Consider the following 55960-nt stretch of genomic DNA (forward strand, 5'->3'; position numbering starts at 1 on the left):
CGGAACACTTTGCCCTGAGTCATAAAGTTCTACTAGAGTTTCTTTGAAACCTTGTTCATATCGTTTAACCATAAATTGAGTGTACCAAATTACCTAAACGGCTGTCCATTTTTCTAGGATAACATCATTTTACTTAAAGGAGCATAAGGGAAACTGATATACAGCAAGCTGTATATCCTTGCAGTACAAGGGTTCCCTCTGATTTCAGCTTTTCAAGCTAAAATCAATAAACTTTCTCGCTACGCTATATAAAAAATTGCAATAAAAATATGAATTGGAGAACAAAATGAAAACAGAAGATTGGTTAATTAGAAAAATTCCGACAGAAACCAAAAAAGGAATTCAAGAGTTGGCGAAAAAAGAAGGAGTTTTTGCCAATGAAAAAGTCGCAGAGATTTTGAATGATTATCTTTACGACATTGAACTTGGTCGAAACAAAAATTACTTTGATAGGCGCTGGCAACAAGTCATTGACAGCTATGAAGTCAGCGCAAATGCTCAAAAAATATTGGCTGATGCGCAAAATGAAAATACAGAAGCCTTTGGAAAATCATTTTCAACGTTGACGAAGCGAGTGATTGAATTGCAAAATTTGCTTTTTGCAGTTCACGAAGAAGTCGAAATTTTGCGAGGAGTCCAGCAAATGTTGATTGGCTATTCCCCAGAAGAGTCGAAAAAATTTGCGGAGGTTTACAAGAAATATGTTGGCGAAGCCTTGAAAAATGAAAGTGATTTTACAGACCTGTTTGAAAAAAATGAAGATGATTGGTTCGAGGGAGAGGAGTATTAAATTTATCAAAATGGTTGCGACATAACAAAGAGATAAAATCTGGCAGTATTAACTCAAATGAACTAAATTTTGCGCTATACTGGAATACAGGACAAAATCAAATCGGGAGGTCTTTATGTACGAAGCAAATGAGGAATTTTCAGCTCTCACAAATCGGCTGGCTGCTTATACTGAGTTAGTTGATGATGAAGCCTATCAAAGCCAGATAGAGCGTGAATTAGTTAGGTTAGCGGTGAAGATATTGGCAGAAAGAATTCATGAGTTACTTCAAGAAGTGAATGATGAGGAGTTGTTGAACCATGCACTCTCTATCATTAACGAAGCAACGATTGAAACAGTCGCATTTTTGGGTACAGAAGACATCTGGGAGGAAATAGAAACACGTTTGAGAGAACGGGGCTTTGGGTACAGAATGTTTGGAGAACCATTTAATTTACCTAAAATAGGTAGATAAAAGGTGCTATGGTCAGGAAATCTGTCAGGATTTTCTTCAAAAATAAGAAAGAACCTTGATTTTTCAAGGTTCTTTTGGCATATAGGCGTATTCAATCTTGATACAGCGGTTCATCACGATGTCATTGCGACCGGCTTCCCGCAGGATTTGCTCGGCCTCTTCTGACTGGAGCTCGAGCTGGGCCCAGAAGACATCTGCATCCGTCTCGATAAAGTCCCGGGCCACGTCAGCCAAGAACTCAGAGCGACGAAAGACATCGACGATATCAATATGCTCGGGTACTTCTTTAAGGCTGGCATAGACCTTTTCGCCCAGGACCTCTTCGCCGGCAATCACTGGATTGACCGGGATAATCTTGTAGCCGTTTTTCTGCAGGCCCTCGGCAATCAGATAAGACGTCCGATCTGTCTTCTTGCTGATGCCGACCACAGCGATGGTCTTGGCCTTTTTAAGATAGTCAAAAATCACTTCTTGACTGGGATTTTGAAATTCATAAGTCATAGCATGCCTCCTTTCTTATCATTATAACAGCTTTTGAAATCAGACGAAAGGCTGAGGGCTCGAGGATTTTCTGATGATAAAATAGAGCTATCAAATTTAAGGAGGAAGCCATGAGCCTCATCTTTTTAGTCTTAGTTGCCTTGTTTGCTTTCTGGTTTCTGAAGGGCTTTTTTAAGTATGTGTTGCCTGCAATCTTGCTGTTAATCATTGCAAAATTTATCTTTGGTTTAGCCTTTATCAGTCTTCATCTGGTCTTATTTGTCATTGGCCTTTTGATTATCGTCTGGCTTATTCGAGCTATTAGTGGCTCAAGAAACCGCTAACCCCCTTTTTCTTTACTCAGACTTATTTTTATGCTACTATTAAAATAGTTTTATTTAAGATATATATTTAATAGTAATAGGATAATTTTATATCAATATGAAAAAAGTTCTGATTTATAGTGCAGTGACTGCTAGTCTTTTAGCTGTCGCAAGCCCCGTGCTTGCTGCTGAAACAGTTGCTCCTGCCCCCACATCTAGCCAACTGCCCGCCAGCCCTACTGCCAAGGCAGTGAAGACAAACAGCTCGATTCCCGTCTATCGGCTCTACAATTCAAGAAACCAGGAACACCTCTATACTACAAGTACAGACGAGGTTTCTTCCCTCCTGAGTATTTACATGAGTGACTGGAAATACGAGGGGGCTTCTTGGATGGCTCCTAAGAGCTCAGCGACAGCTGTTTTCCGCGTTTACAATCCAAAATCAGGCGAGCACCTTTATACAAAAGATGCCCATGAAGTCAGTGTCTTGACCTCTCAGTACCACTGGTCAAGTGAAGGAACCGCCTACTACTCCGAATCGGCAACTGCTGGACGTAGCAATTTCCGCCTCTATAACCCTAAAGCGGGAATCGGGGCTCACTTTACCACATCAAGCAGTTACGAACGCGACCAGCTCATGAAGACTGGCTGGAAATATGAAGGCATCGCCTGGTACGGGACAAAAGATCCTGTCTATACGACTTACCAGCCCGTTCCTACACCAATGTTCCACAAGGATAGCCTCGGATATACTGTCTTTACACAACAAGATTCTCGCTGGGGCAACCTGCTTTACGGCGGCGACCCTATCTGGGACGGAGGTTGTGGCCTTGTTTCTACAACAATGGCGATCAATGCACTGAGAAAGACCAACTTTACGCCGGCAGATACCCTCCCTTGGGCAAATGCAAATGGAGCGATTGCCTGGAATGATGTCGGTGCCAGCGTCTTGAGAATTGCACAGCACTTTGGCCTCAACGCCTGGTATGTCTCTGCAGACATCGCAACCATCAACCGGGTCCTCAGCCAGGGTGGGATGGTCTCTGTCTCTGGAGCAACTTCACCAAACTACTTGAACGGTTCACCATTTACATCGGTCGGCCACTATGTTGTCATCAAGAAACTTCTCCCTAATGGCCAATGGATGATCTTTGATTCCAATAATTCAAACGGCCGTGAGATGAATCCTAACAATAACAAGGCCTTTGATCCAAATCTTATCATGCGTTATCAACACTACTCTGCTGTTGCCATGTATAACAAATAAAAAAGCAAGACTCTAGGTCCTGCTTTTTTATTTCGCCTCATACCAGGTCAATCCTGTATTTTCATCAACTTTCAGTGGCAGGTCAAGCTTCATCGCCTCTTCCATCGTTGATTTCACAAGGCTCTTGACTTCATCGAGCTCTTCTTTTGGCACATCGAGGATGATTTCATCGTGGACCTGGAGGAGCATTTTGGCTTTCAAGTCAGAATTTGACAGGGCCTTGTCCAGATTGATCATAGCGATTTTCAAGATGTCGGCCGCCGAGCCCTGGATGGGCGAGTTTATCGCCGTCCTCTCGGCAAAAGAGCGGACGCTAAAGTTTCTCGCATTAATATCCGGCAATTTCCTACGGCGGTGGCTCATGGTTTCGACATAGCCCTTGTCGTGGGCCTCACGGACGATATTTTCCATGTAAGCCTTGATGCCGGGATAGCGTTCAAAGTAGGTCTCGATATATTCTTTGGCTGCCTTGCGACTGATGCCAAGGTTATTGGCCAGGCCAAAGTCAGAAATGCCGTAGACGACCCCAAAGTTGACAGCCTTGGCGTTCCGCCGGTCATTGGCTGTGACATCTTCAGCATTGGCAATGTCAAAGACCCGCATGGCTGTGCTGGTGTGGATGTCAGCTCCGTGACGGAAGGCCTCAATCAGGTGTTCATCCTGGGAGATGTGGGCCAGGACCCGGAGCTCAATCTGAGAGTAGTCTGAGCTCAAGAGGACTGAGCCAGGGCTTGGCACAAAGGCCTGGCGAATCTTCCGGCCTTCTTCCAGGCGGACGGGGATATTCTGCAGGTTCGGATCCACCGATGAGAGACGGCCGGTCTGGGTCAAGTCCTGGACATAGCGGGTGTGAATCTTGCCGTCTGCCATGATTTGTGGCATCAGGCCCTGGACATAGGTTGATTGGATCTTGGCAATCTGTCGATATTCGAGGATTTTTGCGACGATTTCATATTGACCAGCCAGGCCTTCTAAGACGTCAACCGCCGTTGAATAACCGGTCTTGGTCTTCTTTCCTGCTGGAAGCTCGAGCTTCTCAAAGAGGATAACGCCTAATTGTTTTGGCGAATTAAGATTAAACTCTTCTCCAGCCAGGTCATAGATTTCCCGGGTCAGCTTGCTGAGTCGGGCTTCGTTTTCTTCGCCGATGGCCTTGAGCGTGTCTGCCTTGACGGCAATGCCGGCAATTTCCATCTTGGCCAGGACATCCGCCAGAGGCAGTTCGATGTCGGTCAAGAGGTGGTACTGATCGTTTTCTTCCAGGCTCTTGATGAGGGCAGGCTTGCTGGCGGCGAGCACATGAAGCTTGCGGGCAATGTGCTGGAAGAGGATTTCATCGCTAGGTACTGCCTGCTTGGCCCCCTTGCCGTAGACTTCTTCGTCTTTGGCGAGTTTTCCGACATTGTAGAGCTCAGCGATGGTTGAAATCTTGTTGTCTTCGGTCGTTGAGAGCAGGTATTTTGCCAGCATGCTGTCAAATTGGGCAGGGGCAAGCTCAATGCCTTCACGACTCAGGAGGACCTTGTTCTTCTTAAAGTCATAGGTGTTTTCCGGAAATGGAAAGGCCTTGAGGACTTCGAGATTCTTAGAAACAAAGACTTCTTTATCATTCCCCCAGGCAAAGGCCAGGATGTCGGCCTTGTGGTAGTTGTCTTCCAGCGTCTCGATATAGAAAAAGTCGTCGGGCTTGACTTGGGGCTCGCTGTCGATGACCTGGTAGTCGACTTCCAGCTCCTTGATGGCCTCGCCATTGTTTGACAAAAACTGCTCTTTGAGCTGTCTGAAGCCCATCTCATCGTAGAATTTAACGAGGGCTTCATTGCTGTCAGGGCCGTCGTAGCTGATATCATCGAGGCCAATCTCGATAGGCGACGCTGTATTGATGGTCGCAAGCGTCCTTGCCAGATAGGCCTGCTCCTTGTCAGCGATGATATTTTCTTTCATCTTAGAAGCTTTAAGTTTATCAACATTTTCATAAAGGCCATCAATCGAGCCCCATTCGTGAAGGAGCTTGAGGGCGGTCTTTTCACCGACCTTGGTGATGCCTGGATAATTATCGGAATTATCGCCCATCAAGGCCTTGAGATCGATAAATTGCTCAGGTGTCAACTGCATCTGCTCCATAAGATAGGCCGGTGTCCAGGCTTCAAACTCTGCCACGCCTTTCTTGGAAATCTCGACCGTGGTATTGCTATCGGTCAGCTGAATCATGTCCTTGTCGCCAGTGACAATCGTCACGTCAAAATTGGTGCCAGGGGCTTCAGCCATCTTATCCAGTGTCCCGATAATGTCGTCGGCCTCATAGTTGACCAGCTCATAGTGCTGAATACCGAGTTTTTCGAGCATTTCCTTGATAAAAGGCATCTGCTCGCGGAATTCGTCAGGTGTCTTCGCCCGGCCACCCTTGTAGTCTGCATACATCTCGGTCCGGAAGGTGGTCTTGCCAGCGTCAAAAGCAACTAAGACATGGCTCGGCTGAATCCGCTCCATCAGGTTGTTGAGCATAAGGTGAAAACCATAGATGGCATTGGTGTGAAGGCCATTTGGCGCCTTAAATCGGTCCAATTGGTTATAGAGGGCAAAGAAGGCCCGAAAGGCAACGGATGAGCCGTCGATTAAGAGGAGTTTGTTTTTTTCGTTTGTCATATTCTTTTATTATAACATAGCTTGGATGGTCGGCTCTCTTGGCTTGGTCTGTGGAGTCGCTTCGTTACAGAAACTAGGGAAACTGATGTGCTGGCACGCAAGCAGACCGCTTTGCGGTCTCATTGCTAAGTTTTGAGCCTCCTAAGGAGTCTCCAAACTTGCCTTTTAGCACAGCAGATTCCCTAATTTCTTTCACTCCGCTTGGATTTTACCAGCTTTTAGAAAAACAGTGCAGTGGAAGAATTCAGGCTAGAGCTCTGGCCTGAATTCTGGAACGGAAGCCCTCAAGCCCAAGAAAAAAAGCCGGCAAAGCCGACCATCTAAGGATTCAATTTATTCATCACATCTCGCCAGAGGCCTGGCGTAAAGACTCGGCCTGGATTTCCACCGCCAAGAATGCCGTAGCCTAGCATCAAACCACCAGCCGCGGCAAGGATGAGGAGGATGACGACCAGCAGGAGGAGGGAGATTCTCATTCCTAGGATTTTTACTGTTTTCTTAAACATTAAGCTTCCTCTTCAGTTAAGGCTCATCTAAGCTTTATCTAAGCTTCGTCAGGCACCCGCTCGATGTCTGCACCCAGCGAGGCGAGTTTTTCATGGAATTTATAATAGCCTCGGTCCAGATGGTTGAGTTTGCGGACCGTGGTCTTGCCTTCTGCAACGAGAGCTAAAAGGATGAGGGCGGCAGAGGCCCGGAGGTCTGTCGACTTGACAGAGGCCCCTTGGAGCTTGTCTGAGCCCTGGATTATCGCTGTTTTTTGCGTGATTTCCACATTCAGTCCCATCCGTCGCATTTCTTCCAGATGCTGGAAGCGATTTTCAAAGACAGTCTCCGTCATGCTCGACTCACCCTTAGCAACAGCCTGGGCTGCGGTCATCTGGGACTGCATATCGGTCGGGAAACCAGGATGGGGCAGGGTCTTGACATTGGTCGCCTTCAGGCGGTCAGGGCCAATGACCCGCAGACCTTCTTCTTCTTGGATAAAGGTCACGCCCATTTCCTTTAATTTAGAAATCAAGGGCCGGTTGTGCTCAGAAATCGCCTCAAGAATGAGGACGTCACCCCGAGTCATGGCAGCCGCGACCATAAATGTCCCGGCTTCAATCCGGTCTTGGACGACGGCATGGTTGGCCCCATGCATCTCCTTGACCCCCTTGATAATGATGGTATCTGTCCCAGCACCTTTGACATTGGCCCCCATCTTGTTCAAAAGATTGGCCAGGTCAACGATTTCAGGCTCACGGGCAGCATTTTCTAGCGTGGTCGTACCTTCAGCAAGAGTCGCTGCCATCATCAGGTTCTGAGTCGCCCCGACAGAAGGGAAGTCCAGGTAGATATAAGCCCCTTTGAGCTGACCCTTGGCTTCAATGTAGCCGGCGGTCTGTGTGATTTCAGCTCCCATAAGCTCAAAGCCCCGCAGATGAAGGTCAATCGGACGAGAACCAATCGAACAGCCACCAGGCATTGAGACCCGGGCCATGCCGTTGCGGGCCAGGATTGGCCCCATGACAACGATGCTCGCCCGCATCTCGCTGACGTATTCATAAGGGGCGTCGGTCTTGACTTCCGTCGCTGACGTCGCATGCACTTCTTTCGCTGCTTCATCAAAGCTCAGCTGAACACCGAGATGGTGGACCAGCTTGTTCATCATATAGACATCACTCAAAATCGGCACGTTGCGAAGGACTGTCTCACCCGTCGCTGGCAAAAGACTCGCTGCGAGTAGTGGCAGGACAGCGTTTTTTGCCCCTTCAATTTCAACGCTTCCCTTGAGTTGCGTTTGGCCACCCTTGACGATGATTTTATCCATTATATTTTCTCTATTTCTAAGCAAATTTTCTTATCCATTATATCACAATTCTGATTGACTCAAAATTGAGAGCACCTCGTCCTTCAGATGGACAGGACCTGAAAAGACCTTCTCACGGCCCATCAGGCTTGGAGAATCACCCTCGATAGTCCAGCTGTCAAAGCCGATTTTTGAGAGGAGAATGCTGCCTGGAGCATAATCCCAGGGATAGAGATTGCTGACATAGCCTAAGATCCGACCTTCCAGGATTTTCACATAGCTGATGCCAGCCGAGCCAAAATTGCGGACACCAAGTGACTTGGACGCCAGCTCTTGCAGGTGGTTAGCATTGCTCTTGAACATGTAGCTGTTCAGGGCAAGAAGGCTGGTCTCAAGCTCAGGCCAGCGAACTGGGAGGGCCTCATCTTCACAGTAACTCTGCTCGGCATCATTCCAAAAGAGCCGGTCAGCCATGACGTCGAGAATCATTCCAAACTGGGGCTTGCCTGCCTGATAATAAGCCAGCATGACGGCAAATTCAGCCTTCTGAACGATGAAGTTGGTCGTCCCATCAATCGGGTCAATGACCCAAAAATTCGAGCTCGCTAGGTCAAAATCAGGCTCTGACTTGCCGTTTTCTTCCGCCAAAATCTTGTCGTCAGGAAAATGAGCCAGAATCTTTGATACCAACTCTTCTTGGACTTGACCGTCAAAATTGGTGACCAGGTCGTCATAACGGCTCTTGGTCGCAACCTGTGGGGCTTCATCGAGGTGGCTCCTCAAAAAAATGCCGGCCTCACGAACCCAGCCTTTGGCTAAATTTAATTGCTCATTTGGAAAATTGGACGCTTGCTCGCTCACTCTTAGTCACCTCTTGGACGGCCCGATAAAGCGAATAGCCGCTCGCCGATTCAAATTCACGGCCGAGTTGCTTCTCCTGCATTTTTGAGGGGACGACCGTCTTGAAAGCCCGATAGCTGTCAAGAAAATCCGCCTTTTGGACCCTGTCTTCATAAAATTTTTCCACCTGATTAAAAAAAGAGACCACTGTCGACATCTCATCAGTAGTCCAGCTTAAATCCAGTGGATAGCTATAATGTTCTTTCATTTACGCTTCTACCAAAGTATCTTTAGAATGTTGCATCTCTGATTGCCGGTAGGTCCTTGGCAAAAAGCTGCGGATTTCATCTTCATTGAAACCAATCTGCAGGCGTTTATCATCAGTGATAATCGGCCGTCGCAGGAGGTTGGGATAGGCGGTCACCAGCTCCAGGAGTTGATTGATCGTCAGGCTGTCCAGGTCAACATTGAGCTTTTGGAAGACCTTAGAACGGGTAGAAATCAAGTCTTCTGTCCCATTTTCAGTCTTTGCCAAAATGTCCCTCAAGGCTTCGATGGTCAGGGGCTGGGTCAGGATGTTGTGTTCGGTATAGTCTACATGATACTGATTGAGCCAAGCCCTTGCCTTCCGGCAACTCGTGCATGATGGTGATAGGTATAAATTGATCAACAGCTGCCTCCGCTATTTTTACTATGCTCCTATTATATAATAAGAGGACCCGGCTTTCAATAGGGCTGTCAAAAAAATTTAACAGCTGGGGTTTCTGCTTTTAAGGTCCGCTTCGTTCCAGAAATCTGGGGAAATGCAGTGGGGCCCGCAAGCGAAGGGCTTTGCCCTTCCATTGCTAAATCTGGAGCCCTCTGTGAGGTCTCCAGATTTGCCTTATTCCACTGCATTTCCCCAGATTTCTTCCACTCCGCTTGTGCTATTTTTGACTGGAAAATTGGCAAGTCAACCTCAGTAGCACTAGTGGAGCTTCAGGGCAATTGGGATCAAGCGTGGAATTTATCAGCTTTGGAGACCCGGAGGGGCTCAAAATCTAGGTGTGGAAGTCGAAGGATTCACTTTCTGCCTCGGGCTTGCATCCCAGCTAGCCCTAAGCGGAACAACCCTCCTCACTCATAATACTCCTCCGCAATCTCCTGCAGTCCCTCAAAAGTCAGAAAGTCTACCGCAAAGCCCTCTTTAGCCTTCATCATATCGACCAACCAGTGCAGTCGGGTCTCATGCTCTTCATCATAAAAGACAAAGGCCCCGTTAACCTTGTCAATCAGGTATTGATTGTAGGCCTTGAGCTGGCTGGGATTGGCATAGCTGTCAAAGCAATATTTGACATAGTCGAGCTGTTTGAAGCTGGCGATTTTCAGCTGGCTAGCCTCTGAGAGTCTTTGCCCGTGGTCTTCAAAATCAAAGATGGTTGCCAGCTGGAAATCATATTCTTCCTTCATTTCTTGGGCAACCTCGAGGGCCCAGTATTCAAAGCCTGTGTTTCCTGTAAATATCAACCAGATTAAGCCCTCTTCAGCATAGGCTTCCAACCTTCTTCGGATGGCCTTTTTGATGACTTCGATTTTGGGATCCTTATCTGTGAAAATTCCTAGCTCAGAAGCCGAGTAACCTGCGATGAGAAGGCTGTTCATAACTGTTTTTTTCTCCTAAAAATGTGGTATAATAACATTATACAACTATTCTGCACTCTTATAAAGGTAAGTCATGCCCATCAAATATCCAAATGGCCAGAGCTTCAAACAGCTTGCAGTGCCTAAAAAAGCTGCTCCGGTCCAGTTTGGGAAGCGGGGCATGAATTTTGAATCTGAGATCAATGCGACCAATGAATATTACCTGGCCCACGGCATCGCAGTCATTCACAAAAAACCGACACCTGTGCAGATTGTAAGGGTCGACTACCCTCAAAGAAGTCGGGCAAAAATCACGGAAGCTTACTTCAAGCAGGCCTCAACCACTGACTACTCCGGTGTCTACCAGGGCTACTATCTTGATTTTGAGGCCAAGGAAACCCAGCAGAAGACGAGTTTCCCCCTCAAAAACTTCCACAAGCACCAGATAGAGCACATGCAGGCTGTCTTAGACCAGGGCGGGATTGCCTTTGTCCTCCTGCATTTTGCCAGTCTCACTGAGACCTACTATCTGCCGGCCGAGCCACTGATTCAGTTTTATCTGGAACACGAAGGCCTCAAGTCTATGCCCATAACCCTCATTAGAGAAAATGGATATGCCATTGCCACGCAACAAATTCCCAGAGTCCCCTATCTGGAAATCATCAATAGCTTATACGAGGTGACCGATCATCGCTAGAAAACAAGCAAAAGCTGCCAAGAAAAAAAACCGCTCTTTGGCCACACGCATCACACTGACCAGTCTCAAGGTCGGTCTTATCCTGGTTTTATCCGTCATCTTGCTTGCGATTGCTGCAGGTGGTGCGGTCTTTTACTATTACGCCAAGGATGCCCCAAAGCTCAATATCAATAAACTCGAGTCACAGCCGTCCACCGTCGTCTACGACAAGGACAACAACATCGTAGCCACCCTCGGTGCTGAGCAACGTGACACGGTCAAGACTAACAACATCCCTGTCCAGCTGGTCAATGCGGTCACTTCTATCGAAGATCACCGCTTCTTCAACACCCGAGGGATCGACCCAATTCGTATTGCTGGAGCCTTTCTGCATAACTCAAAAGGTGGCTCTGTCAACGGGGGTTCAACCCTTGACATGCAGCTCATCAAGCTGAGCTTCTTCTCAACTTCTACCAAAGACCAGAACCTCAGAGTCAAGGTCCAAGAAGCCTGGATGGCCCTCCAGCTTGACCAAAAGTGGACCAAAGAAGAAATTTTCACAGCCTATGTCAATAAAGTCAATATGGCCAACGGTTATTACGGGATGGGCACTGCCGCTAAGGCCTACTACGGTAAGTCTTTGAGCCAGCTTTCCATCGCTCAAACTGCCCTTTTGGCCGGCATGCCACAGGCCCCAACGACCTACAACCCTTATACCAATCCCGAGGCTGCCAAATACCGTCGCGACCTGGTCATCAACGCCATGTTCAAATACGGCAAAATCACAGCTGCCCAGCAAAAAGAAGCCATCAATACACCGATTACCGACGGTCTCCAACAGCTCAAAAACTCCGTCAACATCCCGCCTCAAGACGACAACTTCCTCAAGGAAGCCATCGCTGAAGCCAACCAGCTGACCGGCGAAGATGCGGCTAATGCTGGCCTCAAGATTTATACCACGCTTGACAGTGCCGCCCAGCAGAACCTTTACAACATCGTCAACACCACCGACTATGTGCCATTTACGGATAACATCCAGGTGGCTTCAACCCTCATCAATGTCCAGACCGGTGCGGTCACAGCCATGATTGGTGGCCGAGGCCAAGACCCTAATGTTGTCTTCGGTAACAACCAAGCCGTCCAGACCGACCGGGACTGGGGTTCTGCCATGAAACCCCTCGTCGACTATGGACCTGCCTTCCAAAACGGCATCTACAAGTCCACCGGCACCTATATCGCTGATACTGGCCCTTATTACTATCCTAATAGTAGCGATCAGCTGAACGACTGGGATAACAAGTACATGGGGAACTTGACTGTCCGTCAAGCCCTGACCCTCTCTCGTAACATCCCAGCCATCAAGACGCTGGCTGCTGTAGGTCTCGATAAGTCGAATCAATTCTTGACCAACCTCGGCTTTAACTTCAACGATCCAGACGGTGGGGGGCTCCAATATGCCAACGGAATCTCATCCAATACTGCAGGACAAGGGAACAACAACCCAACATACGGTGCCAGCTCACTCAAGATGGCAGCAGCCTATGCGGCCTTCTCAAACGGTGGTGTCTACACCAAGCCTTACTATATCAACAAGATTGTCTACCCTGATGGTAAGGAAAAAGTGGTCAAGCCTGAACGCAATCAGGCCATGACCCCACAAACGGCCTACACGATAACCGATATTCTCAAAGGGGTCGTCAAAGGGAACGACGATGCCATCCCAGCCCTGTCAACTGGTCTAACCGCTCAGGTCCCAGGCCTTCCTGAAGCTGGTAAGACCGGTACTTCTAACTATACAGGCGATGAACTCAATCAGGCCCTAGATAATGCCGGTATCTCTGTTGCTTCACTCCAAGGTGGCTCTATTGCCCCCGATGAAAACTTCGCTGGCGTGACACCGCAGTACTCGATGGCTGTCTGGACTGGTTTCAGCAACCGCCTGCAACCCATCTACGGTGACAACCTCTACATCGCCACCAAGGTCTTCAAGGCCATGATGACTAGCCTCTACCCAGACCCAAGCTCTGTTGCTGACTGGACCATGCCAGACGGCATGTATCGCTCAGGCAACGAGTTGACCATTACCAACCAATAAGGATATTATGACCTTAGACATCAAGAAATACACCAATAGCATTGCTCAGGAAAACAGTTATCTCCTGAGCAATGCTTCTTTTAACTTCGTAATTGACCCGGGCAGTGAGCCGGAACAACTGATTGCTGACCTCAAGGCCAGCGGAAAGCCTCTCGCCAGTATCTTTTTGAGCCATGCCCACTTTGACCATATCATGGGGCTGGATGAGCTCCTACTAGCCTTTCCTGATGCGATGCTCTTTCTCCATGCAGAGGAACACAGCTGGCTCCAAGACCCCAAGCTCAATGCCTCCCAGCTCTTTTTAGGACAGCCAGTCACTTCGACCGCCCAGCCCAATGCCTATATCATCCGGGCTCCCTATCTTTTTGGCGAAACTGAGCTCAGCGTCCGCTATACGCCCGGCCACTCCATCGGCGGTGTCAGCCTGATTTTTGAAAAAGAAAAGATCGTCTTCAGCGGAGACGCCCTCTTCTACCACACCATTGGCCGAACTGACCTGCCAACAGGCAATCAAGAGCAACTCCTGACCTCTATCCACAACGAACTCCTAAGCCTCCCCGATGACTATGTCATCTACCCCGGCCACGGCCCAAGAACCAGCGTCGGAGAGGAAAAGCAGAATAATCCCTATCTATAGTAAAAAGCCGTGAGCCACGGCTTTTTCTCTATTCTCATCTCTGCCCCCTGCCCACGCGAAGCGATTCGCCAGAGGCGAGAGCGAAGCTCAAAACAATGGGATAGGGCTAGTAGTGGGATTATCGAAAGATCCGCTTTCGTATAATCCGCAGAGCGGAAATCCGCAAGTAGCAAATCTTAGCCACTCGACGGCTCGTGTAAGCGAGACTGCCCGAGGGTCTTAGTGCTTTAGCACTTAGACTTCCAGGACAGCCTCCTCATATCGATGATGTAGGGTTGCTGGCTAAGCAGGGATTAGCAACACTCAATGCAAGGAAGAAAGCTTCACTTTCCTTATTTGCAACCTTGCATGGCAAGTTTTGGACCTCAATGCTCCCTTTGGTCGCATTGCTGTCTCAAAACTTTAGCCAAGCAAGCCACGAGCACTCCACTACTAGCCCTATCCCAGCCCAAAAGGGACAAAAAAAGTCCGGCTGAAAGCCGAACTCAAATTTTAGTTTTCGTCATTCGCTACGAATGGCAAGAGAGCCATTACGCGTGCACGCTTGATTGCTGTAACCACTTTACGTTGGTTCTTAGCAGAAGTTCCAGTCACGCGACGTGGCAAGATTTTACCACGTTCTGAGATGAAACGTTTCAAGAGTTCAGTGTCTTTGTAGTCAACGACTTCGATTTTATTTGCAGCGATGAAGTCAACTTTTTTACGGCGTTTGAAGCCGCCACGACGTTGTTGTGCCATAGTTTTTTCTCCTTATTTTATTTTATCCAAATATTACGCTGTCTCGATTTCAAGCCGATAATGCTTGAAATCGAGACAAGTAAGACGACTAGGCAATTCCCATAGGAATTGTCGTGCTATAATGAGCGACTTCAGTCGCCCTTATAGCGTCGTGTTAAAAGGGAAGGTCATCATCCGAGATTTCCATCGTTGTGCCACCAGAAAATGGGTCAGCATCACGACCGAAGTTCGGCGTTGGATTATTATTGCTAGCAGCTGGAGCAGCTTGTGCTGGGCTAGAGCTTGCTGGAGCAGAATAAGATCCGCCAGCCACTCCGCCTTCACGAACCGCACGACTCTCCAGGGTCTGGAAATTATCGACAACCACTTCAGTCACGTAAACACGTTGCCCTTGTTGGTTTTCATAATTCCGAGTCTGGATAGAACCCGTCACACCAATCAAAGCACCTTTTTTAGCCCAGTTGGCCAAGTTTTCAGCCTGCTGACGCCAAATCACGCAGTTGATAAAGTCTGCCTCACGCTCGCCTGCCGCATTTTTGAAACGGCGGTTGACCGCAAGAGAGAAGGTCGCAACTGCGACGTTGCTTGGTGTGTAACGAAGTTCAGGGTCACGCGTCAAACGCCCAACCAAAGTAACATTATTAATCATGAGCCCTCCTGCTTAATCCTAAAATTAAGCTTCTACCTTAGTAATCATGTGACGAAGAATGTCAGCGTTGATCTTAGCAAGACGGTCAAATTCGCTTGTTGCTTCTGAAGTTGTTTCAGCTTCAAAAGTAGCAATGTGGTACAAACCTTCACGGAAATCTTGGATTTCGTAAGCAAGTTTGCGTTTTTCCCAGTCTTTAGACTCAAGATTCACTGCACCGTTGTCAGTCAAGATACCATCAAAACGTTCAACGAGTGTGTTTTTTGCTTCTTCATCAATGTTTGGACGAATAATGTAGAGAATTTCGTATTTAGTCATTGATTTTTCCTCCTTTTGGACTAATGACGAGGGTTGAGTCCCCCGTAAGTTATGAGCTTTACTCACAAAGAATAATTATAGCAGAAAGCTAGCCATTTTGCAAACTCGCCCGCTTCATATATTGGGGAATTTTTTCGATGATCTGACTCGGCAGGACCACATAGGCCTCTTCAGCTAGGTCGCTTGCAATTTTACTGTGGAGATAGGTCGCAGCAAGCACCGCTTCTTTTTGTGGAAATTGAGCCAAAAAGCCCGCAATCATCCCAGCTAGCGTATCGCCCATGCCTCCAGTCGCCTGGGCCGGTGTCCCAAGTGTCAAGAGGCTTGCTTCCATATCTGGAAAAAAGATTTTCGTCGCCTCAGACTTGGCGACCAGACCTGCCCCCAGCTCATCTGCAAAGGCTTGAAGGCCTTCTGGCGTCTGCTCAGCGATCGTCAGCCCACTCAAACGCTCCATCTCCTTTTGATGGGGCGTAAAGACTGTCTTATCCGGATGTTTCAGGCCAGCCTGAAAGAGGCTGATGGCTGAGCCGTCGATGACCAGCCATTGCTCTTCCTTCTGCTCATCTAGGACGCGCCCAAGCAGGTCCGGTCGCTCTAAGCCTAGCCCCGGCCCAATCAAAATCACATCCGCCGACTGAATCAAGTCACTGGTCAAGGCCGAAAAATCCAGGACCATAGCCTCAGGCAGGCGGGCATGCAGACTCGTATGATTCTTCTCAGCCGTGACCAAGGTCACGAGACCCGCCCCGCTATAAACTCCGGCTGAAGCCGCTAAAATCCCAGCCCCGCCGTATTCTTCATTGCCTGCAATGATTAAAAGCCGGCCATAATCGCCCTTATGAGATTGCCTCGGCCGTTCTTTAATCAGCTTCCTCAATATTTCATCCGTCAATGTTTTCATAAGTCTATTGTAGCAAATCCCAGCCGCCATGTTATAATCAAATCATGAAAACTTTTGACGTGATTGTCGTAGGCGCAGGCCCATCTGGCATGATGGCCGCCATCGCTGCGGCGGAAAACGGGGCTAAGGTGGCCCTGATTGACAAAAACAAGAAGGTCGGCAAGAAGCTCTTGATGACAGGCGGCGGCCGCTGCAATGTGACCAACGCCGCCCCCGTCGACGAGATCATCGCCCATATCCCTGGCAACGGTCGCTTCCTCTACTCTGCCTTTGCCCAGTTTGACAATCAAGACATCCGGGCCTTTTTTGAGGCCAATGATGTCAAGCTCAAAGAAGAGGACCACGGCCGGCTTTTTCCTGTGACGGATAAATCCGCCACTATCGTTGCCGCCCTCTATAATAAACTCCTAAGCCTACACGTCTCCCACTTTGCTGGCCAGACCGTAAAAAAACTCCTGATAGCAGAAGGCCAAATCAAGGGCCTTGAGACGGAGACCGAGCGCTTTGAAGCCCCAGCCGTCATCCTCTCGACCGGTGGCATGACCTATGCTTCTACCGGCTCATCAGGCGATGGCTACCGCTTCGCTCGCTCAGCAGGCCACAGGATTACCGAGCTCTACGCGACCGAATCTGCCCTAAAATCTTCAGAAGACTTTATCATGAAGAAGACCCTCCAGGGCATCAGCCTCAAGGAGGTCCGCCTCTCTGTGCTCAACAGCAAAGGCAAAGCCGTGACCAGCCATGTCCACGACCTCCTCTTTACCCATTTTGGCCTCTCTGGCCCTTCAGCACTTCGTTGCTCTAGCTTTGTAAATCAGTTACTGGCAAAGGGTGAGAAGCCTGTCAAGCTTAGCCTTGACTTGTTTCCAGAGCAATCGCTCGACCAGCTCAAAGAGCACATCATCCAGCTGACCCGAGACTCTAAAAAGAGCTTGAAGAACGCTTTGGCCAGCCTGACCCAGGAACGCCTCCTCGACTTTTACCTAGAACGGGCCGACTTAAGCCCTGATATGATGGCCAAAACCCTGACCGAAAAGCAGTCAGACAGCCTGGCCCAACTCTTCAAAATGCTGCCCATCCTGATCGACAGCACTTTCCCCATCGAAAAGTCCTTCGTGACCGGTGGCGGAGTCAGCCTCAAGGAAATCAATCCCAAGACCCTCGAAAGCAAGCTCATGCCCGGCCTCTATATGACCGGTGAGTTGCTTGATATCAATGGCTATACGGGCGGTTACAACATTACCGCAGCCTTTGTGACCGGCCAGGTAGCTGGGACCCACGCAGCCCAGGGCTACTGATGAGAAAAGACCTCTATTTTTAGTTAAATGAGAGGCTTATTTCATGTTATAATCAGCTTGACTTGTGGATAGTCCGCTACTTTGAAGCAGGTCATAGGTCGTTGTATGAGTACTAAGCGAGCCCTTTTGCATTTTCCTAGTAGACGAAAGGAGATCGTGATGTATAATACTACGACAAAGGAGTGCGGTAATGACCATCGTTTTTGCCCTGGCAATTTCGATTGTTCTTTCTGCCTTAGGCAGGCTTGCTGTTCAGCTGACCAGCGCTTATAGCATAAAGAAAAACGCCGACAGAAATCAGCGTTAGTCGTTATTCAGTAGTCTAGTAGACCTATGGCGGTGGGGAAGAACCAGTTCCCCACCGCTTTTATAATTTCATTGTATCAAATTCTCTAGTGCTGTCAAGCCTTTCAGCCCAGCTTTTTCATGAGATTATCAACAAATTTAATCAGGTCTAAACTAAGCTTCCAGGAGCACTCATTAGTCTTCCAGAAACTCCTTCAATGTCAACTTCGACCGGTCCATCTTCACAAAAGCACCATCCGCCTGTCGTCTAATCACCGTCGGCACGGTCGGAGCATCATACTTCCGACGGGCCTCCTGGAGGGCTGGACTCAAGTCTGTATTCTCCGTGTCGACATAGTAAATCTTGCTGGAAATCTCGGCGAGCTGCTGAGAGAAATAGCGGGTCCAAGGGCAGGTCACCCGTCCAAAGAGAATCACGGCCTCTTCGTCAAGTTCCTCAATATCCTCAGCCTGAAGCAGGCTGACCTGCTTAATATTCTCAAAAAAGGCCGTTCGCTTATCATGGCTATAGGGCTCGGTCACCCAATCGCCAACGATAATGACTCTGTTGTCCTCCGGCGTCTTGAAGCTGAAGAGATGCTTGCCGTCTGTTGCAGGCGAGATTTCTGAGAGCTCCAGGCCGAGCTCTTCGACCTTTTCATAGATGTCATCGATATATTCGACGTCAATGGCCAGGGTCTGAGGCTTAAAATCATAGCTCTCGCTCAGGGCCACCTTTTCCTCTAAGCCCAGTTCCTTCCAGAAAATCTCTGCGTTTTCTAGGCTTTCAACATTGATTGTAATCATTTTATTGTTCTCCATAAAATCAGTAGGACGGCAAGCAAGACCATGCTTAATAGCAGGAGGCTGTCCTGTTTTCGCCATTTCAGCTGGCGATATTTCGTTCGCCCTTCACCACCTTGATAGCCCCGGCTTTCCATGGCAATGGCCAAATCATCTGCCCGCCTAAAAGAGCTGACAAAGAGGGGAATCAAGATAGGAATCACAGAGCGGATTTTCTGAATCAGATTACCCTCGCCAAAGTCCATTCCTCTAGCCTTTTGGGCATTCATAATCATGGTCGTGTCATCCATCAGGGTCGGGATAAACCGCAGGGCAATTGAAAGCATGAGGCCAAGCTCATGGACCGGTACTTTCAGCTTTTTCAGGGGCGAAAGGCCGGTCTCAATACCATCAGCCAGGCTCAGCGGTGGTGTCGTCAGGGTCAAAATCGTCGAGACAAAGATAATCAGAACAAAACGGAAAAAGATAAAGACCGAGTTGACCATGCTCTCCGTCGAAATATTGATAATCCCAAAATGGAAAATCACGTGAGAGCCCGTCGTAAAGAGCATCTGAAAGATGACTGTAAAGAGGATAATCCCAATCATCGGCCGGAGACCCTTGAGAAAGTAGCCAAGCGAAATCCCTGTCAGAGCAACCCCAAGAAAGGTATAGATAATCAAGAGCCCATAACCCAGCCAGTCGCTGGCCAGGAAAATCACAGCCACAAAGGCCAGCATGACCAGGAGCTTGCTCCTCGGGTCCATCCGGTGGATGATCGAATCCCCCGGAATATAGCGGCCCATAATCATATTTTGCATACCTAAGCCCCCCTTTCTTTGAGGGCGGTGACTAGGCCAGCCCTCGTGATAGGAAGCTGTTCAAAGGCAATACCAGCCTGCCTTAGCTTATGGGCAAAGGCCGTCGCCTTGGGCACGCCCAGCTCGTGGCTGTTTAAGAACTCCACATCCTGAAAGACCTCGATGGGCTTGCCACTAGCGATAATCCGGCCTTTTTCTAAGAGGTAGACAAAGTCTGCAAAATCAGCAACATCGTCCATGTTGTGAGTCACGAGCACAACGGTCTGTCCAGCTTTAGAGTGAATGTCCTTAAAAAGCTGCATCATCTCAATCCTGGCCTTGGGGTCAAGTCCCGCCGTCGGCTCATCAAGCACCAGAACTTCAGGCTCCATGGCAAGAATCCCAGCAATGGCCACCCGCCGCATTTGCCCCCCTGAAAGCTCAAAGGGCGAGCGGGTCCAGAGCTCTTCTGGCAGGCCGACCAGACTAAGTTTTTCCTTAGCCAGCTCGGTCGCCCGCTCCAGGCTCACGCCAAAGTTTTGCGGACCAAAGGCCACGTCCTTCAGGACCGTCTCTTCAAAGAGCTGGCTTTCTGGAAACTGAAAGACCACGCCCACCTTTTTGCGGACTGGCTTGATGTCCTTTTGCTTGCTGTCATGCTCGATGGCAATGTCGTCAACGAGGACCCGACCGCTGGTCGGTTGCAAGAGGCCGTTGAGCTGTTGGAGAATGGTCGACTTGCCTGAGCCCGTATGGCCAATGATGGCCGTATAAGAGCCTGATGCCACCTTCAAGTCAATGTCAAAAAGAGCCCGACTTTCAAAGGGGGTCTTGAGCTGATAGGAATAATTGACCGCTTGGAATTCAATCATTGCTTCTTTTTCCATTCTTCCCGGCAGAGCCTGAGGATTTCCTTCTTGTTTTGACTGGCGTTTGAGATATCAAGCAGAATCACGGTCTGCTCGCTCCCCATGGCATGCTTGGCCTGGAGGGAATTGACCGCCATCAGCATGTCAGCTGCCGATTCCTCTTTGAGATATTGCTCTCTGTCTTTGACATCTACGCAGAGATAGCTCTTCATATCCAGTGGATTTTCTACTCTCTTAACCAGCTGAATATCAGTCACATCAGACCAGGCAATCGGTCCAAAGGACTTGCGGTCATCTGGCCAGACAACAAGGCCTTCCGGCTGAATCGCAAGCAGGACCTTCCTTGAATGAACCAGGCTGACAATAAAGTAGACGATGGCAAGGAGCAACAAAATCAGCCCCACAATCGTCGGTACATTAAAGGCAATGATAATCAGTAATACGGTATAAATGAAGGCCCGCAAGAGGCCGTAGCGAATCTTTATAATTTCTGTCATTTTAATTTCCCTAGTAGCTTTTCAATCAGAGCCTCTTCTGTCAGATAGCCTTCTTCTGTCATGTCCAAATCCTGCATGAGGTTTGAGCTAAAAGGCACGTCCAGCCCCATCTCAATCATGTCGTCGCCTGAAGCAAAGAGGGCTTCAGGCCTTGCATCCCGCATGATTTTACCCTGACTCATGACCAGGACCCGGTCAGAGCTCGCCGCCTCTTCCAGGTCATGCGTGATTGAGAGGACGGTCAGCTTGTACTTGTCCTTGATCTCGTGGATGACCGCCATGATTTCAGAACGGCCCGTCGGATCAAGCATGGAGGTCGCCTCATCGAGGATAATGATTTCAGGCCTGAGGGCGATGATACCGGCGATGGCCACCCGCTGTTTTTGGCCGCCTGAGAGTCTGGCCGGCTCCTTCTTCTTAAAGTCCAGCATGTTGACCTGCTTGAGGGCATCGTCAACCCGCTCCATCATCTCTTCTCTTGGGACGCCTTGATTTTCCATACCAAAAGCCACGTCGTCTTCGACGGTCGCCCCGACAAATTGATTGTCTGGATTTTGGAAGACCATGCCGATTTTCTTGCGAAGCTCCCAGACATTGTCGACAGTGAGCTCTTGGCCATCAATCAGGATGCTACCCGAGCTGGCTTCAAGGAGGCCGTCAATCATCCGGGCCGTCGTTGACTTTCCAGAGCCGTTCTTGCCGATGATAGAGACCCATTCGCCTTTTTCCAGCGCAAAATAGACCCCGTCCAGCTGTTTGACGTCGCCTTCCTTATCATATTGAAAATGGATGTCTTTCACTTCCAAGATTTTATTCATAAAAGCATTATAGCATATTTTTGCTGGCCAATGCCTCCAATCCTTCTTAAATATTGGAGAGAAATTGTTTCTGTCAAAGGCTTTTCTATGATAAAATAATGATACAAAGATTAATAAAATGTAAAATAAAAAAAGGGAGAAGCCATGAGAGAACAACTACTTATCGGAGGATACACGAGACGTGTGTCAGAAGGCATCTACAGCGTGATTTTAGATACGGTCAAAGGGGAGCTCTCTGAGCACAAGCTCTTTGTCGGCGTGCAAAATCCGACTTATCTGGCCAGAGATGAAAAAGACCGGATTTATTGCCCTGCCATTGATGGCGAAGGTGGCGGAATTGCCGCCTTTCAGATCGGCGAGGCTGAAGTCAAGCCACTGGGACACGTGACCAGCCCCGGCAATCCCCTGGCTTATGTGGCGGTCGACCCTAAACGCTCGCTGGTCTACGGTTCCAACTACCACCTGGGCGAAATCCGGGTCTATCAAAAGCGGGTCGACGGCAGTCTCAAGCTGACTGACCTGGTCCGCCACGAAGGTTTTGGTCCCAAGCCAGAGCAGAAATCTGCCCATGTCCACTATTCTGATGTCACGCCAGACGGCCGGCTCGTCACCTGTGACTTGGGGACGGACGAGGTCACAGTCTATGACGTCCTTGACGAAGGCAAGCTCAATCTGGTTTCAATTTACAGTGCAGAAAAAGGGGCTGGAGCTCGGCATTTGGCCTTCCACCCCAATAAGAAGGTCGCTTATCTCGCCTGCGAGCTGAATTCGACAGTCGAAGTCCTTTCCTACAATGAAGAAAAGGGGGCCTTCAGCCTCCTCCAACGGATTTCAACCCTGCCAAAGAGCCATACTGGCTTTAACGGCGTGGCGGCCATCCGTCTCTCTGCTGACGGAAAAGACCTCTACGTCTCAAACCGGGGCCACGACTCACTGGTGCATTACAGTGTCAGCCCGCTCGGCACCAAGCTCCAGCTCGAAGACTGGTATGCGACTGAGGGCAAGACACCTCGTGATTTTAACTTTAATGAGGACGACAAGTACATTATCGTTGCCAATCAGGATTCTGACAATCTTACTCTATTTAAGCGGGACCGGGCGACCGGCCAGCTGGAGCTGAAACAAAAGGATTTCTATAGTCCTGAAGGGACAGCTGTGATGTCACTGAGGGCTAAATTATAAGTGGAAGAATTTTTGCGAAAACACTGTGAAATAAGGCAAAAGGCGAGACCGTTAGGCTCGCCTTTTAGCAGCTTAACGAGCATGGAGAGGGCAGTGGCAGAGTCAAGGAGATGGCCTCACAGTGCTTTTTGAAAAATTTCTGGAAGGCAGCGGATTTCGTCTGCATCTCGAGGAAAGTCTGACTTTCCCTATTTTTTTCAGAATTAAGTGAAGAAATTCACATTTATGCTTGACAGCTCTTTCACATTTTGCTAAAATTGTCTTGTGATAAAGTTCACAAGGAGAAAATATGGCAACTAAAAAAGCACTTACTGCTGCTGAAAAAGCAGCTAACTACGAAAAAGCAGTCGAATACACAGGCAGCCTCGTTAAAAAAGCGAAAAAAGCTGTCCTCGAATTTGAAGGCTACACACAAGAACAGGTCGACAAGATTGTCGCAGCAATGGCGCTCGCAGCCAGCGAAAACTCTTTGAAGCTCGCCCATGAAGCCCACGATGAAACAGGACGTGGCGTGGTCGAAGACAAGGACACAAAGAACCGCTTCGCTTCTGAGTCAGTCTACAATTCTATCAAGAACGATAAGACCGTCGGTGTCATCCGCGAAGATGAAGTCGCAGGGTCAGTAGAAATCGCAGCACCGCTCGGTGTATTGGCTGGGATTGTCCCAACCACCAACCCGACTTCTACAGCCATCTTCAAGTCACTCTTGACTGCAAAAACACGTAACGCGATTGTCTTTGCCTTCCACCCACAAGCGCAAAAATCTTCATCTCACGCCGCTCAAATCGTCTATGAAGCAGCCCTCAAAGCCGGTGCCCCTGAAAACTTCATTCAATGGGTTGAAAAACCAAGCCTTGACAATACCACAGCCTTGATCAAGAATCACGACATCGCAACCATCCTTGCGACAGGTGGGCCTGGCATGGTCAACGCCGCCCTTTCATCAGGGAATCCATCACTTGGTGTTGGTGCTGGTAATGGTGCCGTCTTCGTTGATGCTACAGCTGACGTGGAACGGGCCGTTGAAGACCTCCTCTTGTCTAAGCGTTTCGACAACGGCATGATCTGTGCAACGGAAAATTCAGCAGTTGTCGCTGCTGAAGTCTACGACGAATTCATGGCGAAACTTCAAGAGCAGGGTGCCTACCTGGTTCCTAAAAAGGACTACAAGAAGATTGAAGACTTCGTCTTTGTTGAACGTGCTGGTGAAGGCTTCGGAGTCACAGGTCCTGTCGCTGGTCGCTCTGGTCAATGGATCGCTGAGCAAGCTGGCGTTAAAGTGCCTAAAGACAAAGATGTCCTCCTCTTTGAACTCGACAAGAAAAATATTGGCGAAGCTCTATCATCTGAAAAGCTCTCTCCACTACTCTCTATTTATAAGGCAGAATCCCGTGAAGATGGGATTGAAATCGTCCGCGGTCTCTTGAACTATCAAGGTGCTGGACACAATGCCGCCATCCAAATCGGTGCCATGGATGATCCATTTGTTAAAGAATACGGTATCGCTGTCGAAGCTGCTCGTGTCCTTGTCAACCAGCCTGACTCAATCGGTGGTGTCGGTGACATCTACACTGATGCAATGCGTCCATCATTGACACTCGGAACAGGTTCTTGGGGGAAAAATAGCTTATCACATAACTTAAGCACATACGATCTTTTGAATATTAAAACAGTGGCTAAGCGTCGTAATCGCCCACAATGGGTTCGCTTGCCAAAAGAAATCTACTACGAAGAAAACTCAATCACTTATCTTCAAGAATTGCCACACGTTCACCGTGCTTTCATCGTCACTGACCCTGGTATGGTTCAATTCGGTTTCGTTGACAAAGTCCTCGAACAACTCGCAATTCGTCCTAAACAAGTTCAGACGACCATCTACTCAGATGTACAACCTGACCCATTGCTTTCACAAGCCATTGAAATCGCCCGTCAAATGGATCACTTCAAACCTGATACAGTCATCTTGCTCGGTGGTGGTTCTCCACTTGATGCCGGTAAGATCGGTCGTTTGATTTACGAATATGCTTCACGTGGAGAGGCTGACCTTTCTGACGACGCAGCCCTCAAGGAACTCTTTGAAGAATTTGCACAGAAGTTTACAGATATCCGTAAGCGTATCGTGAAATTCTACCATCCACATCAAACGCAGATGGTTGCTATCCCTACTACTTCTGGTACGGGTTCTGAAGTGACACCATTTGCCGTAATCACTGACGATGAAACACACGTGAAATACCCATTGGCTGACTATCAGTTGACACCTCAAGTGGCGATTGTTGACCCTAGCTTTGTTATGACTGTGCCAAAACGCACTGTGGCCTGGTCTGGTATCGACGCCCTCAGTCACGCGCTTGAATCTTATGTTTCTGTCATGGCTTCTGATTACACAAAACCTATTTCAATGCAAGCCATCAAGCTGATCTTTGAAAATCTGACGAATTCATATAACTACGATCCTAGCAATCCAACTAAGGAAGGCAAGAAGGCCCGTGCCAATATGCACAATGCCGCAACACTTGCCGGTATGGCCTTTGCCAACGCCTTCCTCGGTATCAACCACTCCATTGCCCACAAGACCGGTGGTGCCTTCGGCCTCCCTCACGGTTTGGCTATCGCCATTGCAATGCCACATGTCATCAAGTTCAATGCCGTGACAGGAAACGTGAAACGTACGCCTTACCCACGTTATGAAACTTACCGTGCTGAAGCTGACTACGCTGAAATCGCACGTTACCTCGGCTTCGGCGGTAAGGATGACGCTAGTTCTGTCAAGAACCTGATCAAGGAAATCAAGAAATTGACCGACTCTATCGACATCGACACCACATTGACAGGAAACGGTGTCAAGAAGGCAGCCCTCGAAAAGCAAATCGACGAGCTGGCTGACCTGGTTTACGACGACCAATGTACACCTGCAAATCCACGTCAACCTCGGATTGATGAGATTAAGGATTTGTTGAGGGATCAGCTTTAAGGGATTAAAAAAACTTCGCTACAGATTGCGAAGTTTTTTTAATAATTTTATTTTACATTTCTAAAAGCTAACTCCGCCCCCAAAAATCAATCTCCGCCCGGGCAATCCCCAAGTCTTCCTCAGACCGCAAGAGCTCATTCCAATGAAAGCCTTCCTTGAGGCCAATCTTATAAGGAAAGGCCGTGACGACTAGGCGATAGCGATGGGCCTTGTCAGGAGGCGTCGGACCGACATAGCGTTGGCTAATCGCCTTATCCTTTTCACCGACAAAAAATGAAGCGTTGGAATTCTGGCCCTGGACGATATCCTCGGCCAGGCGACTGTAATCTTCTGGGAGGTCGACCCGGCCGTTGACGACTGGAATATTGGCGACCAGCCAGTGAATCCACGGAAAGCCCGCGACCGGAACGGCATCGTAGTCGACCAGTGAGAGGGCGACAAAGCTGGCATCCTTAGGAAGGCCGGTCAGACGGATGGGAAAGGAGACGACCGGTTGTCCCTTATATTTGGCACTTTCCGGAGCATGTTTCCCGTACTGGTCAGGCAGGTAGCCGGAAGCCAGGTCCAGATGGATGTCAAAGCTGGCCCGCCGGTTTTCAAGCAAATAGAAATGCAGGGCCAGCATGAAGAGCAGGCCGAGCAATAAAATCGCCAGATAAGACCAGCCAAAGTAGTGCCAGCCCCCAGTGGCCAAACTAAAGCCCCGACCGTCCCAGGAGAGATTCAGAAGTTGGCGGATGACAAAGGCGTAGACATAGTAGACCAGTCCAGCAAAAGACCAGTAAGTAACGGTCTTTTTTCTCATGAGATAGAGAATGAGGGCGAACGCAATCAAGACCAGTAAGACCAGGCCCTCAATGAAGGCCTCATGCATGAGAAAGTAAAAATAATTTGCCTTGGCCTGCTGGATGTCAACGGTCTGCTGGAGCTTCTGCTGTTTGACGGTCGCTGGCAGAAACATGCTGGCCAGCCAGAGGACAAAAAGCGTTATAATCTGCCAGGCCCTGAGGCTGATTTTTCTTGTAGAGGTCATGGTCTAGTCCTTTTCTAGGCTCTCAATCGCCCCCTGAATGGTCTTGACAGCGACGATTTTCATCTTGCTGTGAATTTTTTCGGCCGATGCTTTAGCGGCGAGATAGTTGTTATTATCAGGGTTTTTATCACCTGAGTCGGGCACGAGGAAGAGCTCTGCCCCCTCATTACTAGCGGTCACGACCTTTTTGTCGACCCCACCGATTTGGCCGATGCTCCCGTCTTCATTGATGGTGCCGGTGCCGGCAATCTCGCGTCCTGCCCTCAGGTCTTTGCCGGTAATCTGGCTGTAGACCTCCAGCGTAAACATCATCCCGGCTGATGGGCCACCGATAGCTCCAGCGTTGATCGTGACCTTGGGGTCAGTGACAACCTCGGTGTGGTCGACCAGGCTGATGCCAATGCCGGTCTTACCATTAGATAATTTGACAAATTTACCTGTGAAATCATGCTTGGAGCCATCAATCCGGGTCACTTCGATTTTGACCGGGTCTCCGACCTTTTCGCCAGCGACTGAGTCAATCATGGCTTTAGAATTTTCAAAGCTCTTACCATTGACCGCTGTGATGGTGTCGGCAATCTGGAGTTTCCCCTTAAAGCTAGAATTGTCGGCAATGTCGAGGACATAGACCCCGCCGTACTTCATGTCATAGGGCTTGCCGGCCTGCTTAAAGGCCTGGTAGACAGCCGTATTTTGAGCCGTCTGCATGTAAAACTGGTTGACCAGATTGTACTGCTGATTGTTGAGGCCACCAGTCAGGTCCTGGGCCGAATAAACACTGGCAAAAGGGTTAAACTGGGCGTAAATCCAGGAGAGGGCGTTGGCCTGGGAGACGCTCACGGTCGTCAGGAAGAAATTTCCTTTATGGTCGTCTTTTTTGCCCTCAATCTGGACCATCCGGCCGACCGATTCAGTCGTGCCAGGGACTTCCAGATAATAAGGCAGGGGATAAACCAGCCCAATCACAAGCAGGATGGGCAGGACAATCCAAAGGGTCCGTTTTAATATTTTATGCTTTTTCATTTTAGTCTCCATCGCTCGTTCGCTTAGCTTCCAAGGCCCGCTTGACCGGCTCAGGTAGCCAGTCACTCAGGTCTTGGTCAAAGTGATAGAGCTCCCGCATCCGGGTCGAATTCAGCGCTTTGAGCTCAGGCCGGGCCATCAAAAGCAGGGTATCAAGGCCTGACATTTCCAGATTAAAATAGAACATATTTTCTTCATAAGCCAGGTCACTAGCATCTCGGACAGAGCGGACAAGGGCCGTCACGCCCAGTTTTTCAGCTACCTTGACTGTGAGCTCAGCCTCATGGACGATGACCTTGACATTGTCAAAATCAGCCAAGGTCTCTTCCAACATGGCCCGGCGTTCTTCCGTCTTAAATAAGGGCGATTTTTGGTCATTGTTAAAAATGCCGACATAGAGGAGATCAAAGAGCTTGCTCGCCCGCTCGATAATATCTAAATGCCCCAGAGTCATGGGGTCGAAAGTCCCTGTGAATAGGCCTATTTTTTGGCTCATGCTTATTGCCTTTCGTAAATCGTAATTTTTGAGATGCCGTAGGTCTTTTGCTTGATTTGCTGGAGCTGGCCGATGCTCTCAGGAAGCTCGACAGACTTATCCGTCTCACAGACGGCGAGTGCTTGGTCTGCCAGCAAATCCCTGGCCTGAAGAGTTTCCAGATTGGCGACAATCTGCTCTTTGGCATAGGGCGGGTCCAGAAAGAGGAGGTCAAACTGGCCTGACAGCCTTGGAATGGCCTGTTCTGCCGTGGTCTTCATCAGCTCAAACTTGCCGGATTCTTTGGTCATGGTAATATTTTCCTGGATGACCGCCTGGGCTGAGCGGTCTTTTTCAATCAAGACCGCCTGGTCACAGCCTCTGGAGACAGCCTCAATCGAGAGGCCACCCGAGCCTGCAAAAAGGTCGAGGACACGACCGCCCTCAAAGTACTGACCCAGCATATTAAAAATCGAGCCCTTGACCTTGTCGGTCGTGGGTCTAGTGGTCTTTCCGGCTAAGCTTTTGAGGGGCCGGCCCCCGTATTCTCCTGCGACAACTCTCATGCTTCTATTATAGCAGATAAAAAAGAAAGCCTGTTGCTTAACAAGCTTTCGCTTCCTTTCATTCTAGAAATTCTGCAACTTTTATTTAACAGGCCTTTCATGTCGCCTCACAGCCGTCAGTATCGGAAAGAGTCCAAGCAGAACGACGACAAAGAGCAGGCCAGCCATCCCTGTATTGCCCAGGAAAACTGAGGCAGAGACCGAAAGCGAGCCTAGGATAGAAGCCATGGGGTTGACCACAGAAAAGGCTCCAGAATAAGTCCCGACGGCATCTCCGTCCATGAGGTCGGCTCTTAAAGCCTGTGAAAAAGGCACAAAAATCATCTCGCCCAGGGTCGCAATGACTGAAGCGACGACGAGGCCGGTAAAATCACGAAAAAGTATCGCCAGAATAAAGCCCAGGCCCTGAATGCTAATCCCAAGTCCCACGCCCCAGCTCCTCGACCAGTGCTTGGTCAGGCGGTTGACCGTCCCCATAAAGGCAACAATCAAGGCCGTATTAATAATTAGGAAAATCGTCAGCATTCGCTGGCCGTAAATTTCAAAGCCAAAAAGATGACTAGTAATAAAGTGGTCAGAGAGATGGACTGGCAGATAATAGTCAACCTGGCCAAAAATCATCATGGTAAAAATCGAGCCAAAGCAGTAATAAAGGAAGGTGTGGTCACGGGCCACAAAGCGGTAGGCCTTGATGATATTGCTTTCTGACTTGTGTTCAGCCGTCTTGGGGTTAAAAGACTCGTCAATAAAGAAGAAAACCAGGACAAAGCTAAGGACTTCCTCCAGCGTAATGGCAATCAAAAGCTCAAAAAGATAGTGCTTGAAGAACCAGCCAGAGATAGCTGAACCCAGCAATATCGCCACATTGATGACCCAATATTGCAATGAATAAACAATCTTACGATTGTCAGAATCCGTCAAATCGACCATCATGGCCATGCTGGCCGTATTGTAAAAGCCCCAACCAAAGCCGAGAATCAAAAAACCGAGGTAGGTCAGCCAGGGATTAAAATACCAAGGCGAGTTAGCATAGACGGCAATCAGGCCACCCAAGCTCGTCAAAAGAGTCGCATACAGCATGATTGGCCGACGGCCCAGCCGGTCGGAGAGATGGCCAGCCCAGAGGCCGACAAAAAAGGTCACGAGGCTTGAGACCATCAGCAAAAAGCCGGTAATCCCGGCACCCAGATGCTGATTGTAATAGATGGTCATGGATGAGCCGACCGTCGAGAAGGTCAGCGTCCCGACGAAGACCATGAAAATCCGGAGCTGGATGGCCGGATGGAGTTTTCTAAAATCGTTCATCTTTTATAAACCTTTCTCATGTCGGCGGACGGCAAGGCTGGCAAGCAGAATGCTTAGGATGGTCAGGAGGCTCATGATGGCTGAGACACCAACAGAGCCGACCCAGGCCGACAGGGAAACCAGGCCAGCAGCAATGATCGATCCGACCGGCTGGCGGATGAAGCTGGCTCCATTATAGGCCCCGATTTTCTCCGGGTCCATCAGGTCAGCCCCGATAACCTGGACGTTGGGCGTATAAATCATCTCGCCGATGGTATAGACGACAGCGGCAATGACCATGGGCAGCCAGGTCACGGTCAAAAAGCTCAAAGCCATCCCGACCGTCATGACAACAACACCAATCTTAAAGCCGGTCAAATTCTTCCAGCCTTCTGTCAAGCGATTGACCAGGCCCATAAAGGCAACGACAATGACGCAGGCAATGATCAGGTAAATCGTAAACATCCGCTGGCCGTAGATTTCCAGGCCAAAGAGATAGAAGCTCTGAAACTGGTCGGCCAGATGAATCGGCAGATAGTTGTCAAACTGAAAAATCACGCTGATCGAGAGGATATTGGCCACAAGGAAAATCATGTAGGTCTTGTCTTTGGCGACCGTCATGTAGGCATGAAAGATGTTTTCCCGGCTGGCCTCAAAGTCCTTGGGCAGGGTCTCAGTCATCGGAAAGACGACAATCCAGAGCTCGATGAGGATGGTCGCAAGGAGGATCCAGAGGAGCTCAAAGAAATAATGCTTGAAGAGCCAGGCTCCGATGGCTGCACCAAAGATAACTGAGAGATTCTGAGCCCAGTAGTCCAGGGCAAAGACAGTCTTTCGATTGCTAGCGTCTGATAGGTCGATGATCATGGCATTGCCAGCTGTAGAAATCGAAGAAAAGCCGATGCTAATCAACATGAAGGCAAAATAGGTCGTCCAGGGATTTACGCCCAAAGGCGAATTGGAAGCCAAGGCCATGATGGCACCAAGAACCTGGAGGATCACACCACCAACGACGGCAGGCTTTCGCCCCAGGCGGTCGGCCAGGTGGCCTGCGACAAGGCCGGCAATAAAACTTGCCAGAGACATCAGGGCTAGCAGGAGGCCTGTCAAGGCCAGGCCCATATACATATTATAGTAGATGGTCATGGACGAAAAAACCGTCCCATAAGAAAAAGAGCCTAGGAAAACGATCACTAGGCGGAGTTGCAGATTTTTATCCAAGTCTAAAAATGACTTCATAACTCAACAAACTCCATATCCTTAAAATAGCTTTAATCCATTATAGCATAGGCCTTTAGACTATGCTATAATAACAAAATGGACATCGCACACTACAGGGATCTGGCCCTCCAAAAGCAGAAGGAACATCGCAAGTTTTTGGCCAGCCTCAAGAAAAAAGCACCGAAGAACATTGATAAAATCACAAAAGAAATCCACGAGGAAGTCTTTGCCGAGGTCGACTGCACCCAGTGTGCCAACTGCTGCCTGAGCCTGGGGCCACTCTTTACCGAAGCTGATATTGAGCGGATTGCCAAGTTTTTGAGGATGAAGTTGGCGGATTTTGAGGAAGAATACCTGGTCGTCGATGAAGACGGAGACAAGATTTTCAAGGGCATGCCTTGCCCATTTTTAGGCCCTGACAAGCTTTGCGACATCTACGAGGTCCGCCCCAAGGCCTGCCGAGAGTTTCCGCATACCGACCGGAAGAAGATTTATCAGATTAACCACTTGACGATCAAAAACACCGTCACCTGCCCTGCGGCTTATCTTTTTGTGGAGAAATTACAGGAGAGGTTGAAGTAGGTTAGTTTTTGCGGGAAACGTTGCATTCCAGAATTGCTGGCCATCTGCAGTGAGGCCGGAAGCGAAGCCTTCGGCTTCCATTCCTAAGTCTGGAGCCCCTTTGCGTCTCCAGACTTGCCTTTTTTCACTGCGGATGGCCAGCAATTCTTCCATTCCACTTGTACTTATTTCCTCTCCCCAGAGGTCATTTTGGCCAGGGCGGAGCTATAGAAAACTTGGCATTCACTGTGTAAAAAGGCAAATTGGGAGACCTTAGGCTCCCAATTTAGCAATGAGACCGCAAAGCGGTCTGCTTGCGGCCACACAGGAAATGGCGAGTTTTCTGTTGCGGAGCCCAGCCCCTCCTAAAAATTAACAAAAAGCCTTTTTCATTTCCTCTGGCTTTGTGATAAAATAAGAGTCAGATGAAAATTTTACTCTATTTAGAAGCGGAAGAATTTCTCAGTCGCTCAGGGATTGGCCGGGCCATGAAACACCAGCAACGGGCCCTGGACCTGATGAACATCGATTGGACCCGTGATCCAGCCGACGACTACGACATTCTCCACTTAAACACATACGGCTTCAAGGCCTGGAAACTCTTGAAGCAGGCCAAGAAGGCAGGAAAAAAGGTCATCTTCCACGGCCACTCGACCAAGGAGGACTTTCAAAACTCCTTCATCGGCTCCAATCTCATTGCCCCCCTCTTTAAGAGCTATCTGATGCACTTCTACAAGCAGGCCGACCTTATCATCACGCCGACAGATTATTCTAAGCGCCTGATTGAGGGCTACGGGATTACCTGCCCCATCCTTCCTATTTCAAATGGGATTGACCTGGCGAAATACCAACGGGACGAAGCTAAAGAAGCCGCATTTCGTGAGCATTTTAAGATTCAAGCCGGCGAAAAGGTCGTCATCTCGGCCGGCCTCTACTTTATGAGAAAGGGCATTGATGACTTTGTCAAGGTCGCTGAAAGCATGCCTGACACCCGCTTTATCTGGTTTGGCTATCAAAACCTCTGGACGGTGCCAGCCAAGGTCAGACACCTGGTCCAAAAGGACCATCCCCAAAATGTCGAATTCCCCGGCTATATCAAGGGCGACGTCTTTGAGGGGGCAATGACGGCGGCTGACGTCTTCTTCTTCCCGTCCAGAGAAGAAACCGAGGGCATCGTCGTCCTCGAGGCCCTGGCCAGCCAACAAAATGTGGTCGTCCGTGACATCCCGGTCTACCAGGGCTGGCTTGACCAGCAGGCGGCCAGCCTTGCGAGCGATGTGCCGGGCTTTGTCAAGGCCATCCAAGGCATTATCCATAGTGATGTCAACAAGACCCAAGCCGGCTATGCCATTGCCCAGTCCCGTTCTATTGAAACTATCGCAGAGCAGCTCAAGGCTGCCTATGAAGAGACCATGCGTCTATAAAGGAAAAGTCATGAGAATCGGTTTATTTACAGACAGTTATTTTCCACAAATCTCTGGTGTTGCGACCAGCATCCAGACCCTCAGCATGGAGCTTGAAAAGCTCGGCCACGAGGTCCATATCTTTACGACGACTGACCCTGCCGCCGATGTCGACCATGAGCCGGACAACATCGTCCGCCTCCAGTCGATTCCTTTTGTCTCCCTAGCTGAGCGTAAGGTCGTCATCAAAGGCGTCTTTGCCGCCTATCAGATTGCCCAGGAGTATCATCTGGACATCATCCACACCCAGACCGAGTTTGGGATGGGGATTCTGGGCAAGCTCGTCGCCCGTCAGCTCCGGGTGCCGGTCATCCACACCATGCATACCAAGTATGAAGACTATCTGCATTATATTGCCAAGGGCCGCCTGATTCGCCCCAGCATGGTCAAATACATCATCCGGAATTTCCTGCATGGGACTCAAGGCGTGATTTGCCCGAGTGAGATGGTGCTGGATACAGTCAATAGCTACGAGGTCAGCCAGGCCAAGCGGGTCATTCCGACAGGAATTGAGATTTCAAGATTCAAGCGGGACGATATTACTAACGCCGAAGTCGCTGAACTCCGTGAAAAGCTGGGGATTGCTGACGATGAGACCATGCTCTTGAGCCTGAGCCGGATTGCTGCTGAAAAAAACATCCAGGCTGTGACTGCCGCCCTTCCTGAGGTTCTGGCTTCAGCCAAGGTCAAGCTGGTCATCGTCGGCGACGGACCTTTTGCAGATAATCTCAAAGAGCAGGTGGCTGAACTCGGCTTAGAGCAGCAAGTCCTCTTTACCGGCAAGGTTGAAAACAAGAAGACCGCCTACTACTACAAGGCAGCGGACTACTTCATCTCAGCTTCAACCTCTGAGACCCAGGGTCTGACCTTTCTCGAGGCCCTAGCTGCCGGCACCCGAGTGCTCGCCATCTGGAATCCTTACCTGGCTGAGCTCATTGATGACAGTGAGTTTGGCGAGCTTTGTGATGATGAGTCCGGCCTCGCCCAGATGATGATTGATGTTTGTCAGGAGAAAAAAGCGATTGACAAGCAGAAGTTTGAAGACAAGCTCTATGAGATTTCCGCTGAAAACTTTGCTAAGCAGGTCTATCTCTTTTATCTGGATACCATTATTGATTACAATCAAAAGAAGCAACTCGAGGCCCAGCAATTTCCTGGAAATGTCGAGGACAGCATCCGTCAAATGCCTGTCGCCATCCGAAAATCCATGCGACGCGAGCAGAGTCGTGCCCGGCTTTTTGCCCGGAAAGCCACTAAACTCGCCAAAAATTGGCAGACTTATGTTAAAATAGATAAGAAGGACGCTGAATAAGCCCCCTAACTGTGAAAGGAAATCTTATGAAATCACACTTAACAACGATTATTGACCGCTTGAATCGCCTGATCGATGCGGCAGATCCAAAAGAAACCTACAATTTTGAACGTGAAGGCGAAGTCCTCTTGACCGTCAGCTACATTCCTGAAGAAGAGGCATTTTCACTGCGTTATCCAAAACAAAAAGACCCTGCACTCTTTGATGACATCGACCTTGTAGCGATTGAAATTTACGATATGCTTTATTGAAAAAACTTGGGATACCCCAAGTTTTTCTGTTCTCACAGAATGTTGTTAGATATCTGCTTTTTCAGGTCGCACTATCCGAGCTTCCAGAAGCGGCGATGAGCTTAGAGACTATGGTGAAACGGCTTGAAACAGGTTCACAACTTTACATGTCCGGGGGACATTTTTTCTTTTCTCGCAGAATGTTGTTAGTTGTCAGATTTTATAGTAGGCTCGCGCTAGGCCGCTAAGTAATTACTCAAGCATAGCCTAAAAAGCCTTGATTGCCGACTAAATATCAGCAAATCCACTTGGGATACCCCAAGTTTTTCTAATCTCGCAGAATGATGTTAGATATCTGCTTTGTCATGTCGCACTATCCGTGCTTTCAGCATGCCCTGCAAAATCTTTTCAAGAGCTATATGAGTGATTCGAGTGATGAATCCATAATGACTTATCAATGTTTCACGTGAAATTAAAAAAGGCGAGAAGGCCGTCCCTCTCGTTTTTTTAGTGCTCGCCGTAATAAATCTCATCCACATCCTTCGTATAAGAGCCGTCTGATTCATGGATGATCAGTGGTGGCAGGAAGACCTCTCCTCCCTCCTTGCCGTCTTTGATGGCATCAATCAGGAGGATATTGGCCGGCTGGTCGGCTTTGGGATAGACAAACTGAATCCATTTAGGTTGGAGATTGTGGGCCCGCATGGTGTCGATAATCTCGAAGAAGCGCTCTGGACGGTGGACCAAGGCAAAGTGGCCGTTGGTCTTTAGAAGGCGTTTCCCAAGAGAAAAAATCTCGTCCAGATTGGTCGTCAGCTCATGTCGGGCCAGCGTATAGTGATGGTTTTCATTGATATGACTGTCTTCGTCGACCTTAAAATAAGGAGGATTGCAGAAAATCAGGTCAGTACTAGAGTCTTGGAGGTGCTCCATGCTATTTTTCAGGTCATCATTGATGATGGTAAATTGCTCATTGAGGCCATTCAAGGCAACCGACCGCTGAGCCATCTCAGCCAGTCGCTCCTGGATTTCTACGCTTGTGATATGGGCCTTGGTCTTTGAGGCCGCAAAAAGACCGACCGCACCGTTGCCAGCACAGAGGTCGACAATCTTCCCCTTAGCCCCTGGAAGCTGGGGAAAGCGGGCCAGAAGAATCGCATCAATACTGAAGGAGAAGACCTCCCGGCTTTGAATAATCTGAATGCCAGAGGCTGCAATCTCATCGACGCGCTCGTCTGACCTTAGCTCGATATTTGTCATATTTCCATTTTAACCTAAAATCCTTCAGAGGGCTATAAAAAAGAGGCAATTTCAGTTGCCTCTTTCTTAATCATTAATCATAAATCATCCGGCAACAGCCTGACCTTCATGCCTCAGCAACCACGCGGATGCCCAGACTCTGGTCAAAGGCGATATGGCCTGTGATCTCTTCTGCTGCTTTTGATGGGGCCTGATAGGTCCAGGCAGCGTCTTCGACCACCTTGCCGTCGACTTGGAGGTGCTTGTAGTTAGCCAAGCCCTTCCAAGGACAAGTATAGGTCCGGCTGCTTTCACCGAAATAGTCGAGAGAAACGTCTTCTTTAGGGAAGTAGTAATTGCCTTCTAAAAAGACAGCAGCATCGGTTTTTGCGATGACCTTGTCATCGAGGTAGGCAGTCGCCTTGTGTGATTTATCGCTCATTTTTTCTCCTTTAATAAAAATAGAACTTCTGCATCATCTGGAATCTCGGCCTGACCCAGTTCTTCCTGGATCATGGCCTGATCATAATCGTAGAGGTAGGCTTCATCATCCAGCTTATCCAACTTACTGAGCAGGCGAACCTCTTGGCCGTCTGCTTCATCGGTCGTCAGATAGCGGCTGTCATTGGAGCAACGTCCAGACCAGCCTCTCAGCATGGCCTTGTAACCCTTATATAAGGGGTCATAGGCTAGGTAGCCTGTCTTGCCTTCAACGTCAGAGCCGTAGGCGACGAGTCTGAACTTCTCGCCAGCTTCTAAGTCAGTCTTGGGCAGGACCAGGAAGGTTAAGCGCTCTCTCTCAACTTTCTCCAGTTGTTCTGGAGAGACTTTTAATACAGCTTCCATTATTTCCTCCTTAAAAATTCTAACTTTCTCTCCTTTCTTAACTTTAGTTTACAAATCAGCTTTAGAAACGTCAACGTTTTTGACTCGAAAATTGATTCCTCTTTCCCTGCTTTTTCAGAAGTCAATCTTTAGAGGTCAGCTTAAAGACCATCGCCGACCTGGCAGCCAGCTCAGCAGAGAAGCTTCCTGCTTCATAGTTAAAGCTCGACCTGGGCCCAAAGCCGCCAAACTTCGCATCATCCGTATCAAAAATTAGCTCGACCGGACCGCTCGCAAAGCTGACCTGTTTCATTTCTGTCGGATGAAAATTAAAGACAAAGAGGAGCTCGCCCTTTTGATAGGCCAGGAGTTTGTCTTCATTCTTGACCCATTTCTGCTGGACTTCATTGGACTTGGCCAAAAAGTCATGGTCGTGCTCCAAGGCAATCATCGCCTGGTCAAAGGCCAGTAAGTATTTGAAACGGAGGCCTTCGTTTTCAGCCAGCGACCACTGCCGTCTGGCGTGCTGGTAGTCGTCACCATTGCCTTCGCGTGGGAAATCCAGCCATTCTGGATGGCCAAATTCATTGCCCATAAAATTAAGATAACCTTCGCCAGCCAGGCTAAAAGTGACTAAGCGGACCAGCTTGTGGAGGGCGATAGCCCGATCAATCACAAGGCTCTGGCTATGAATATCCATTTTGGTGTAAATCTCAGCATCGGCCAGCCACATCATGAGGGTCTTATCACCGACAAGTGCCTGGTCATGGCTTTCCGCATAGCCAATGTTTTTCTCGCCCGGCCGTCGGATGGTCAGCTCCCACCAGAGCTCCATCAAGTCCAGCTGGTCGTCGGTCTTCTTCTTGAATTGCTTAATCCAATAATCCGGAATCCCCATCGAGAGCCGGTAGTCAAAGCCGATACCGCCGTCTGAAATCGGCAGGGCCATGCCGGGCATAGCAGACATATCTTCAGCAATCGTGGTTGCCCCTGGTCTGAACTCATGAATCAATTCATTAGCCAGCATAAGATAGGTCACGGCTTCAACATCTGTGTTTAGGGAGAAATACTTGCTGTAGTCTGTAAAAGCTGTCCCTAGGCCATGGTCATGGTAGAGCATGCTGGTCACGCCATCAAAGCGGAAACCGTCAAAACGGTAGACATCCAGCCAGAACTTGAGATTGCTGAGAAGAAAATGAATCACCTCGTCTTTCCCGTAGTTGAAGAGCTTGGTATTCCACTCCCGGTGCTCGCCCCGTTCCCCCTCATGGAAATACTGACTGGTCGTACCGTCAAAGAGATTGAGGCCGTCGCCGACATTTTTCACCGCATGAGAATGCACGACATCTAGCAGGACCCGAATCCCCATGCCATGCGCCTCGTCAATCAGGGCCATGAGTTCGTCCGGCGTCCCAAATCTGGAAGAAGCCGCATAAAAATTACTGACCTGGTAGCCAAAGCTGGCGTAGAGCGGATGCTCCATGATGGCCATGAGCTGAATCGTGTTGTAACCGTCTGCTTTGATTCTTGGCAAGACATCTTCTCTGAACTCCCGATAACTATTGATTCGGTATTCTTCGGTCGAAATCCCGATGTGGGCCTCATAGATCAGCGGGGCTTCTTTGCCTAGGGCTGGTGCCTGATGCTTAAACTGATAGCTGGGCTCGTAGATGACCCCGTCCATCTCGTAACGTTCGTTTTGGACGACGTAATTCATATAGGAAGGCACCCGGTAAAGGGGTTTGCCATCAACCATCAGCTGGACCTTGACCTTTGAGCCGACCGGCAATTTACCAGGAACCACCAGCTCCCAAACCCCGCCGTAGCCGGCCTTGAGCTCATGGCTCTTGCCATCCCAGTCATTGAAATCCCCGACCAGATAAGCCGCCTCAACATTGGGAGCCCATTCCCGAAATGTCCAGTGGTCCGCCTCTTGCTGGAAGCCAAAGTACTTGTAGCCATTGGCAAAATCCGTCAATCGGCCATCAACACCCAGTAAGCGTTTCTTGGTCCTGGCAAAGTCAAAAAGCCGTTTGGACAGGTCTTCCTTGAAGGGCTCCAGGTAGGGATCGTATTCTAATATGTTCATGCTTTCTCCTTTATTGAGGACGCTTTTCTTTTATTTTAACATAAGAAGGAAGGGCTTTCAGGATTGGAATGTTTGACCATCTTCTTAATCGGACTCCTATTAGAAATGGCTGGGTTTTAGCTTGGGAATTGCGTTTTTCTTATCCACTTTTTTATTTTGCGGCGGCAATGTCTTCCTTCTGTCGCATTGAGACCTCAAAATTTTAGCACGAAGGAGGAAAACTGCGTTTTCCTTATCTGCAACTTTTTTTGTTGAGTTTCGGCCAAAAATGCTTCCTTTGGTCGCATTTTTTGGCTCGAAACTCATACAAAAAAACCTCCCCAGGGAGGAGGGGAGGAAAAGGAGTAGGCAACTATTAGGAGTCAAGGGGAATTGAACCCCTGTGCCGCTTGGCGGTAGACAGGTCCAGCCTAGAAGACCTGCTGCATTACCACTCTGCCATGGCTCCATGACTCTAACTTTTTATTTCCTCTTCCTTTTATATTTTAATTATATCAAAGTTTTCTCCCCCTCAAAAATGATATACAAGGCCGGCCTTTCTTTGATAACAATGTTTAATCAATTTTAACCAAAAGAGTTGACAAATGTATTTTTATGCATTATAATGCATATATATTAAATTAGAGAAGGATACCTGCCCATGACAAAAGAAAAGATTGTACTCGCCTATTCAGGCGGTTTAGATACCAGTGTCGCCGTCAAATGGCTCTCAGAAAAATACGATGTGGTCGCTGCCTGTATGGACGTCGGTGAGGGCAAAGACCTCCAGTTTATCCATGACAAGGCCCTCTCCGTCGGTGCCGTCGAGTCCCACGTCATCGACTGCAAGGAAGAATTTGCCAAGATCTACGTCGGTGCTGCCATCAAGGGGAATCTCTACTATGAGAATAAATATCCCCTCGTCTCAGCCCTCAGCCGGCCTCTGATTGCCAAAGAACTCGTGAAAATCGCCAAAGAGACCGGGGCCACCGCCATCGCCCACGGCTGTACCGGCAAGGGCAACGACCAGGTCCGCTTTGAGGTCGCCATCAATGCACTTGCCCCAGACATCAAGGTCATCGCCCCCGTCCGGGAATGGCACTGGTCTCGGGAGGAAGAGATCGACTTTGCCAAGGAGCACGGCGTGCCGGTGCCGACCACGCTTGAGAGCCCTTATTCAATTGACATGAACCTTTGGGGCCGGGCCATCGAGGCCGGCGTCCTTGAAAACCCTTGGAACACCTGCCCAGAGGATGCCTTCTTTATGACCTCTTCTGTCGAAGATGCCCCAAATGAAGCTGAATTTATCGAACTGGATTTCGAGGCCGGCCTTCCTGTCGCCCTCAACGGTCAGAAAATGCTCCTCTCTGAGCTGATTAAAGAGCTCAATATCATCGCCGGCAAGCACGGCGTGGGCCGGATTGACCACATCGAAAACCGGCTGGTCGGCATTAAGTCCCGGGAATTTTATGAATGTCCGGCCGCCATCACCATTCTCAAGGCCCACAAGGACTTAGAGGACCTGACCTTCGTCCGGGAGCTCGCCCATTTTAAGCCCGTCATCGAAAATGAGCTGTCCAACCTGATTTACAATGGCCTCTGGTTCAATCCAGCGACCCAGGCTCTGATTCACTATCTCGATGCCACGCAGACTGTCGTCAACGGCACTGTGAAAATCAAGCTCTACAAGGGCAACGCCATCCCGGTCGGTCGGAAATCTGCCAGCAATTCCCTCTATAATGAGGCTCTTGCGACCTATACCTCTGCCGACCAGTTTGACCAGGCTGCAGCTGTCGGCTTCATCAAGCTCTGGGGCCTGCCTTCTGTGGTCAATACACAGGTCAATGGCGCTTCAAATGAAGAAGATTAATTTCAATAGATAATAAGGAAAAACTATGCCAGAAAAGAAACTTTGGGGCGGTCGCTTCGAGCAGGGCCTGGACAAAAAGACCGAGGCCTTTAGCGCCTCTATCACATACGAACAAAGGCTGGCCCCTTTTGACCTGCAAGGCTCGCTAGCCCATGTGACCATGCTGGGTGAGACCGGCATTATCTCGTCTGATGAAGCCCAGCAAATCGCTGACGGCCTCGGCCTACTCAAAGACAAGCTGGAGGCCGGCGAGATCGACTTTAACATCGAAAATGAAGACATCCACATGAACATGGAGACCCATCTGCACAAGACCATCGGCCCTGTCGCAGGCAAGCTCCACACGGCCCGCTCGAGAAACGATCAGGTGGCGACCGACATGCACCTTTATCTGAAGGCGACAATAAGAGATGTCCTCGGCCTGCTCCATCAGCTCCGCCAGACCCTAGTCGACCTGGCTGAAGACAACATCGAGACCATCGCTCCCGGCTATACCCACCTCCAGCACGCCCAACCTATCAGCTTTGGACAGCATCTCATGGCCTATTATCAGATGCTGAGCCGGGATGCCGACCGATTTGAATTTAACCTCAAGCATACGGACATGAATCCCCTGGGGGCTGCGGCCCTGGCTGGGACGACCTTCCCGATTGATCGCGAGCGGACGACTGAGCTCCTTGGCTTTGCCGCGCCTTATGCCAACTCGCTCGATGCCGTCTCTGACCGGGACTTTATCCTGGAGTTTCTGTCAAACAGCTCCCTCCTCATGATGCACCTCTCCCGCCTCTGTGAAGAGCTCATCCTTTGGTGCAGTCATGAGTTTCAATTTGTCAGCCTATCCGACGCCTACTCGACTGGCTCTTCCATCATGCCCCAAAAGAAAAATCCGGACATGGCCGAGCTCATCCGTGGAAAATCAGGCCGGGTCTACGGCAACCTCATGGGCCTGCTCAGCCTCATGAAGGGGCTTCCCCTCGCCTATAACAAGGACCTCCAAGAAGACAAAGAGGGCATGTTTGACTCAGCCGACACCATCATGACCTCGCTCGAAGTCATGAACGGCATGCTGGCCACGATGAGCGTCAACAAGGACATCATGGCCAGGGCTACAGAAAAAGACTTCTCCAACGCCACCGAGCTCGCCGATTATCTGGCCAGCAAGGGCCTCCCCTTCCGTCAGGCCCATGAGATTGTCGGAAAACTCGTCTTAGACTGCACGAAAAAGGGCACTTATCTGCAGGACATCAGTCTTGAGGATTACCAGACCGCAAGCCCTCTGATTGAAGCAGATATTTATGAAGTCTTACAATCTAAGACGGCGGTGGCTCGGAGAAATTCACTGGGCGGGACTGGATTTGAGCAGGTCCGGGCTCAGGTTGAGGCAGCTAAAAAGGCGTTACTATAGTGATTGTTTCCTTAGAGAATTATAAAAACCTAGCCCTGTTGAGCTAGGAGTGCAGTGGAGAAAATTCTGAAAAACACTGTGAAAAAGGCAAAAGGCGAGACCGCAAGGGTTCGCCTTTTTTCCTTTATGACCACAAGGCCCGGCTCTTCAGCCCGCCTGTATGGGTAAAATAATTAAACAAATTAATGATAACCAGAATACTTGAAGCTACAAAAACATAGCGGTAGTCAATAAAGCCGGCAATCACAGAACCAAGCAAGGGTCCTGCAAAGGCCCCAATAGCCTGGGCAGACTGATTGTAAGAGAAGATTCGGCCGGTGACCTGTCTCGGAGCCTCCTTGGCCAAAATCGCCTGGACACTCGGCAAGATGGCGGCGTCTGACACACCGACCAAAAACCGCATGATTAAGAGAAAGGTTACAGACTGCGAGAAGGCTGTCGCTGCAAAGACGACCATCGAGAAAAAGAGGCCGGCCCCTAAAATCTTCTTTTGGCCAATCCTATCGCCCAACCGGCCCAGCTGGGGTGCAACCACCAGGGTAACAAGGCCAGGAGCCGCCGCAATAATCCCAGCCATCAACGTGATATTTCCCTGATAATGCATGAGCTCTCGGACATAGAGGGAAAGGACCGGATTAATGCTTTGGTTGGTCATCTGGGTAATCATGGTGGTCAAAAACATCCCCCAGATGACGGCAGGATGGCTGAACAATGAAAAGACCTGCTTGAAGCCCTGGGCGACCTGGTCTTTTTTGACCGGCGTAAAATTTTCCTTGACAAAGAAGAGGGCCAGGAGAAAGACCAAAAACATGATGACACCGGTCACGTTAAAGACGTGACGGTAGCCAACCCAGGCCACCAGGACACCGCCAATCAGCGGGCCAATCAGGGTCCCGGCCACAGAGCCAGTCGTCAAAACCGACATGACCCGGCCCGATTTTTCCTTCGGAGAAGAGCTGGCCATCAGGGCCATAGAGTTGGAGATAAAGCCTGAGAAGGCGCCGAGGAGCATCCGCAAGAGCAGAAGTTGCCAAGCAGCAGTCACATAGGCCATCAGCGTGATGGTAATGGCCATACCAAGACTGGCTCGAAGGAGCATAAGCTTACGGCCTTTTTCATCAGCCAGCTTGCCCCAGAGTGGGGAAACGATGGCGAGCACCACAAAGCTGGCCGCAAAGATGGCCCCGCTCCAGAGATTGAGCTCAGTCTTGCTGAAATGGCCAAGACTGGAGACATAAAGCGAGATAAAGGGCGTGATAAGCGAACTACCGACCCCGGTCATAAAACAACCAAACCAGAGCACGACCAGGTTTCTCTGCCAGTCAGCCTGGAAGCTAAATTTAGATTTAATTTTTTCCGTCATGATAAATTTATTATAAAACTATCTTTAGTAGTTTGTCAACTAGACCAAGTTCTTGATTTTTAATAAAAATAGTTTTATAATTTTCCTAAAACATTAAAAAGGATACATCAGATCATGCCCAGAGCTGCATTAACCCAAGAAAAAATCGTCCAGGCCTGCATCGAGCTTTCAAAAGAGCAGGGTCTTGAGAAAGTCTCCTTCCCGAGGCTGGCAGAATACTTTTCTATTAAAGCTCCCTCGCTTTATAACCACTTCAAAAACATGGGCGAGGTCCGCCTGGCCACAGCCATCCAGCTACAAAAAGAGCTGAACCAGGAGCTCACCCGGGCCATGATTGGCAAAAAGCCCATCGCCGCCCTCGAGACCTACGCCCTGACCTATAAGAGCTTCGCCGAGAAATACAGCGAGGTCTACGACCTGCTCAACATCATCCACGAGAGCGACAGCCCTGAGCTCGAGGAGATTGCGATCGAAAACATCCGCCTGATTCGGGTGACGCTGGAGAATTTCAAGCTGACCGACGAAGAAATCTACCACCGCAGTCGTCTCTTTCGCTCCAGCCTCCACGGCTTTATCACCCTCTCCCGTCTGGGCTACTTCCAGAAGGCCTATCCGGCTGAAGACAGTTTCGATTATATGTTAAAACAGCTTTTGGGGGATTTGGGGGAATAGAAACCTTGCATGGTGTCCGTTTCGTTCCGGAAATTCTGAAAAAAGCACTGTGAGGCCGCAAGCAAGCCTTCGGTTTCATTGCTAAATGGCGAGCCCTCCGGTCTCGCCATTTGCCTTCTTTTACAGTGTTTTTTTCAGAATTTCCTGCACTCCACTCTTGCCAATCAAACCTTTTCTTAGGTAGATTTCAAACCCTGTCAGCCAGGCTGTAGAGTGGAAGAAATCTAGGAAAATGCAGTGGCATAAGGCAATTTAGAAGACCAAAGGGCTCCTAAATTAGCAATGAGACCGCGAAGTGGGCTGCTTGGCCCATGCGACTAGTCGCTTCAGCGACTTAGCGAGCTTGGAGAGCGTAGTGGCGGTAGCCACAAAGATGACCCCACTGCATCTTTCCTAGATTTCTGGAAGTCAACAGCCCCACCTCCCAAGCCCTAATCAAAACCTAAAAATGACAAATCCCGGTCTTTATGCTAAAATGTAGCTGATACTTTGTAGTTCGGAGAGAAATTTTGGCAATAAAAAAATCATATCGTGTAAAGCGGCAGAAGGATTTCGATCAGATTTTTGCCGCCAAAGATAGCTTTGCCAATCGAAAATTTGTGGTCTATAAGCTCAAAACAGGTGTCCCCCACTACCGGGTCGGACTTTCTGTGAGCAAGAAGCTTGGAAATGCAGTGACCAGAAACCGGGTCAAACGCCTGATGCGGCATGCCCTTCGGAGCATGGAAGCCAACATCGAAGCCGTTGACTTTGTCCTTATCGCAAGGCCTGGGGTTGAAGCACTCGATTTCCAAGCCGTCCAATCAAATTTGAAACATCTCCTCAAACTATCAAAAATCTATCACAATGGAGAAAAAGATTGAAGAAGAAAATAAGCCTGCTTAGTATGGCAGCTGCTGCGTTAGTCCTTCTTTCGGCCTGTGGTCAAGCTGCTGTAACACAGCACTCAAGCAATGCTTGGGATCAGTTTGTTTACGCCTTTGCCCAGATCATCCACTTCTTGTCCTTTGGTGGCTTGACCGGTATTGGGATCATCCTCTTTACCGTCATCATCCGTGCAGTCCTACTGCCTCTGATGAACATCCAAATCAAGTCCAGCCAACGCATGCAAGAAGTGCAGCCGGAAATCAAGAAAATCCAGCAAAAATATCCTGGCAAAGACCCGGATAGCCGTCGTCTCATGCAGGAGGAAACGCAAAAGCTCTACGCTGAGCACAAGATTAACCCTTATATGGGCTGCCTTCCCCTCCTCATCCAGATGCCAATTCTCTGGGCCCTCTATCAGGCCCTGACCCGGGTTGACTTCCTCAAACATGGAGCCTTCCTCTGGTTTGACATCGGGACGAAAGACCCCATCTACATCCTCCCTATTCTCGCTGCTGCCTTTACCTTCCTGAGCTCATGGCTCATGATGAAATCAGCCCCTGAGCGTAACGGCATGACAGCAAGCATGACCTATATCATGCCGGTCTTCATCCTCTTTATTTCATGGAATATCGCAGCCGGTGTCGCCCTCTACTGGGTGGTATCTAATGCCTTCCAGGTCGGCCAAACTTTGGTCTTAGCCAATCCATGGAAGATCATTGCAGCCCGTGAAGAAAAAGTAAAAGCCGAAAAAGATAAAATCAAGGCCCGTGAAAAGGCCATGAAGAAGGCGAAAAAGAAATAAGGTTAGGAGTAGTTAAACAATGACTATTTTTACTGGAAATACAGTTGAGGAAGCGGTAGAACGTGGCCTCAAGCGACTGGATGTGAATCGTGAAAACGTCCATATCTACGTTGAACAAAAAGAAAAAAAGGGTTTCCTTGGCTTTGGTAAAAAGCGGGCCCGTGTCTCAATCGAGCCCATCCAAGAAGAAACCGTCAGAAAGGCTGACCGCCTGGCTGAACGTGGTATCGACGTTGAAGAAGTTAACCTCGGCGTACCAAAGGCCCAGTCCGCTATGGAAGCGACACTCGAGCTGAGCCAAGTCGTCAAGGCCGTCAAAGCCGCTGAAAAAGAGGCCGAAGGCGAGCTTTCTGCAGAAGAACGTGACCAGTTGATTGAAGAGGCCAAACAGCAAATTGCTGACGGCACCCTCGAGGTCCCAACCCCTGAAGAAGCTCGGGCCATTGTCCCTGAAGAAAACCTGGCCCAGGATGCTCCTGAGGTCAGTGGGCCTGAAATGGCTGAAACAGGACTTAGCCTTGATGCCGAAGACATAGCGTCAAAAAGGATTAGCTCATACCTCACCTCAATCACCGCAGGTATGGGCGTCCCTTCAAAGGCAGAGGTCAAAAAAGAGCGAGACATCCTCGTCTTCAACCTGACCTCTGATCAAGATGCCCTCTTGATTGGCAAGCACGGCAAGATTCTGCAGAGCCTGCAGTTGATTGCCAAAGCCTATGCCAACAGCATCTCAGACCAACACCTGAATGTGGCGGTCAATGTCGGTGATTATCACGAAAAACGCAAGGCCTATATCAACAGCCTCGCCTACCGGGCCGCCGAGCGTGCCCGCCAGGGTGAGACCGTCTATATCAATGACCTCCAATCCAACGAACGCAAGGCGATTCATAGTCTGCTCGCCCGTGAAACGGGTGTAAAGAGCCATTCTGAGGGCCAGGAGTATAATCGATATATTGTTGTGACTAAAGAAATTTGACAAGTTTGATTTCTTAGTATATAATTGTTTGGTATGCTTTATGCAGAGATTCTCGAGAAAGGAATAAATTAGAATGAAACGTACTTACCAACCCCATAAAAAACCACGTAAGACCACTCACGGTTTCCGCTCACGTATGGCGACTAAAAACGGACGTCGCGTCCTTTCAGCTCGTCGTCGTAAGGGACGTGCTTCACTTACAGTTTAATCAAGACTGATGGAGAGCGGTGTACCGCTCTTTTTTTGTTGCTTTGTTGGAGTCGTTCCGCTTCAGGGCAGACAGCCCTTTGTGGCGGGCACGCAAGCAAACCGCTTTGCGGTTTCATTGCTAACTCTGAAGCCCTGCGGTCTTCAGAGTTGCCAAATTTCACCACGACGGCCTGCCTGACCTGAAGCTCCACTGTATTAGCAAAACACCTTCTCTCAGAGATTATGGTATTTATTACTTAGGACTAGTGGAGTGGAGGAAATCTGAGCCCCTCATAGTGGAATCAGGCAATTCAGAAGACCCAAAGGGGCTTATGAATTAGCAATGAGACAGCGAAGCTGTCTGCTTGCGGCCCCACTATGAGGGGCTCAGATTTCCGGAACGCAACGCCTCCAAAACATCAAAAACCACATCATCCTCCCTTTCTATTCTAAAAATGTTATAATGAAAACGTAATCAAAAGGAGGGAAACATGAGAAATTTAGAAATCGCTGATATGAAAGCCAGCCAGGTTGTGCTTGGTCTGATGCACCTCAACGAGCCTGACAAAAAACCTGTCGAGGTCCTCGAGACGGCCTTTGACGGTGGAATCAACTACTTCGACCACGCCGACATTTACGGCCGTGGCGAGTGCGAGACGATTTTCGGTGAAGCCTTCAAGAAGACGTCGATCAGCCGTGACCAGGTCTACATCCAGTCTAAGACCGGCATCCGCCCTGGAGTCGCCTTTGACTTCCGCAAAGACCACATTATCGAAAGCGTGGACGGCATCTTAAAACGCCTCCAGGTCGAATATCTCGACGCCCTGCTCCTCCACCGGCCAGACGCTCTGGTCGAGCCTGAGCAGGTTGCTGAAGCCTTTGATGCCCTTGAAAAAGCTGGTAAGGTCCGTCATTTTGGTGTGTCCAATCAAAACCCAGGCCAAATCGAGCTCTTGAAGACAGCGGTCAAACAGCCCCTGATTTTCAACCAACTCCAATTTGGCCTCATGCACACCGGCATGATTGATGCGGGCCTCCACGTCAACATGAAAGACGAAGGGAGCCTTGTCCATGACAACGGCATCCTCGACTATTCTCGCCTCAACAAGATGACCATCCAGGCCTGGTCTCCATTCCAGTATGGCTTCTTTGAAGGCCCATTTGTCGGCAATCCAAAATTCCCAGAGCTCAATAAAAAGCTTGATGAAATGGCTGAAAAATACAATGCCACACCAAGCGGTATCGCCATCGCCTGGATCAGTCGCCACCCAGCCATGATGCAGACCATCATCGGCACGATGAACCCTAAACGCATCAAAGAAGTCACCGACGCCAGCGACATCAGCCTCAGCCACGACGACTGGTACGCCCTCTACCTCGCCGCAGGCAACATCCTGCCATAACCCAAAACCCCGCCTCAAGAGCAGGACAGCCCTCCCAGCTAGTCATGATTTATTAAATAAACCAGCTAGGTTGCAGAAAGCCGGAAAACACTGTGAGCAAAGGCAAATGGTGAGAACGAAAGGGCTCGCCATTTAGCAAGTAGACAGCAAAGCTGTCTACTTGGGGGCCTCACAGCGTTTGTCCGGCTTTCTGCAAGCTAGCGACCAAATGAAGCACATATCATAAGAAATAAATGAAAATCAATTGATAAATCATGAAAAATAGCTTATAATAAGCCTATATCGTAAAATTTTACACACGCAAAAATAAGGAGGTGTCTCTATGAGTTTTACCGATGAAACTGTCCGCTTTGAATTTGATGATTCAAGCAAAAAAGAAATCAGCGAGACCTTGGTCAATGTCTATCAGGCACTCCAAGCCAAGGGCTACAATCCCATCAACCAAATGGTAGGTTACGTCCTCTCTGGTGACCCTGCCTATATTCCCCGCCACGACGAAGCCCGCAACAAAATCCGTCGCTTCGACCGTGATGACATCGTCGAAGAGCTCATCAAGGACTACTTGAAAGCCCACGGTGTGCAACTCTGATGTACAGCCGAATTTTAGGCCTTGACGTCGGGACAAAGACCGTCGGTGTCGCCATCTCTGACCTGCTCGGCATGACCGCCCAGCCTGTCGAGACCATCAAGGTCAACACGGAAAAAGGAGAGCTCGGCTTTGAACGACTGGCCGAACTCATCGCTGACCAGAAGCCTGAGAAGGTCATCATTGGCCTGCCCAAGCACATGAACAACGACGAGGGCATTCGGGCCCAGGCGAGCCGGGACTACGGCGAGGCTCTGACCGAGCGTTTTGGCCTTCCCGTCTTTTATCAGGATGAACGCCTGACCACCATGCAGGCTGAAAAAGTCCTGATTGATGGCGGTGTCCGTCGCAAAGACCGCAAGAAATCCATTGATAAACTCGCAGCTGTCCTCATTTTACAAAATTATCTTGACAGCCAGAAATTATTTTAAGTAAGGAAATCTCATGACAGAACACACTCATGACCACGAACACGACCACAGCCATGATGAAGACTTCATCACACTGGTTGACGACAACGGCAATGAAAGCCTCTACCAGATTCTTTTGACCATCGACGGCCAGGAAGAATTTGGTAAGAACTATGTCCTCGTGATGCCTGTTGAGGCCGAAGAAGACGAAAACGGCGAAGTCGAAATCCAAGCCTACTCCTTCACACAAAACGAAGACGGCACAGAAGGCGACCTCGAGCCTATCCCAGAAGAAAACGAAGAAGAGTGGAACCTCATCGAAGACACCTTCAACGCCTTCATGGAGCAACAGGAAGACTAAAGTTTGGAAAGCCCTTTATATGGGCTTTTTTGTTGCCTCGAAACTGAACAAAAATGGAGTTTTCCTCCTTAGACTTGGGAAGAGTCGTTGCGTTCCGGAAATCTGAGCCCATCATAGTGGGGCCGCAAGCAGCCCGCTTCGCGGTCTCATTGCTAATTCAGAAGCCCTGCGGTCTTCTGAATTGCCATATTCCACTATGATGGGCTCAGATTTCCTCCACTCCACTTGTGCCTAATTTATTGCATATTTGCCACAAGGCCTCCTTTTAGGCACAGTTCACATGAGGACGACTTCAGTCCCCTCCCCAGGACTCACAACTGCAAAAAGAAACTAAACCAGTGTAGCTCCAGTGCCTGGGCCCTTTAGCCGTGAAAAAGGAAACTCTGAAGACCGCAGGGCTTCAGAGTTAGCAATGAAACCGCAAAGCGGTTTGCTTGCGGCCTCACGGAAAAAGGGCCCAGACGCTGGAGCGGAACGGCAATCATAGGAATAAGCCTCCAGCTTTCTATTTGCAAGCAGTTTGAGTCCCACCCCTTTTTTTGGTATAATGCTTTATAACGCTAATATATAGCTCGTTTTCTAAGCTTATTTAAGGAAGAAATTCATCATGCCAAATGAAACCAAATACAGTCGCAGCCAGCGGGCCCAGTCAGCCTCACGCTCAAGACGACATGATAAAAACAGCAGTCCAGAAACTGACATTTACACTGAAACTGAAACTGCTAAAATCGAAGACAGCCCCGATGAACAAGTCGAAGCAACTGCTCAGGAGCCTGCTTCTCACGAAGACCAAGCTGTCGAAAGCGAAGCAACTCGCCGCCCTCCTAGAACAGCAAGCAACTCCAGCCGAGGTCGCCGACAATTCAGCCACGACAAGCAAAAAGAAGAAAAGAAGGCCGGAAAGGCAGTACCCTACCCTATCCTTCTCCTGGTCAGCTTCATCGCCAGTGCCAGCTTCTACAGTTTCCCACTTTGGAGCATCCTTGCAAGCTCAGGCCAGTCGCAAAACCTCTATTCAGGTCTTGCCATGCAACTCGGCCTAACGCCCTACAATGACTTTTACGGCCATGGCGGTAGCCTCTTCTATCTGATTAACCAAATTGGAAACACACTAGGGACCACGCTCCTGCTCTATATCTTCAGCCTGGCTGCCCTTTTCTTTAGTGCCCTACTGATTCACAACCTGCTCTTTAGGCAGACCCAGAGCGAAAAGCTGAGCCTGACCGTTGCAAGCTTTAGCATCTTCATCATTGCCGGCATCGCCCACGGGGGAGATACAGCCAGCCTCTTTGCCCTGCCTTTTGCCCTCTGGATTGCCCGTTTTGTTGACCAGTACATCCATCATGATGGCCGTGATGAAAAATTCATCCTCTTTGGTATTTTTACCGCGATTATCCTGACGATTTCGCCGATCTTTCTGCTCTTTCCAGCACTTAGCATCATTGCGATTTTCATCTACAACATCAGCCAGCGTCGCTTTGGCCGAGGCTTCTACCAGCTTTTGGCCGGCATCTTCGGCTTCATTGTCATCGGCTATCTGACCGCCTACTACGCTCTGAACGCCCAGACCCTCTATACTTCAATCGAGCAGTCCATCATCATGCCCCTCAGCCAGTTTAGCCTGAGCAGCCTCTCGATAAACAATCTCTGGCACAGTGTCCTGGCCCTGATCATCTCAGGATTTATCTTTGCCTTTTATCAAGGCTTTAGAAACCTCCACAAATCAGGCCCTGCCATGACCTGGCACATCCTGATGCTCCTGGGTTCTATCCTGACTTTCCTGCTGATTCTCTTTAGCAAGGCCTATGACTTTACCAATATCTTGGCCCTCCTGCCCTTCCTCATCCTCTTTATCGGAGAAAGCCTGGCCAAGGGCCGGCAGGATGTCTTTGGCTACCTGAGCAAGTACCTCTATACACCGCTCATCATGCTGGTCTTTGCCCTGGCCCTGCCTGCTGTTTATCATTTTGTGAATAAATCCGTAAACAGCCAGGAAAAGACGCTTGCCAGCTATGTCTCAGCCAATACCACAGACAGGGACCGGGTCTATGTCCTAGCTCCTGATAAAAACATCAACCTCCTAGCCAGTCGTGTCGCCTCTGTCGACAATGTGCCGAGTCATTACCCTGTGAAATTCCAGCAGGCCTATGACCTTGCCGTGGCCGACATGAAGGACAAGTATGTCATTCTCGAGGCAGGTCAAAAGGTCCCAGATAGCCTGTCCATGGCCCTCAAGGTTAATTATAAGCCGGTCAATGTTTCTGGCATCAAAGACTTCAGCGTTTATCAACATAATTAAAAAATCAGGCGACAAGCCTGATTTCTTATAAAAGGAGTAGCCTATGCGAGACTTTCAAAAATCCCACAAACTCGACCATGTCAGCTATGATGTCCGGGGCCCTGTCCTCGACTATGCCGATAAGATGAAGCTCAATGGCGAAAAAATCTTGCAACTGAATACTGGCAATCCGCCAGCTTTTGGCTTCCAGGCACCTGATGAGGTCATCCGTGACCTGGTCCGCAATGCCGTCGACTCTGAGGGCTATTCTGACAGTAAGGGGATTTTCTCTGCCCGCAAGGCCATTATGCAGTACTGCCAGCTCAAGGGAATCAAGGGCGTCGACATTGATGACGTCTACACAGGCAATGGGGTCTCTGAGCTCATCGTCATGGCCATGCAGGGCCTGCTCGATGACGGCGACGAGATGCTGATTCCCATGCCGGATTATCCACTCTGGACAGCAGCCGTCTCTCTGGCCGGAGCCCGTCCCGTCCACTATGTCTGCGACGAGGGGGCCAACTGGTATCCCGACATTGACGACATCAAATCAAAAATCACGCCCAACACCAAGGGCATCGTCATCATCAATCCGAATAACCCGACCGGCATCCTCTATCCCAAGCCTGTCCTTGAAGAAATCGCAAAGCTGGCCCTTGAGCACGACCTGATTATCTTTTCCGATGAAATTTACGACCGCCTGGTCATGGACGGTCAGGAGCACGTCTCCATCGCCTCTGTTGCCTCTCCGGAGCAATTTGTCGTGACCATGAGCGGCCTGTCTAAGAGCCACCTGATCCCTGGCTTTCGGGTGGGCTGGATGGTCCTCTCTGGCGATAAATCCCATGTCAAAGGCTATATCGAAGGCTTAAACATGCTGGCTTCGATGCGACTTTGTTCAAATGTCCTGGCCCAGAGCGTCGTCCAGACCTCGCTCGGCGGCATCCAGCGGGTCGACAAGCTCCTCCAGCCTGGTGGTCGAATCTATGAGCAAAGGGAATTTATCACAGAAGCCATCAACAGCATCCCTGGCATATCCGCCGTAAAACCAAACGCCGCTTTTTACATCTTTCCAAAGATCGACCGGGAAATGTACCAGATTGACGATGACGAGCAATTTGTCCTCGACTTCCTCAAGCAGGAAAAAATCCTCCTCGTCCACGGCCGTGGCTTCAACTGGAAGGAGCCCGACCACTTCCGCATCGTGTATTTACCACGGGTCGAAGAACTCGCCGAGATCCATGATAAGATGGAGCGCTTCCTCAGGCAATATCGGCGATAGAATAGCCTCTATTTTGCTCCAGTGAATATTTGAAAATATGAGTAAAGCATGATAGAATTTTAATAAAGAGGCTTAGTGTTCAAGGCAGCGAATGAACTTTATAAGCAGTAAAAATAAGCCTCAAGGCTTATTTTTTCATTTTTTACAACAATTCTGAAAGTTTTGCTTGTCGCCATTTGTGATTTATGTTATAATATGGTCGAATGTTAAGAATAGCAACTACAATTCAAGTCAGTTTTGACTTGAAAAATTAAGGAGATAACATGCCTAGCTTATTAGAAAAAACAAGAAAAATCACAGCCATTTTGCAGGACGGGGCGACTGACCTCCAGCAGGAATTGCCATACAACATCATGACTGAGCGTCTAGCCCTAGTCATCGACTGTAACGCCTGTGTGATCAATACCAAGGGGGAACTTCTCGGTTACTCACTCCCTTACAACACCAACAATGCCCGTGTTGACCAATTCTTCTATGACAAGAAATTGCCTGAAGAATATGTCCATGGTGCAGTCCGTATCTACGACACCCTGCCTAACCTGACCATCGACAAGCCTTTGTCCATCTTCCCTGAAGAGGTCCTGGGCAACTATCCTGACGGTGTGACCACGCTTGCTCCAATCTATGGCTCAGGCATGCGTCTCGGTACCTTCATCATGTGGCGTGAAAAGGGCGAGTTCTCAGAAGATGACCTGGTCTTAACTGAGCTTGCGACCACTGTCATCGGTGTTCAACTTTCAAACCTCAAGCTTGAGCAGATGGAAGAAAACATCCGTAAGGATGCCATGGCATCTATGGCCGTCAACACCCTCTCTTACTCTGAAATGAAGGCCATCAAAGCCATCATGGAAGAGCTCGACGGCGAAGAAGGCCACGTCATCGCCTCAGTCATCGCTGACAAGATCGGCATCACCCGCTCAGTCATCGTCAACGCCCTGCGTAAGCTCGAATCTGCCGGCGTGATTGAATCCCGCTCACTCGGTATGAAGGGGACCTACCTCAAGGTGCTTAATAACGGCCTCTTTGAGAAGTTGGCAGGTCGGAATTTCTAATAGAAGTCTATATTAAAAGTGCTTGCTGATGCTGGCACTTTTTTGATTTGTCTATTATCCAAGATCATCCAAGACCCTCAAGTTATTTTTCCTGAGACGAACCCCGTAATAGATGAGATAAATCAAGAGATTAACTAAAAGCATTATACTAAGATAAATACTTAAAATCGACATATCCTTGGATTGGAGAAAATAGCCAACCAGGGGACTCGCTACAGATAGTAAAATGATGATGATGGCAACACAGACCAATGTCAATTTCTTATTTCTGTTAGAGGAGAGTTTCTCTTTGAGACGCCTTATTTCAAGCTCATCAGTAAGCTCTTAAAAAGCTTCTGGATGAACAAATCGCTTTGAAGCAAAAATTACCAATAAGGCCACAATAAAACAAAAAACAAATGTCCCCAGCGTTAAAATCCCTAAGATGCTGGGTGCACCTAAATCGCTATGGAGATGATCAAAGAAATTGTAAATCAATGACGTCAACAGCGAGCCAAATAAAGTGACCGAGACATTAAGTTTTTGATTGGTCTTGTACATTTTCTTATAGAACTTTCCTGTCTCAAAGCTATAAGCGTATCGCTTTTCTCCATCTCCTTCAATGATGAGGAATTTAGGCTTGCTTTTCATCTACCGTCTCTCCTGCTTAGTGCTCATTCTTATTCTTCTCCTCCTGGATTTCCCTGAAAATCCCAGGGACCTCCTGCAGTGCTTCCAGGCCCGACTTCTTCCCAAAGACAGGATTTTTCGCCAGTCCCAGTCCTCCACGGAGGAGTCGCCTATAAAACATATCCTCTTTTTGACTTAATTTTTTGCCACTGGTAAGCTTCATCTCGGAGAGATTTCGTTCAATAAAATCCTCAGCATCAATCGCATCAAATGCTTGGGTTTCTAGTTTAGTCTTTGCGATGTCAAAGATTTGCCTGCTTGTAGAAGAGGCTTCATCATCAGATAATAACTCGTCCAGCTTGCTTAATAAATCTTCTTTTCTCATCGTCTCTCTACTTTCTACTTAATCATCCATCATCCAAAGAAGATGAAGCCCACTCCGGTTTGCAGGCCTGCCGAACGCCTAGCCGAAATATCATTTTCCTCATTCCAAATCATTGTCTGAGATTCTTTTTCAGTAGGATTGAGTGTAATCTTTGAGGAAACTTCCAGCTCGATAAAGCTTGAAATGATGAAATCTCTAGCATTATAGCTAGTAAACGAGCCATCTTGTATTTTACGTGAAGCAATCTGAACCAGCATTTCTGTATCCGCTCCAATATCTTCTCTTGACAAATAAGCCTGAAATCTCTCAATGAGAGAGGACCGCTCAGCATCCATCTTAAACCTCTTGGGCTCCTGTTTCAAGAGCTTCTCTATGCTAGGCCTCAAGCCCTGCTCATCTTTTTCGCTCATACTTC

60 protein-coding genes and 1 tRNA gene are annotated in these 55960 nt (G+C 49.0%); 28 read left to right on the plus strand and 33 right to left on the minus strand.

All coding sequences use genetic code 11. From position 1 onward, the window contains the following. The first annotated feature begins 286 nt into the window (after positions 1-286). Both NtB2_RS04450 and NtB2_RS04455 read left to right on the plus strand, forming a co-directional pair. Complete coding sequence (locus NtB2_RS04450) at positions 287-790, plus strand: hypothetical protein (protein WP_109245749.1); 504 nt, start codon at positions 287-289, stop codon at positions 788-790. A 115-nt stretch (positions 791-905) separates the two neighbouring features. Beyond that, positions 906-1244, plus strand: coding sequence for a hypothetical protein (locus tag NtB2_RS04455; RefSeq protein WP_109245750.1), 339 nt, complete (start codon positions 906-908; stop codon positions 1242-1244). A 63-nt stretch (positions 1245-1307) separates the two neighbouring features. Here the strand turns inward: NtB2_RS04455 and NtB2_RS04460 are convergent, their stop codons facing one another. Beyond that, a complete protein-coding gene (locus NtB2_RS04460) occupies positions 1308-1745 on the minus strand; it encodes a CoA-binding protein (RefSeq protein WP_109245751.1) in 438 nt (145 codons plus the stop codon). A 110-nt stretch (positions 1746-1855) separates the two neighbouring features. Between NtB2_RS04460 and NtB2_RS04465 the strand changes: the two genes are divergently transcribed. Further along, a complete protein-coding gene (locus NtB2_RS04465) occupies positions 1856-2068 on the plus strand; it encodes a hypothetical protein (protein WP_109245752.1) in 213 nt (70 codons plus the stop codon). A gap of 97 nt (positions 2069-2165) precedes the next feature. After that, positions 2166-3314: an acid shock protein gene (locus NtB2_RS04470; protein ID WP_109245753.1), complete on the plus strand. Its 1149-nt coding sequence runs from the start codon at positions 2166-2168 to the stop codon at positions 3312-3314. A 27-nt stretch (positions 3315-3341) separates the two neighbouring features. Here NtB2_RS04470 and polA read toward each other — a convergent pair whose 3' ends face one another. The 7 genes from polA to NtB2_RS04510 all read right to left on the minus strand — a co-directional run bounded on the left by polA (position 3342) and on the right by NtB2_RS04510 (position 10233). Beyond that, a complete protein-coding gene (gene polA / locus NtB2_RS04475) occupies positions 3342-5960 on the minus strand; it encodes a DNA polymerase I (protein WP_109245754.1) in 2619 nt (872 codons plus the stop codon). Between the two features lie 320 nt (positions 5961-6280). Continuing rightward, a complete protein-coding gene (locus NtB2_RS04480) occupies positions 6281-6466 on the minus strand; it encodes a DNA-directed RNA polymerase subunit beta (protein ID WP_109245755.1) in 186 nt (61 codons plus the stop codon). Positions 6467-6504: 38 nt separating this feature from the next. Continuing rightward, positions 6505-7773, minus strand: a complete 1269-nt coding sequence (murA, locus tag NtB2_RS04485) for a UDP-N-acetylglucosamine 1-carboxyvinyltransferase (protein ID WP_165814957.1) — start codon at positions 7771-7773, stop codon at positions 6505-6507. A gap of 42 nt (positions 7774-7815) precedes the next feature. After that, entirely contained in the window at positions 7816-8613 is a 798-nt protein-coding gene (locus tag NtB2_RS04490; protein ID WP_109245756.1) for an inositol monophosphatase family protein, read from the minus strand. After that, on the minus strand, positions 8582-8860 hold the full coding sequence (locus NtB2_RS04495; protein ID WP_109245757.1) for a UPF0223 family protein: 279 nt from the start codon (positions 8858-8860) through the stop codon (positions 8582-8584). The genes NtB2_RS04490 and NtB2_RS04495 overlap by 32 nt, the downstream gene beginning before the upstream one ends. Next, complete coding sequence (gene spx / locus NtB2_RS04500) at positions 8861-9262, minus strand: transcriptional regulator Spx (protein ID WP_109245758.1); 402 nt, start codon at positions 9260-9262, stop codon at positions 8861-8863. Between the two features lie 446 nt (positions 9263-9708). Then, positions 9709-10233, minus strand: a complete 525-nt coding sequence (locus NtB2_RS04510) for an SLOG family protein (RefSeq protein ID WP_109245760.1) — start codon at positions 10231-10233, stop codon at positions 9709-9711. 73 nt (positions 10234-10306) lie between these two features. Between NtB2_RS04510 and recU the strand changes: the two genes are divergently transcribed. Genes recU through NtB2_RS04525 form a run of 3 tightly spaced genes read left to right on the plus strand, consistent with a single transcriptional unit; the run spans position 10307 to position 13620 of the window. Beyond that, positions 10307-10909: a Holliday junction resolvase RecU gene (gene recU, locus NtB2_RS04515; RefSeq protein ID WP_109245761.1), complete on the plus strand. Its 603-nt coding sequence runs from the start codon at positions 10307-10309 to the stop codon at positions 10907-10909. Positions 10910-10946: 37 nt separating this feature from the next. After that, entirely contained in the window at positions 10947-12983 is a 2037-nt protein-coding gene (locus NtB2_RS04520) for a transglycosylase domain-containing protein (RefSeq protein WP_109245762.1), read from the plus strand. 7 nt (positions 12984-12990) lie between these two features. Beyond that, positions 12991-13620 carry an MBL fold metallo-hydrolase gene (locus tag NtB2_RS04525; protein ID WP_109245763.1) on the plus strand — a complete coding sequence of 210 codons (630 nt, stop codon included), beginning with the start codon at positions 12991-12993 and terminating at the stop codon, positions 13618-13620. Between the two features lie 492 nt (positions 13621-14112). Here NtB2_RS04525 and rpsR read toward each other — a convergent pair whose 3' ends face one another. The 4 genes from rpsR to NtB2_RS04545 all read right to left on the minus strand — a co-directional run bounded on the left by rpsR (position 14113) and on the right by NtB2_RS04545 (position 16229). Next, positions 14113-14358: a 30S ribosomal protein S18 gene (gene rpsR / locus NtB2_RS04530; RefSeq protein ID WP_109245764.1), complete on the minus strand. Its 246-nt coding sequence runs from the start codon at positions 14356-14358 to the stop codon at positions 14113-14115. A gap of 154 nt (positions 14359-14512) precedes the next feature. Beyond that, entirely contained in the window at positions 14513-15007 is a 495-nt protein-coding gene (gene ssb / locus NtB2_RS04535) for a single-stranded DNA-binding protein (protein WP_109245765.1), read from the minus strand. A 24-nt stretch (positions 15008-15031) separates the two neighbouring features. Further along, on the minus strand, positions 15032-15325 hold the full coding sequence (gene rpsF / locus NtB2_RS04540; RefSeq protein ID WP_109245766.1) for a 30S ribosomal protein S6: 294 nt from the start codon (positions 15323-15325) through the stop codon (positions 15032-15034). 88 nt (positions 15326-15413) lie between these two features. Further along, positions 15414-16229 carry an NAD(P)H-hydrate dehydratase gene (locus tag NtB2_RS04545; RefSeq protein ID WP_109245767.1) on the minus strand — a complete coding sequence of 272 codons (816 nt, stop codon included), beginning with the start codon at positions 16227-16229 and terminating at the stop codon, positions 15414-15416. A 44-nt stretch (positions 16230-16273) separates the two neighbouring features. Between NtB2_RS04545 and NtB2_RS04550 the strand changes: the two genes are divergently transcribed. After that, positions 16274-17527, plus strand: coding sequence for a BaiN/RdsA family NAD(P)/FAD-dependent oxidoreductase (locus NtB2_RS04550; protein WP_109245768.1), 1254 nt, complete (start codon positions 16274-16276; stop codon positions 17525-17527). A 480-nt stretch (positions 17528-18007) separates the two neighbouring features. On the opposite strand, the gene NtB2_RS04555 is transcribed toward NtB2_RS04550, so the two are convergent. From NtB2_RS04555 to NtB2_RS04575, 5 genes are read right to left on the minus strand one after another with little or no spacing between them, the layout of a single operon-like run. Beyond that, positions 18008-18619, minus strand: coding sequence for a thiol-disulfide isomerase (locus tag NtB2_RS04555; protein ID WP_109245769.1), 612 nt, complete (start codon positions 18617-18619; stop codon positions 18008-18010). Beyond that, positions 18616-19416 (minus strand): energy-coupling factor transporter transmembrane component T family protein, encoded by an 801-nt coding sequence (locus NtB2_RS04560; protein WP_109245770.1) that lies wholly within the window; start codon positions 19414-19416, stop codon positions 18616-18618. Before NtB2_RS04560 ends, NtB2_RS04555 begins: the two co-directional genes overlap by 4 nt. Before the next feature lie 2 nt (positions 19417-19418). Next, the gene (locus NtB2_RS04565; RefSeq protein WP_109245897.1) at positions 19419-20267 is read right to left on the minus strand and encodes an energy-coupling factor ABC transporter ATP-binding protein; all 849 of its coding nucleotides are present in this window, start codon (positions 20265-20267) and stop codon (positions 19419-19421) included. After that, a complete protein-coding gene (locus tag NtB2_RS04570) occupies positions 20264-20761 on the minus strand; it encodes an STM3941 family protein (protein WP_109245771.1) in 498 nt (165 codons plus the stop codon). The genes NtB2_RS04565 and NtB2_RS04570 overlap by 4 nt, the downstream gene beginning before the upstream one ends. After that, entirely contained in the window at positions 20758-21579 is an 822-nt protein-coding gene (locus NtB2_RS04575) for an energy-coupling factor ABC transporter ATP-binding protein (protein ID WP_109245772.1), read from the minus strand. The genes NtB2_RS04570 and NtB2_RS04575 overlap by 4 nt, the downstream gene beginning before the upstream one ends. A 144-nt stretch (positions 21580-21723) precedes the next feature. On the opposite strand from NtB2_RS04575, the gene NtB2_RS04580 reads away from it, so the two are divergent. After that, the gene (locus NtB2_RS04580; protein WP_109245773.1) at positions 21724-22761 is read left to right on the plus strand and encodes a lactonase family protein; all 1038 of its coding nucleotides are present in this window, start codon (positions 21724-21726) and stop codon (positions 22759-22761) included. Between the two features lie 289 nt (positions 22762-23050). After that, positions 23051-25735, plus strand: a complete 2685-nt coding sequence (adhE, locus tag NtB2_RS04585) for a bifunctional acetaldehyde-CoA/alcohol dehydrogenase (protein WP_109245774.1) — start codon at positions 23051-23053, stop codon at positions 25733-25735. Positions 25736-25802: 67 nt separating this feature from the next. Here adhE and NtB2_RS08730 read toward each other — a convergent pair whose 3' ends face one another. The 6 genes from NtB2_RS08730 to NtB2_RS04615 form a co-directional block, all read right to left on the minus strand. Then, positions 25803-26768, minus strand: a complete 966-nt coding sequence (locus NtB2_RS08730; RefSeq protein WP_225867048.1) for a YbhB/YbcL family Raf kinase inhibitor-like protein — start codon at positions 26766-26768, stop codon at positions 25803-25805. A gap of 3 nt (positions 26769-26771) precedes the next feature. After that, on the minus strand, positions 26772-27791 hold the full coding sequence (locus NtB2_RS04595; protein ID WP_109245775.1) for a SepM family pheromone-processing serine protease: 1020 nt from the start codon (positions 27789-27791) through the stop codon (positions 26772-26774). A gap of 1 nt (position 27792) precedes the next feature. After that, positions 27793-28287, minus strand: coding sequence for a pantetheine-phosphate adenylyltransferase (coaD, locus tag NtB2_RS04600; protein ID WP_109245776.1), 495 nt, complete (start codon positions 28285-28287; stop codon positions 27793-27795). 2 nt (positions 28288-28289) lie between these two features. Next, the gene (gene rsmD / locus NtB2_RS04605; RefSeq protein ID WP_109245777.1) at positions 28290-28832 is read right to left on the minus strand and encodes a 16S rRNA (guanine(966)-N(2))-methyltransferase RsmD; all 543 of its coding nucleotides are present in this window, start codon (positions 28830-28832) and stop codon (positions 28290-28292) included. Between the two features lie 81 nt (positions 28833-28913). Then, entirely contained in the window at positions 28914-30137 is a 1224-nt protein-coding gene (locus NtB2_RS04610) for an MDR family MFS transporter (protein WP_109245778.1), read from the minus strand. Positions 30138-30140: 3 nt separating this feature from the next. Next, positions 30141-31355 carry an MFS transporter gene (locus NtB2_RS04615; protein WP_109245779.1) on the minus strand — a complete coding sequence of 405 codons (1215 nt, stop codon included), beginning with the start codon at positions 31353-31355 and terminating at the stop codon, positions 30141-30143. A 78-nt stretch (positions 31356-31433) separates the two neighbouring features. On the opposite strand from NtB2_RS04615, the gene NtB2_RS04620 reads away from it, so the two are divergent. The 4 genes from NtB2_RS04620 (at position 31434) to NtB2_RS04635 (ending at position 34924) form a co-directional block, all read left to right on the plus strand. Continuing rightward, positions 31434-31919, plus strand: coding sequence for a YkgJ family cysteine cluster protein (locus tag NtB2_RS04620; RefSeq protein WP_109245780.1), 486 nt, complete (start codon positions 31434-31436; stop codon positions 31917-31919). Between the two features lie 404 nt (positions 31920-32323). Continuing rightward, positions 32324-33322 carry an LTA glycolipid anchor biosynthesis glycosyltransferase, IagA/BgsA family gene (locus tag NtB2_RS04625; RefSeq protein WP_109245781.1) on the plus strand — a complete coding sequence of 333 codons (999 nt, stop codon included), beginning with the start codon at positions 32324-32326 and terminating at the stop codon, positions 33320-33322. A gap of 10 nt (positions 33323-33332) precedes the next feature. Further along, entirely contained in the window at positions 33333-34673 is a 1341-nt protein-coding gene (locus NtB2_RS04630; protein WP_109245782.1) for a glycosyltransferase family 4 protein, read from the plus strand. Positions 34674-34699: 26 nt separating this feature from the next. Next, positions 34700-34924: a DUF1797 family protein gene (locus NtB2_RS04635; protein ID WP_109245783.1), complete on the plus strand. Its 225-nt coding sequence runs from the start codon at positions 34700-34702 to the stop codon at positions 34922-34924. 486 nt (positions 34925-35410) lie between these two features. On the opposite strand, the gene NtB2_RS04640 is transcribed toward NtB2_RS04635, so the two are convergent. The 6 genes from NtB2_RS04640 to NtB2_RS08615 form a co-directional block, all read right to left on the minus strand. Then, a complete protein-coding gene (locus NtB2_RS04640; RefSeq protein WP_109245784.1) occupies positions 35411-36163 on the minus strand; it encodes a tRNA1(Val) (adenine(37)-N6)-methyltransferase in 753 nt (250 codons plus the stop codon). Positions 36164-36269: 106 nt separating this feature from the next. Continuing rightward, positions 36270-36584, minus strand: coding sequence for a DUF427 domain-containing protein (locus tag NtB2_RS04645; RefSeq protein ID WP_109245785.1), 315 nt, complete (start codon positions 36582-36584; stop codon positions 36270-36272). Next, positions 36581-36988 (minus strand): hypothetical protein, encoded by a 408-nt coding sequence (locus NtB2_RS04650; RefSeq protein WP_109245786.1) that lies wholly within the window; start codon positions 36986-36988, stop codon positions 36581-36583. The genes NtB2_RS04645 and NtB2_RS04650 overlap by 4 nt, the downstream gene beginning before the upstream one ends. 121 nt (positions 36989-37109) lie before the next feature. Next, positions 37110-39056, minus strand: a complete 1947-nt coding sequence (locus NtB2_RS04655) for an alpha-amylase family glycosyl hydrolase (RefSeq protein WP_109245787.1) — start codon at positions 39054-39056, stop codon at positions 37110-37112. Positions 39057-39155: 99 nt separating this feature from the next. Continuing rightward, on the minus strand, positions 39156-39362 hold the full coding sequence (locus NtB2_RS08535; RefSeq protein ID WP_125194959.1) for a hypothetical protein: 207 nt from the start codon (positions 39360-39362) through the stop codon (positions 39156-39158). A 51-nt stretch (positions 39363-39413) separates the two neighbouring features. Then, positions 39414-39504, minus strand: a tRNA-OTHER gene (locus tag NtB2_RS08615). Positions 39505-39696: 192 nt separating this feature from the next. On the opposite strand from NtB2_RS08615, the gene NtB2_RS04665 reads away from it, so the two are divergent. Next, on the plus strand, positions 39697-40905 hold the full coding sequence (locus tag NtB2_RS04665; protein WP_109245789.1) for an argininosuccinate synthase: 1209 nt from the start codon (positions 39697-39699) through the stop codon (positions 40903-40905). Positions 40906-40930: 25 nt separating this feature from the next. Continuing rightward, entirely contained in the window at positions 40931-42310 is a 1380-nt protein-coding gene (gene argH / locus NtB2_RS04670) for an argininosuccinate lyase (protein WP_109245790.1), read from the plus strand. 124 nt (positions 42311-42434) lie between these two features. Here the strand turns inward: argH and NtB2_RS04675 are convergent, their stop codons facing one another. Continuing rightward, a complete protein-coding gene (locus NtB2_RS04675; RefSeq protein WP_109245791.1) occupies positions 42435-43673 on the minus strand; it encodes a multidrug efflux MFS transporter in 1239 nt (412 codons plus the stop codon). 114 nt (positions 43674-43787) lie between these two features. Between NtB2_RS04675 and NtB2_RS04680 the strand changes: the two genes are divergently transcribed. From NtB2_RS04680 to codY, 12 genes are all read left to right on the plus strand, one after another. Continuing rightward, the gene (locus NtB2_RS04680; RefSeq protein WP_109245792.1) at positions 43788-44345 is read left to right on the plus strand and encodes a TetR/AcrR family transcriptional regulator; all 558 of its coding nucleotides are present in this window, start codon (positions 43788-43790) and stop codon (positions 44343-44345) included. Positions 44346-44854: 509 nt separating this feature from the next. Continuing rightward, positions 44855-45208, plus strand: coding sequence for a ribonuclease P protein component (gene rnpA, locus NtB2_RS04685; RefSeq protein ID WP_109245793.1), 354 nt, complete (start codon positions 44855-44857; stop codon positions 45206-45208). Next, positions 45205-46014, plus strand: a complete 810-nt coding sequence (locus NtB2_RS04690; RefSeq protein WP_109245794.1) for a YidC/Oxa1 family membrane protein insertase — start codon at positions 45205-45207, stop codon at positions 46012-46014. The genes rnpA and NtB2_RS04690 overlap by 4 nt, the downstream gene beginning before the upstream one ends. A 19-nt stretch (positions 46015-46033) precedes the next feature. Then, on the plus strand, positions 46034-46990 hold the full coding sequence (gene jag, locus NtB2_RS04695) for an RNA-binding cell elongation regulator Jag/EloR (protein ID WP_109245795.1): 957 nt from the start codon (positions 46034-46036) through the stop codon (positions 46988-46990). A 73-nt stretch (positions 46991-47063) separates the two neighbouring features. Beyond that, complete coding sequence (gene rpmH, locus NtB2_RS04700) at positions 47064-47198, plus strand: 50S ribosomal protein L34 (protein ID WP_109245796.1); 135 nt, start codon at positions 47064-47066, stop codon at positions 47196-47198. 472 nt (positions 47199-47670) lie between these two features. Then, complete coding sequence (locus NtB2_RS04705) at positions 47671-48582, plus strand: aldo/keto reductase (RefSeq protein ID WP_109245797.1); 912 nt, start codon at positions 47671-47673, stop codon at positions 48580-48582. A gap of 322 nt (positions 48583-48904) precedes the next feature. Further along, a complete protein-coding gene (locus NtB2_RS04710; protein ID WP_109245798.1) occupies positions 48905-49171 on the plus strand; it encodes an IreB family regulatory phosphoprotein in 267 nt (88 codons plus the stop codon). After that, a complete protein-coding gene (gene ruvX, locus NtB2_RS04715) occupies positions 49171-49599 on the plus strand; it encodes a Holliday junction resolvase RuvX (protein ID WP_109245799.1) in 429 nt (142 codons plus the stop codon). The genes NtB2_RS04710 and ruvX overlap by 1 nt, the downstream gene beginning before the upstream one ends. Positions 49600-49612: 13 nt before the next feature. Beyond that, entirely contained in the window at positions 49613-49939 is a 327-nt protein-coding gene (locus tag NtB2_RS04720; RefSeq protein WP_109245800.1) for a DUF1292 domain-containing protein, read from the plus strand. 607 nt (positions 49940-50546) lie between these two features. Further along, positions 50547-52238, plus strand: a complete 1692-nt coding sequence (locus NtB2_RS04725) for a glycosyltransferase (RefSeq protein WP_109245801.1) — start codon at positions 50547-50549, stop codon at positions 52236-52238. Positions 52239-52281: 43 nt separating this feature from the next. Then, entirely contained in the window at positions 52282-53499 is a 1218-nt protein-coding gene (locus tag NtB2_RS04730) for a pyridoxal phosphate-dependent aminotransferase (RefSeq protein WP_109245802.1), read from the plus strand. A 263-nt stretch (positions 53500-53762) separates the two neighbouring features. After that, the gene (codY, locus tag NtB2_RS04735) at positions 53763-54551 is read left to right on the plus strand and encodes a GTP-sensing pleiotropic transcriptional regulator CodY (protein ID WP_109245803.1); all 789 of its coding nucleotides are present in this window, start codon (positions 53763-53765) and stop codon (positions 54549-54551) included. 324 nt (positions 54552-54875) lie between these two features. Here the strand turns inward: codY and NtB2_RS04740 are convergent, their stop codons facing one another. From NtB2_RS04740 to NtB2_RS04750, 3 genes are read right to left on the minus strand one after another with little or no spacing between them, the layout of a single operon-like run. Further along, positions 54876-55181, minus strand: coding sequence for a hypothetical protein (locus NtB2_RS04740; protein WP_109245804.1), 306 nt, complete (start codon positions 55179-55181; stop codon positions 54876-54878). 16 nt (positions 55182-55197) lie between these two features. Beyond that, positions 55198-55545 (minus strand): hypothetical protein, encoded by a 348-nt coding sequence (locus tag NtB2_RS04745; RefSeq protein WP_109245805.1) that lies wholly within the window; start codon positions 55543-55545, stop codon positions 55198-55200. 29 nt (positions 55546-55574) lie between these two features. Then, entirely contained in the window at positions 55575-55955 is a 381-nt protein-coding gene (locus NtB2_RS04750) for a hypothetical protein (RefSeq protein ID WP_125194961.1), read from the minus strand. Positions 55956-55960: the final 5 nt, after the last annotated feature.

The organism is Lactococcus termiticola (assembly GCF_003116835.1).
In the GTDB taxonomy this organism is placed as follows: Bacteria; Bacillota; Bacilli; order Lactobacillales; family Streptococcaceae; genus Lactococcus; species Lactococcus termiticola.

Coding starts and splice junctions, on each gene's coding strand:
- NtB2_RS04450 (WP_109245749.1), top strand. CDS start 287: ATGAAAACAGAAGATTGGTTAATTAGAAAAATTCCGACAGAAACCAAA.
- NtB2_RS04595 (WP_109245775.1), bottom strand. CDS start 27,791: ATGAAAAAGCATAAAATATTAAAACGGACCCTTTGGATTGTCCTGCCC.
- ssb (WP_109245765.1), bottom strand. CDS start 15,007: ATGATTAATAATGTTACTTTGGTTGGGCGTTTGACGCGTGACCCTGAA.
- NtB2_RS04720 (WP_109245800.1), top strand. CDS start 49,613: ATGACAGAACACACTCATGACCACGAACACGACCACAGCCATGATGAA.
- NtB2_RS04495 (WP_109245757.1), bottom strand. CDS start 8,860: ATGAAAGAACATTATAGCTATCCACTGGATTTAAGCTGGACTACTGAT.
- rpsF (WP_109245766.1), bottom strand. CDS start 15,325: ATGACTAAATACGAAATTCTCTACATTATTCGTCCAAACATTGATGAA.
- NtB2_RS04750 (WP_125194961.1), bottom strand. CDS start 55,955: ATGAGCGAAAAAGATGAGCAGGGCTTGAGGCCTAGCATAGAGAAGCTC.
- murA (WP_165814957.1), bottom strand. CDS start 7,773: ATGGATAAAATCATCGTCAAGGGTGGCCAAACGCAACTCAAGGGAAGC.
- NtB2_RS04550 (WP_109245768.1), top strand. CDS start 16,274: ATGAAAACTTTTGACGTGATTGTCGTAGGCGCAGGCCCATCTGGCATG.
- NtB2_RS04560 (WP_109245770.1), bottom strand. CDS start 19,416: ATGCAAAATATGATTATGGGCCGCTATATTCCGGGGGATTCGATCATC.
- NtB2_RS04655 (WP_109245787.1), bottom strand. CDS start 39,056: ATGAACATATTAGAATACGATCCCTACCTGGAGCCCTTCAAGGAAGAC.
- NtB2_RS04745 (WP_109245805.1), bottom strand. CDS start 55,545: ATGAGAAAAGAAGATTTATTAAGCAAGCTGGACGAGTTATTATCTGAT.
- rsmD (WP_109245777.1), bottom strand. CDS start 28,832: ATGAGAGTTGTCGCAGGAGAATACGGGGGCCGGCCCCTCAAAAGCTTA.
- NtB2_RS04640 (WP_109245784.1), bottom strand. CDS start 36,163: ATGACAAATATCGAGCTAAGGTCAGACGAGCGCGTCGATGAGATTGCA.
- jag (WP_109245795.1), top strand. CDS start 46,034: ATGACTATTTTTACTGGAAATACAGTTGAGGAAGCGGTAGAACGTGGC.
- NtB2_RS04545 (WP_109245767.1), bottom strand. CDS start 16,229: ATGAAAACATTGACGGATGAAATATTGAGGAAGCTGATTAAAGAACGG.
- NtB2_RS04680 (WP_109245792.1), top strand. CDS start 43,788: ATGCCCAGAGCTGCATTAACCCAAGAAAAAATCGTCCAGGCCTGCATC.
- NtB2_RS04470 (WP_109245753.1), top strand. CDS start 2,166: ATGAAAAAAGTTCTGATTTATAGTGCAGTGACTGCTAGTCTTTTAGCT.
- NtB2_RS04620 (WP_109245780.1), top strand. CDS start 31,434: ATGGACATCGCACACTACAGGGATCTGGCCCTCCAAAAGCAGAAGGAA.
- NtB2_RS04625 (WP_109245781.1), top strand. CDS start 32,324: ATGAAAATTTTACTCTATTTAGAAGCGGAAGAATTTCTCAGTCGCTCA.
- NtB2_RS04650 (WP_109245786.1), bottom strand. CDS start 36,988: ATGGAAGCTGTATTAAAAGTCTCTCCAGAACAACTGGAGAAAGTTGAG.
- NtB2_RS04635 (WP_109245783.1), top strand. CDS start 34,700: ATGAAATCACACTTAACAACGATTATTGACCGCTTGAATCGCCTGATC.
- coaD (WP_109245776.1), bottom strand. CDS start 28,287: ATGAGCCAAAAAATAGGCCTATTCACAGGGACTTTCGACCCCATGACT.
- NtB2_RS04730 (WP_109245802.1), top strand. CDS start 52,282: ATGCGAGACTTTCAAAAATCCCACAAACTCGACCATGTCAGCTATGAT.
- NtB2_RS04675 (WP_109245791.1), bottom strand. CDS start 43,673: ATGACGGAAAAAATTAAATCTAAATTTAGCTTCCAGGCTGACTGGCAG.
- NtB2_RS04630 (WP_109245782.1), top strand. CDS start 33,333: ATGAGAATCGGTTTATTTACAGACAGTTATTTTCCACAAATCTCTGGT.
- NtB2_RS04570 (WP_109245771.1), bottom strand. CDS start 20,761: ATGACAGAAATTATAAAGATTCGCTACGGCCTCTTGCGGGCCTTCATT.
- polA (WP_109245754.1), bottom strand. CDS start 5,960: ATGACAAACGAAAAAAACAAACTCCTCTTAATCGACGGCTCATCCGTT.
- NtB2_RS04705 (WP_109245797.1), top strand. CDS start 47,671: ATGAGAAATTTAGAAATCGCTGATATGAAAGCCAGCCAGGTTGTGCTT.
- NtB2_RS08730 (WP_225867048.1), bottom strand. CDS start 26,768: ATGACCTCTACAAGAAAAATCAGCCTCAGGGCCTGGCAGATTATAACG.
- NtB2_RS04740 (WP_109245804.1), bottom strand. CDS start 55,181: ATGAAAAGCAAGCCTAAATTCCTCATCATTGAAGGAGATGGAGAAAAG.
- NtB2_RS04725 (WP_109245801.1), top strand. CDS start 50,547: ATGCCAAATGAAACCAAATACAGTCGCAGCCAGCGGGCCCAGTCAGCC.
- argH (WP_109245790.1), top strand. CDS start 40,931: ATGCCAGAAAAGAAACTTTGGGGCGGTCGCTTCGAGCAGGGCCTGGAC.
- codY (WP_109245803.1), top strand. CDS start 53,763: ATGCCTAGCTTATTAGAAAAAACAAGAAAAATCACAGCCATTTTGCAG.
- adhE (WP_109245774.1), top strand. CDS start 23,051: ATGGCAACTAAAAAAGCACTTACTGCTGCTGAAAAAGCAGCTAACTAC.
- NtB2_RS08535 (WP_125194959.1), bottom strand. CDS start 39,362: ATGAGTTTCGAGCCAAAAAATGCGACCAAAGGAAGCATTTTTGGCCGA.
- NtB2_RS04665 (WP_109245789.1), top strand. CDS start 39,697: ATGACAAAAGAAAAGATTGTACTCGCCTATTCAGGCGGTTTAGATACC.
- NtB2_RS04575 (WP_109245772.1), bottom strand. CDS start 21,579: ATGAATAAAATCTTGGAAGTGAAAGACATCCATTTTCAATATGATAAG.
- recU (WP_109245761.1), top strand. CDS start 10,307: ATGCCCATCAAATATCCAAATGGCCAGAGCTTCAAACAGCTTGCAGTG.
- NtB2_RS04525 (WP_109245763.1), top strand. CDS start 12,991: ATGACCTTAGACATCAAGAAATACACCAATAGCATTGCTCAGGAAAAC.
- NtB2_RS04710 (WP_109245798.1), top strand. CDS start 48,905: ATGAGTTTTACCGATGAAACTGTCCGCTTTGAATTTGATGATTCAAGC.
- NtB2_RS04555 (WP_109245769.1), bottom strand. CDS start 18,619: ATGATTACAATCAATGTTGAAAGCCTAGAAAACGCAGAGATTTTCTGG.
- NtB2_RS04615 (WP_109245779.1), bottom strand. CDS start 31,355: ATGAAGTCATTTTTAGACTTGGATAAAAATCTGCAACTCCGCCTAGTG.
- NtB2_RS04645 (WP_109245785.1), bottom strand. CDS start 36,584: ATGAGCGATAAATCACACAAGGCGACTGCCTACCTCGATGACAAGGTC.
- NtB2_RS04465 (WP_109245752.1), top strand. CDS start 1,856: ATGAGCCTCATCTTTTTAGTCTTAGTTGCCTTGTTTGCTTTCTGGTTT.
- NtB2_RS04610 (WP_109245778.1), bottom strand. CDS start 30,137: ATGAACGATTTTAGAAAACTCCATCCGGCCATCCAGCTCCGGATTTTC.
- NtB2_RS04460 (WP_109245751.1), bottom strand. CDS start 1,745: ATGACTTATGAATTTCAAAATCCCAGTCAAGAAGTGATTTTTGACTAT.
- NtB2_RS04455 (WP_109245750.1), top strand. CDS start 906: ATGTACGAAGCAAATGAGGAATTTTCAGCTCTCACAAATCGGCTGGCT.
- rpmH (WP_109245796.1), top strand. CDS start 47,064: ATGAAACGTACTTACCAACCCCATAAAAAACCACGTAAGACCACTCAC.
- ruvX (WP_109245799.1), top strand. CDS start 49,171: ATGTACAGCCGAATTTTAGGCCTTGACGTCGGGACAAAGACCGTCGGT.
- rpsR (WP_109245764.1), bottom strand. CDS start 14,358: ATGGCACAACAACGTCGTGGCGGCTTCAAACGCCGTAAAAAAGTTGAC.
- NtB2_RS04480 (WP_109245755.1), bottom strand. CDS start 6,466: ATGTTTAAGAAAACAGTAAAAATCCTAGGAATGAGAATCTCCCTCCTC.
- NtB2_RS04580 (WP_109245773.1), top strand. CDS start 21,724: ATGAGAGAACAACTACTTATCGGAGGATACACGAGACGTGTGTCAGAA.
- NtB2_RS04565 (WP_109245897.1), bottom strand. CDS start 20,267: ATGATTGAATTCCAAGCGGTCAATTATTCCTATCAGCTCAAGACCCCC.
- NtB2_RS04510 (WP_109245760.1), bottom strand. CDS start 10,233: ATGAACAGCCTTCTCATCGCAGGTTACTCGGCTTCTGAGCTAGGAATT.